Here is a 51,619-nt window from a genome sequence, read left to right on the forward strand (position 1 = left end):
CTACTGTTCCTTGAGTCTATCCATGAGGCTTTTAATATAAATCAGTAGCACATGTAACAATTAACACTAAAGTTTTTTATTAACTCGTACCTTTCCAGGATGGGATATAATGGCTTTGTAATTAAATAGAATTCAATATAAATATAGAAATTAAAATAGAAGTAATTATAAAACCCGGTATTTACCATAGTTTTTATTCATAACCGAATAAAAAAACAGGATGAGTAAAACGACTCATCCTGTTCCTTTTTGCCGGACAACTAATTACATCTATATCAGGCGTGTTTTTTCTCACCAATTGGCAGAATGGTACGGCCATACTGTTCATTCAGAACTTCAGCCATTGCCAGATAGAAAGCACTTGCACCACAAATCACACCTTCAAAACCAGCAAAAGTCAGAAGGCTGGCGTTACCAGTGATGTTACCAATCGCCAGCAGAGCGAACAGTACAGTCAGACTACCGAAAATGAACTGCAAAGTGCGGTTAGCTTTCAGAGTGCCAAAGAACATAAACAGCGTGAAAATACCCCACAGTGCAAGATAAACGCCGAGGAACTCAGGACTGGTTGCTTCTGCCAAACCCATTTTTGGCAGGAACAGCACACCAATCAGACTCAGCCAGAACATTCCGTAAGAAGTAAATGCGGTTGCACCGAATGTATTTCCTTTTTTGTACTCAATGATGCCCGCCAGCACCTGAGCCAAACCACCATAAAAAATTCCCATACTTAAAATAACAGACGTTAATGGGAAAAAACCTGCATTATGCAGATTCAATAAAATGGTTGTCATGCCAAAACCCATCAAACCCAATGGGCCTGGGTTCGCCAACTGATTAGAACTCATATTTTCCCTATAAATTCAAATAAAACAAAATATTAAAAAAGATTTTCATAGCACTTTTCTATGCCAGAAAACCATAAAAGGCGGCGGATCATAATGTGATGGCATCAACTACACAATGCCCTCAGAAAAATTTTTTTATTAAATCTCAATTTTTTTTCAATCTCCCCCTTGATGCTGAGATGAATGACCCCATCTAAGTCTCAACTACAGTTACTACTGACACTTCAGTAACGGCTGAAAACATACAATGAGGAATTTCTGGCAGACAGTGCCATTGAAAAGAAAACATTCATCCTCATATAGCGTAGTAACTTGACCGAATATATGAATTCTTTGTGGAGGCGTTTAGATGGGTAAAATCATTGGTATCGACTTGGGAACTACCAACTCTTGTGTAGCAATTATGGACGGCACAACAGCACGTGTGCTTGAAAACAGCGAAGGTGATCGTACAACCCCTTCAATCATCGCATATACTCAGGATGGTGAAACTCTGGTTGGTCAACCAGCTAAACGTCAGGCTGTTACTAACCCGCAAAACACCCTGTTTGCCATCAAGCGTTTGATTGGCCGTCGTTTTCAGGACGAAGAAGTACAGCGTGACGTTGCTATCATGCCATACAAAATCACCAACGCAGACAACGGTGACGCATGGCTGGAAGTAAAAGGCCAGAAAATGGCACCACCTCAGATTTCTGCTGAAGTCCTGAAAAAAATGAAGAAAACCGCAGAAGACTATCTGGGTGAGCCAGTAACAGAAGCAGTTATCACTGTTCCTGCTTATTTCAACGATGCACAGCGTCAGGCAACTAAAGATGCGGGCCGTATCGCAGGTCTGGAAGTTAAACGTATCATTAACGAACCAACTGCAGCAGCTCTGGCTTATGGTCTGGATAAAGAAGTTGGTAACCGTACTATCGCAGTTTACGACTTGGGTGGCGGTACTTTCGATATCTCTATCATCGAAATCGACGAAGTTGACGGCGAAAAAACGTATGAAGTTCTGGCAACCAACGGTGATACTCACTTGGGTGGTGAAGACTTCGACAGCCGTATGATCAACTATCTGGTTGATGAGTTTAAGAAAGAACAAGGTATCGATCTGCGTAACGATCCACTGGCTATGCAGCGCCTGAAAGAAGCAGCAGAAAAAGCGAAAATCGAGCTGTCTTCCGCTCAGCAGACTGACGTGAATCTGCCATACATCACTGCAGATGCAACCGGTCCTAAGCACATGAACGTTAAAGTAACCCGTGCAAAACTGGAATCTCTGGTTGAAGATCTGGTGAAACGTTCTATCGAGCCACTGAAAGTTGCACTGAATGATGCTGGCCTGTCTGTATCTGACATTCAGGATGTCATTCTGGTTGGTGGTCAGACTCGTATGCCAATGGTTCAGAAAGCTGTTGCAGACTTCTTCGGTAAAGAACCACGTAAAGACGTTAACCCTGATGAAGCAGTTGCAATGGGTGCGGCAGTTCAGGGCGGTGTACTGGCAGGTGACGTGAAAGACGTTCTGCTGCTGGACGTAACTCCACTGTCTCTGGGTATCGAAACCATGGGTGGCGTGATGACTTCCCTGATTACGAAGAACACCACTATCCCAACTAAGCACAGCCAAGTATTCTCTACAGCAGAAGACAACCAGTCTGCGGTAACTATCCACGTATTGCAGGGTGAGCGTAAGCGTTCCAGCGATAACAAATCTCTGGGTCAGTTCAACCTGGACGGTATTCAGCCAGCACCTCGTGGTATGCCTCAGATCGAAGTGACTTTCGACATCGATGCCGATGGTATCCTGCACGTTTCTGCGAAAGACAAAAACTCTGGTCGTGAGCAGAACATCACCATTAAAGCATCTTCTGGTCTGAATGAAGAAGAAATCCAGCAAATGGTACGTGATGCAGAAGCTAACGCAGAAGCTGACCGTAAGTTCGAAGAGCTGGTTCAGACTCGCAATCAGGCTGACCAACTGGTTCACGGCACTCGTAAGCAAGTTGAAGAAGCTGGCGACAAACTGACTGCTGACGAAAAAACCGCTATCGAGAAAGCTGTTGCTGAACTGGAAACTGCGGCGAAAGGCGAAGATAAAGCTGAAATCGAAGCGAAAATTCAGGCTCTGGTTGAAGCATCTAAGAAACTTCTGGAAATCGCACAGCAGCAGGCTCAGGCAGGCGCAGCTGATGCAGATGCAGGCAATGCCGCGAAGAAAGATGACGACGCTGTAGACGCTGAATTCGAAGAAGTTAAAGACAAAAAATAATAGCCCTTAGCGGGCAAAGTAACAGGACGCCTGTTACTTGTTAACTAGCACGGGCGTTGAGGTAACACTCTACGCCCGTTTGTGCGTGTTAGGGGTAAACAATACGATGGCAAAAAAAGACTACTACGAGGTTTTGGGTGTCTCCAAGACCGCTGATGAAAAAGAGATCAAGAAAGCCTATAAGCGACTGGCTATGAAATTCCATCCTGATCGTAATCAGGGTGATAAAGAAGCTGAAGCCAAATTTAAAGAAATTAAAGAAGCATATGAGATCCTGACTGACTCTCAGAAGCGCGCAGCTTATGACCAATATGGTCATGCCGCCTTTGAACAGGGTGGTATGGGCGGAGGTGCTGGCGGCTTCGGTGGTGGCGCTGACTTTAGCGATATCTTTGGTGACGTTTTCGGAGATATTTTCGGTGGTGGCCGTCGTCAACAACGCCCAAGCCGTGGTTCTGACCTGCGCTACAGCATGGACTTGACACTGGAAGAAGCTGTCCGTGGTGTGACCAAAGAGATCCGCATCCCAACACTGGAATCCTGTGAAAGCTGTCATGGCAGTGGTGCAAAAGCAGGCACCAGTCCGGAAACCTGTTCGACCTGTCAGGGTGCTGGTCAGGTACATATGCGTCAGGGCTTCTTTACTGTTCAGCAGCCATGTCCTCAATGTCATGGCCGTGGAAAAATCATCAAAGAACCATGTAACAAATGCCACGGTCACGGTCGCGTTGAAAAATACAAAACACTGTCCGTTAAAATCCCGGCAGGTGTCGATACCGGTGACCGCATTCGTTTAAGTGGTGAGGGTGAAGCTGGCGAACACGGCGCTCCGGCAGGTGATTTATACGTTCAGGTTCAGGTTAAAGCGCACCACATCTTCGAACGTGATGGCAGCAACCTTTATTGTGAAGTGCCAATCAACTTTGCAACTGCAGCACTGGGTGGCGAAATTGAAGTACCGACTCTTGATGGCCGCGTTAGCCTGAAAATCCCGGCGGAAACTCAGACCGGCAAATTGTTCCGCATGAAAGGCAAAGGCGTTAAATCCGTTCGTGGCGGTGCACAGGGCGATTTACTGTGCCGTGTTGTCGTGGAAACTCCGGTTAAACTGAATGAAGAGCAGAAAGAGCTGATGCGCCAACTGGGCGAGTCTTTTGGCGGAAAAAGCGGGGAAACCAATAGCCCACGCTCCAAAAGTTTCCTTGATGGCGTGAAAAAGTTTTTTGATGATTTGACTAAGTAATTTAGTTTATTCGTCAGAACGAATTTACTCAGCCAAAAGCTGGTTTTAGTTCCCCAGTCACATAGATAAGACAACTGTGTGACTGGAGCGAATGCTCTTAGCCAGCAAAAAATAGCTTAGAAGACGATAAATGTCCCCGATAAATTAAAATCATCCCCTACCCTAATTTCATTCCGACAACCCCACTGACAATCACAACACAAGCCAGCAATCGCATTTTGCAAAACGGTTCCCGTAAGATGAAAACCGATAATAGCATGGCAAATAATATGCTGGTTTCGCGTAATGCAGCGACCAGTACAATGGGAACATGACTCATTGGGGAACATGACTCATTGCCCAAATGGCAATACCATAACTGACCAACTGCATGAATCCACCAAGAAGCCCCGGTTTCCAATATTGGCGAATACTTTGTCTGACAGTATTTCTGTATTTGAAATACATCATCCCGCCCATCACCCAGCCATAGACAGCAAACAGCCACAGAATATAAGTCAGGGCATTATCACTGGCACGGGCACCCACACCATCAACCAATGTGTAACAGGCAGTAAAAACAGAAGTTGTAATCGCTGCAATCAATGCCCTGCGATCCAGTCGGAGAGATTTCTTCCCATAAGGAAATGCAATAAAAATGACACCAACAATAATTAAACCAACACCCAGCATCGCTAAAGGTGGTAACGTCTCCTGTAAAATAACCCAACTCAGCAAAGCGGTAATAAGCGGCGCACATCCTCTGGCTATGGGATAGATCTGGTTTAAATCTCCCATTTCATAAGAACGGCTTAAAAACAGGCAATAACCAATTTGCAGGACACAAGATAATATTAACCACGGCAGGGAGCTGATTGTCGGTAATCCAACCCAGAATAACCCCAAGGTTGAGATTAACCCGGAAAAAAATGCGATAAGTGCAATTCCCAAAAATCGATCAGCACTCACTTTTATCACTGCATTCCAGCTGGCATGTAATAAGGCAGCTCCAAGCACGGCAAATAATACTAGTGTTTCCATAATCGTATTTACCTTTGTCTTTTTATTGTTATTGATTAATTTTTATTAAGTTAATAAATCATCCTCCATAAATCCCCAAGTTAGTCAAACTTAATTTCTCTCGAGTAATCCTCGGAAAACACAATGTTAAAAACACATTAAATCGAATATACCGAATTATATCGCATAAATAATCTACTTTTTCCGAAATCAAAGTTAATGTAGTATTTATAACTTCATTAGCCATAATCACGATATTTATAGCCACATTATTTATAAAAATAATATTTATACCCAATATTCAGGTAACTATTGTCTCTACAACAATAGTATCGACAACCTAATTCATCTTATAGGTTATTAATTTATGACTGCAATTATTCGTCAATTCTTAAAATTAGAAGCAGCAGGAGGGATCCTCCTCATTATTGCTGCCATTATTGCTCTGGTGATGGCAAATACGCCATTACAGACTATCTATCATCAGTTTCTTAACTTACCCGTTGCAGTTCAGTTTGCTGCTCTGGAAATCAATAAACCATTATTACTATGGATAAATGATGGATTGATGGCTGTTTTCTTCCTGATTGTTGGTCTGGAAGTTAAACGGGAACTCATGGAAGGTTCTTTAGCCAGCCGTGATAAAGCCATTTTTCCTGCCATTGCAGCCGTCGGAGGTATGCTTGCCCCGGCATTAATTTATTTACTCTTTAACGGCAATGATGAAATCACCCGTCAGGGTTGGGCAATTCCTGCCGCCACCGATATTGCATTTGCACTTGGAGTGATGGCTCTCTTAGGAAATCGCGTACCTACAGCGCTAAAAGTATTTTTGCTCGCTCTGGCAATTATTGATGATTTAGGCGTCATTATTATTATTGCCCTGTTCTACACCAAAAGTGTTTCAATGGTTGCACTGGGGCTGGCTGCGGCAATGATAGGGCTGCTTGTATGGATGAACTGGCGCGGTGTTGCCAAAACATCCGCTTATCTGGTGGTTGGGGTCATTCTGTGGGTTTGTATCCTTAAATCAGGTGTTCATGCCACGTTAGCGGGAGTGATTGTCGGGTTTTTGATCCCTCTGCGCTGTAAAAACGGTCACTCACCTTCCGAAGCACTTGAGCATGGTTTGCACCCGTGGGTAGCGTATTTAATCCTGCCACTCTTTGCTTTTGCCAATGCCGGGATTTCACTACAAGGAGTCTCTCTGGAAGGTTTAAGCGGGATGTTACCTGTAGGTGTTGCTCTTGGCCTATTTATCGGAAAACCGTTGGGCATTTTTCTGATTAGCTGGCTCTCAGTGAAACTGGGTATTGCCAAATTACCGGCAGGAATTGGAATGCAGCAAATCTTTGCAGTCTCTGTCCTGTGTGGAATCGGCTTTACAATGTCTATTTTTATTTCCGGTCTGGCATTTGAAGGTCTTAGTGAAGACTTCAGTACCTACTCACGTTTAGGGATATTGATTGGCTCAACCACCGCTGCTGTTATTGGCTATGGTTTGCTCAATAAACTCCTGCCAAAGAAGGTCTTAGCAAAGAAAAAAATATAGCCAAATGCCGTCGAATAGACTAATTTAGGCGCATAATCGAGACAATTCCAAATTAATTCACCCTCTTAATATTCACGGTATAACGTCTCACCTGCTGTACCGTGAATATTCATATTAGAAGAAAACAGGAGAGCATCATAATCTGGCAGCCTGAAACGTATGGGCACGGCTGTTGTACAGATGTGAGGTATACACAAGGATAAATATATGCGGGTTTCACATTTAAACTTTAACCACCTTTACTATTTTTGGCATGTTTGTAAAGAAGGTTCTGTTGTCGGGGCGGCTGAAGCTCTATACCTGACGCCACAGACTATTACCGGCCAGATTAAGGCGCTGGAAGAACGCATGGGTGGAAAACTGTTTAAGCGTCAGGGAAGAGGATTAGTTCCGTCAGAGCTGGGACAACTCATTTTCCGCTATGCTGATAAGATGTTTATGCTCAGCCAGGAAATGCTGGATATCGTCACCTACAGCAGAGAATCAAACCTGCTGTTTGATGTCGGGGTCGCAGATGCCCTGTCCAAACGTCTGGTCAGTAAGGTATTAGAAACCGCAGTCGTGGAACATGAGAAAATCCATCTGCGTTGCTTTGAATCAACCCATGAAATGCTGCTTGAACAACTCAGTCAACATAAACTGGACATGATTTTATCTGATTGCCCGGTTGATTCCACTCAGCAGGAAGGCCTGTTTTCCGTCAAACTGGGAGAATGCAGCATCAGTTTTTACTGCCGCGAACCGATCCCGGAAAAACCTTTCCCTGAATGTCTGGAAGAACGCCGTTTACTGATCCCCGGCCGTCGTTCAATGCTGGGCAGAAAACTGCTGACATGGATACGCAATAAGAACCTTGAGGTTGAGGTATTGGGAGAGTTTGACGACGCAGCATTAATGAAAGCGTTTGGCATGTACCATAATGCTATTTTTATCGCTCCGTCTTTCTATGCCAATGATACTTTTGCTGACAGCGATATTATTGAGATAGGCAGACTGGAATCAGTACAGGAAGAGTATTATGTCATCTTTGCTGAACGAATGATCCAACATCCGGCTGTTCAGCGCGTATGTAACAAAGATTTCTCTGATTTATTCAATGTTCCGTTAAAAAACAAACCAGAAAGATAATACCGATATCAACTCAATGAGTATACCCAATGGATTTCGAGTTGCATCGCGACGGCAAGGGAGAGACAAATTCGTCGGGAACGAATTTGCACAGCCAAAGGCTGACCTTCGGTGAAAGGCAGGAGCCTTTCATTAATCCCCGGGAGCATAGATAACCGTATGTTTATAAAAACGGTGACTGGGGTGAACGAGCGCAGCCAACAAAGAGGCAGCTTGAAAGACGAAGGGTATATACAAAAAAACCGGCAAAAGCCGGTTTTTTCAGCATAATTAAAACAACGAATTACATTGCTTTAATTTGCGCTGCCAGAGCAGATTTATGACGTGCTGCTTTGTTTTTGTGGATCAGACCTTTACAGGCGTGACGATCAACAATTGGTTGCATGTCATTGAATGCGTTCTGTGCAGCTTCTTTATCGCCAGCAGCGATTGCCGCGTATACTTTCTTGATAAAAGTACGCACCATAGAACGACGGCTTGCGTTATGCTGACGGCGTTTCTCAGACTGTACGGCGCGTTTCTTAGCTGATTTGATATTAGCCAAGGTCCAACTCCCAAATATATTCTATCGAGGACAATTCAAAGGCCGAGGAATATGCCTGTTCAGCCTTCTTTTGTCAATGGATTTGTGCAAATAAGCGTCGTTGTACGGCGACGCTGGTTACGTTGTGATGGGGCAGGATTTTATCAGCTTACTGAAAGGGAATACAGCCTTTCACAATAAAAAACTCAATGAATCACTGAGAAATGCGATAAATTAAATATTTTTCGGGCATCTAACCTGTTTTTATTGTATGAATCAGGTTATTAATTAAAACCCTTTGTGATCGTGGGTTAACCTTGTGCGCTGTACAAGGTATAATCCGGCAATTTTCACGGTATTGAGCCAGCTATGGAGCTAATTCGCGGTATACACAATATCCGGGCGCGTCACCATGGTTGCGTGCTGACGATTGGTAATTTTGATGGTGTCCATCGCGGGCATCAGGCTTTATTGAAGCATTTGAAGCAAGAAGGGCTGCGTCTCGGGTTACCGACAATGGTGATGATTTTCGAACCGCAGCCACTGGAAGTATTTGTCGCAGATAAAGCACCAGCCCGCCTGACACGGCTACGGGATAAAATAAAATATTTATCCCAGTATGGTGTTGATTACTTGTTATGTGTGAAATTTGACAGAAATTTTGCCGCCAACACACCGGAATCATTTGTTTCCCGGTTGCTCGTGGAAAAACTGGGTGTTAAGTTTCTGGCGGTTGGTGATGATTTCCGTTTCGGTAAAAACCGTCTTGGCGATTTTCACTATCTACAGCAGGCAGGTAAACAATACGGTTTTGATGTTGCCAGTACAGACAGCTTTTGTGACAGTGGGCTGCGGATCAGCAGTACCGCCATTCGGCAATCATTGCAACATGATGATCTAACATTGGCTGAAACATTACTGGGGCATCCTTACAGCATAAGTGGCCGAGTCGTTCACGGTAATCGTCTGGGAAGAACTATTGGCTTTCCCACGGCAAACTTACCTCTGAAACGGCTGGTTGCTCCCGTTAAGGGCGTTTATGCTGTTGAAGTTTACGGCTTAGGTGATACTCCTTTGCCGGGTGTTGCCAATATCGGAAATCGCCCTACCGTTTCTGGTCAGGGCCAGCAACTTGAAGTACATCTGATTGATACCCAAATGGATCTGTACGGGCGTCATATTGATGTGGTATTGCGCAAAAAATTGCGTGATGAACAGCGATTTGCTTCGCTTGATGCGCTTAAACAGCAAATCGCAAATGATGTGGTCTCTGCGAGAGAATACTTTTTGCAGCGATCCTAATCATCTACTTGAACCCCACTTGCGGGGGTATAGCGGAAAATTGGAACTGAGAATCTATAATGAGTGACTACAAAGACACCCTAAATTTACCGGAAACAGGGTTTCCTATGCGCGGCGATTTAGCCAAGCGCGAACCAGATATGTTGAAACGTTGGTACAAAGAAGGTTTGTATCAGGCCATCAGAAAAGCAAAATCCGGCAAGAAGAGCTTCATTTTGCATGATGGCCCTCCATATGCAAACGGCGATATTCATATTGGTCACTCAGTTAATAAAATTCTCAAAGATATTGTTGTTAAGTCCAAAGGGTTATCAGGCTACGATTCGCCTTATATTCCGGGTTGGGACTGCCACGGTTTACCGATTGAGCTCAAGGTTGAGCAGATTATTGGTAAGCCGGGTGAAAAATTTTCCGCCGCCGAATTCAGGGCTGAGTGCCGCAAATATGCAATGACTCAGGTCGAAACACAAAAAGCGGGTTTCAAACGTCTGGGTGTTCTGGGTGACTGGGATAAACCTTACCTGACCATGGACTTCAAAACTGAAGCAGACATCATTCGTGCTCTGGGTCGTATCATCGGCAATGGTCATTTGCTAAAAGGTGTTAAACCTGTTCACTGGTGTACTGACTGTGGTTCTTCCCTTGCAGAAGCAGAAGTTGAATACTACGATAAAACTTCTCCTTCCATTGATGTCCGTTTCACTGCCGTTGATGCACAGGCCGTATATACCAAATTTGGTGTACAACCACAGAATCTGCCGGTTTCTCTGGTAATCTGGACAACCACACCGTGGACACTGCCTGCTAACCGTGCAATTGCACTGGGCGCAGAAATCACCTACCAATTGGTTAAAGTTAACGACGAATGTCTGATTCTGGCAGCAGAATTAGTCGAATCCGTTATGCAGCGTGCAGGTATCACTTCATGGGAAGTGATGAGCGATTGCACAGGTGCTGATTTAGAATTGATGCGTTTCAACCACCCATTCATGGGCTTTGAATCTCCTGCAATTCTGGGTGATCACGTCACACTGGATGCGGGTACAGGTGCCGTACATACTGCCGGTGGTCACGGCCCGGATGACTATACTATCAGCCTGAAATATGGTCTTGAAATCGCAAATCCGGTCGGCCCGAATGGCTGTTACATCTCCGGAACTTATCCATCACTGGATGGTCAGTTTGTATTCAAGGCGAACGATATCATCGTTGAGCTGCTGCAAGAAAAAGGTGCATTACTGAGTCTGGCAAAAATCCAGCACAGCTACCCTTGCTGCTGGCGTCACAAAAAGCCAATCATCTTCCGTGCAACGCCACAATGGTTTATCAGCATGGATCAGAAAGGCCTGCGTGAACAATCACTGAAAGAAATCAAAGGCGTTGAATGGATCCCGGGCTGGGGACAAGCACGCATCGAATCCATGGTCGAAAACCGCCCGGATTGGTGTATCTCCCGTCAACGTACATGGGGTGTACCAATGTCTCTGTTCCTGCATAAAGAAACACAGGAACTGCATCCTCGCACACCAGAGCTGATCGAAGAAGTTGCTAAACGTGTTGAAGTGGATGGCATTCAGGCATGGTGGGATCTGGACATGTCAGAGCTGCTGGGTGATGAAGCGGCAGATTACATGAAAGCTCAGGATACACTGGATGTTTGGTTTGACTCAGGAAGTACCTGTTCTTCCGTTGTCGATGCCCGTCCGGAATTCAATGGTCATTCCGCCGATATTTATCTGGAAGGCTCAGATCAGCACCGTGGCTGGTTCATGTCTTCACTGATGATTTCTACCGCCATTAAAGGCAAAGCTCCTTACCGTCAGGTTCTGACTCACGGTTTCACCGTGGATGAACACGGACGTAAGATGTCCAAATCCATTGGTAATACCGTCAGCCCACAGGATGTGATGAACAAACTGGGTGCTGATATTCTGCGTCTGTGGGTAGCTTCAACCGATTATTCCGGCGAAATCGCGGTTTCTGATGAAATCCTGAAGCGTTCTGCTGATGCTTACCGCCGTATCCGTAATACTGCGCGCTTCCTGCTGGCAAACCTGAATGGTTTCGATCCTGAGCAGCATATGGTGCAAGCAGAAGACATGGTGACTCTGGATCGCTGGGCGGTAGGTCGTGCGCAGGCGGCACAGGCTGATATCCTCAAACACTACGATGAATACGATTTCCATGCCGTTGTTCAGCGTTTGATGCAGTTCTGCTCCGTAGAAATGGGTTCATTCTATCTGGATATCATCAAAGATCGTCAATACACCGCGAAAAGCGACAGTGTTGCACGTCGTAGCTGCCAGAGTGCTCTGTATCATATCGCAGAAGCACTAGTTCGCTGGATGGCTCCGATCCTTTCCTTTACTGCTGATGAAATCTGGAATGAACTGCCGGGTAAACGTGCACAGTTTGTTCTGACCGAAGAGTGGTACGATGGCCTGTTCGGTCTGGCAGATAGTGAAGATATGAACGATACTTTCTGGGCTGAGCTGCTCGAAATTCGTAGTGAAGTGAACAAAGTACTGGAACAGGCTCGTGCTGATAAACACATCCGCAGTTCACTGGAAGCTTCAGTAACACTGTATGCTGATGAAGCACTGGCCGGAACACTCAACAAACTGTCAGATGAATTACGTTTTGTACTGTTAACTTCACAGGCAGAAGTTGCTGCATACGCCACTGCTGGTGATGATGCGCAACAGAGCGAACTTCAGGGTCTTAAAATTGCCTTCCGTAAAGCAGACGGTGAAAAATGCCCACGTTGCTGGCACTATGCTAAAGACTTGGGATTGGTGGCGGAACACGCAGAACTTTGTGGCCGCTGTGTGACTAACGTTGCCGGTAACGGTGAAGAGCGTAAATTTGCCTGATGAAGAAACCCATTTGTTCCACTGGCCTCCGCTGGCTTTGGTTAGTTGTTGTGGTATTGATATTGGATCTGGGCAGTAAGCAATTAATATTGCAGAACTTCAGCCTGTATGAATCTATACCACTCATACCCTATTTTAATCTGGCTTATGCACAGAACTTTGGGGCAGCCTTTAGTTTTCTGGCTGACAAAGGCGGCTGGCAGCGTTGGTTCTTTGCATTGATTGCAATTGCCATCTGTATCACATTGCTGGTTATGATGTATCGTTCCAGTGCCAAGCAGAAACTGAGCAACATCGCTTATGCTTTGGTGATTGGTGGGGCACTGGGAAATCTGTTCGATAGGCTGGTACACGGCTTTGTTGTCGATTTCATCGACTTTTATGTCGGAGAATGGCACTGGCCTACCTTTAATATTGCAGATTCTGCAATTTGCATCGGGGCAGCACTCATCATCATTGAGAGTTTTACCAGCCCGGGTGATAAAAAAGCCTCATCTAAAGAGCAGTCATCGAAAAATAGTCACTAAAAAAACAATAAGAAACCAGCCTCGGTAATAAAACCGGGGCTGGTCATTCCATCAATACCCAATGGATTTCAGGTTGCATCACAGTGGCAAGTGAGTGAACGCAGCCAACAGCGAAGAAGCAACCTCGAAAGACGACGGGTATAACTGCAATCGTTTTTTATTAAAAGGTTTGAGCGATATGTCAATGCAGGTGCAGGCGCACAGTGCTGTTTTATTACATTTCACCCTAAAGCTGGATGATGGCTCAACAGCAGACTCGACTCACAGTCAAGGTAAACCCGCATTATTCCGTTTAGGGGATGGCAGCCTCTCTGAGCCACTGGAACAACAGCTTCTTGGCCTGAAAACTGGCGATAAACATCAATTTACACTGGCAGGCGAAACTGTTTTCGGCAAACATAACCCTGATTTAGTACAATACTTCACGCCTCGTGATTTTGCGGATTCAGGTATTCCTGAAGCCGGCACTATCATGCTTTTTACGGCGATGAACGGCAGTGAAATGCCGGGATTTATCAAAGAAGTCGCGGAAGGTTCCATCACTGTTGACTTTAACCATCCGCTGGCTGAACAAAACATCACTTTCGAAATTGAAGTGTTGGAAATAGACCCTCAGTTGGAGGAAAACCATGCAAATATTGCTGGCTAACCCTCGTGGTTTTTGTGCTGGTGTTGATCGTGCCATCAGCATTGTTGAGCGTGCATTAGAACTCTATGGCGCTCCGATTTATGTTCGTCATGAAGTCGTTCACAATCGCTATGTCGTTGATAATTTGAGGGAACGAGGCGCTATTTTTATTGAGGAAATTTCAGATGTACCTGATGGTGCCATTCTGATTTTCTCCGCACATGGCGTTTCGCAGGCTATTCGTGCGGAAGCCCGCTCCCGTAAACTGACCATGTTGTTTGATGCCACCTGTCCGCTGGTTACAAAAGTACATATGGAAGTTGCCCGGGCGAGTCGTAAAGGCAAAGAAGCCATTCTGATCGGGCATGCCGGCCACCCGGAAGTAGAAGGGACAATGGGGCAGTATAACAACCCTAAAGGCGGTATGTATCTGGTGGAGTCACCAGAAGATGTGTGGAAATTGCAGGTCAAGGATGAAAATAACCTGTGTTTTATGACACAGACTACGCTTTCTGTAGATGATACCTCTGACGTTATTGATGCACTTAATACCCGATTCCCGAATATTATTGGCCCACGTAAGGACGATATCTGTTATGCCACAACTAACCGTCAGGAAGCGGTGCGTGATCTGGCAACCGATGCCGATGTTGTTCTGGTGGTAGGCTCCAAAAATTCATCAAACTCCAACCGTTTGGCTGAACTGGCACAACGCATGGGGAAACCCGCTTATTTAATTGATTCAGCCGAAGATATTAAAGAAGAGTGGGTTGATAATATCAGCGCTATTGGCGTCACTGCCGGTGCCTCTGCCCCGGATATTCTGGTGCAGCAAGTCATTGAACGTTTGAAAACACTGGGAGCAAAAACAGTCAATGAACTGCATGGGCGTGAAGAAAATATTGTCTTTGAAGTCCCGAAAGAATTGCGGGTTGATGTAAAAGAAGTTAATTAACGTTCGGCTCATTTAAAAACAGCAAGTTAAATTCGGCTTTTTCGTTGGAAAATGTAAAACTCCGACAAAAAGCCGTATACATTACAACCTATTGAGTATATCAGACTGAAACAAAAACAAGTCGAACTGCAAAGCCAATCAGAATTACACCAATTACACGCTCAAACCAGTATCCCATCTGAATAAATTTCAATCTGATCATTGAATTAGAAAAAAGCCAGCTGACCAGAATAAACCATGCTGCATTCACCATACACATCCATACACCATAAAAAACCTGAACAGATAACGGCGTCGTAGTGCTTACCACGGTTGTAAAAACAGCCAGAAAAAATAGCGTTGCTTTAGGGTTGGTCGCATTTGTCATAAACCCGATAAAGAAAGCTTTGCGAAGAGTTTGTTGCTGCGCTGGCGCTTCATAGGAAAGGGCAAAATCAGCCTTTTCCGGTTTACTTCTGATAAATTGAATTCCCAGATAGCAAATATATAGACCACCGATTATTTTTGCGGCTGTCATCAGCCAATATGTTGAATGGATTAACGCACCAATACCAACCAATGTATAAATCACGTGGACTGATATCCCCACACCAATACCAATAGCAGTAAAAATACCTACCCAACGGCCAAAGCGTATGCTTTGTCTGATAGTCACGGCAAAATCCGGCCCCGGAGCAACAACAGCCAGAAAATGGATTAGCGCAAGCCCTAAAAATTCATGTAGATAGTTAGAAAGCATATTTAATACTCTTTATATAAACAGAATATCCTGATTGTATTAAATAAACTCAGTGGCGATAATCCATCCAAAAACCAAATAACTTTTGATCTATGAGCACAAATAACACAATAGCCCTGATGCGGGAAATGGCTATTTTCGCCAAAGTGGTTGAAACAGGAAGTTTTTCTGAAACTGCCCGTCAGCTAGCAGCTACGCCTTCTGCTATTAGCCGATCTGTAGCCAGACTGGAAAAAGCGCTCGGAACCCGTCTGTTACAGAGAACAACACGTAAACTTCGTTTAAGCGAGAGTGGACAACAGGTTTATGAGCATTGTCTGGACATGATGAATTCAGCTCAGGCAATCATGTCTGCATCAGGAAACTTTAGCGGTGAGCCTCAAGGTATAGTCCGGGTAAGTGTGCCTAAAGCTGTAGGGCGTTTTGTCGTCCATCCCCATATACCGGCTTTTCTTACCCGTTACCCTAAAGTCGATGTCAGTTTGCGGCTTGACGACAGGTATGTGGATTTAATAGATGATGAAGTTGATCTCGCCATACGGATCACTGATCAGCCCCCTCCGGGTCTGATGGGACGGCGGTTACTCAAGATTTGGCATATGTTATGTGCCACACCGGAATACCTTGCAGAACACGGGATACCAAAACACCCCCATGATCTGAAAACCCATAGCTGTATCTATCTTGGTGAAGAACCGGGAGATTCACGCTGGAAGTTCAGTCAGGGTAGCAAAACTGTCACTGTCAATATTCAGGGGCGTTACGCTGCCAATCATACCGGTGTAAGGCTTGATGCTGCACTGAAGCACATTGGTATTAGTAGCTTACCCTATTTTACCGCCAGACATGCTTTACAGCAGGGGCGACTGGTTCAGGTTCTGCCTGACTGGAACTTTAAGGCCAATTATACCGGTGAATTATGGGTGCTTTATCCGCCAACGCGGTATTTATCCCCGAAGCTTAGTGTATTTATAGAGTTCCTTGCTGAAAGACTCCGACAGGAGAATATCCAAGATAAAAAAGTCGCCAAAGAACCTCATCATTGTCATTACGAATTACCTGAGGCCGGGGAGTAGTCCATCTTTAGCATTTTTTATAACTGCCCGTCTGATCTCTGTTTTCCTAATGGCATCCCTCTAAGTCTGGCACCACCCGCTATTGCCAGTTAAGCTGTAGGCAATTTACTTTATCACCTCAATTAAAAATTGATATTCACTATAGCGGGGGCCTTATGGCTGATACAGATATTCGCATTGCTATCGTAGGGGCCAGTGGCCGTATGGGGCGTAATCTCATTCAGGCCGTTCAGCAGGCGGATGGCGTTACACTGGGGGCTGCTCTGGTGCGCTCAGGTTCTTCATTAGTAGGAGCGGATGCCGGAGAATTGGCTGGCACTGGTACGAACGGTATTACTATCCATGATAACCTCCACTCTGTTATTGATGACTTTGACGTTTTGGTCGACTTTACCCTCCCGGAAGGCACACTGACCTATCTCGCCATTTGTCACCAACACCGCAAAGCGGTGATCATTGGTACAACCGGGTTTGATGACGCAGGTAAACAGGCTATTCATGATGCTTCCCGTGACATTCCGATTGTTTTTGCCGCGAATTTCAGTGTTGGTGTCAACCTTGTCCTGAAACTGTTGGAGAAAGCGGCAACAGTGATGGGAGAGCATACAGACATTGAAATTATTGAAGCTCACCATCGCCATAAAGTGGATGCGCCATCAGGAACTGCGCTGGCGATGGGGGAATCCATTGCTCAAACCTTAGGCCGTGACCTGAAAACATGTGCAGTCTATGCCCGCGAAGGTCATACGGGCGAACGAGACCCGAAAAGTATTGGCTTTGCCACCATAAGAGCCGGTGATATTGTCGGAGAACATACCGCTATTTTTGCTGATATTGGGGAGCGAGTCGAGATAACCCATAAAGCCTCAAGCCGGATGACTTTCGCAAATGGCGCTGTTAAAGCCGCAATCTGGATAACCAATAAAAATAGTGGCCTTTATGGCATGAAAGATGTCCTTAACCTCGAAAATGTATGATTTATTGAATTCATAACACTATGTAATTACGCCATTATTTTTCAATGAATGCGTAATTACATATTTAAATAGCGAATATAATATTCATCGTCAATTACTCATACTTTTACACCATAAATTGTCATTTTTATCATCTTTTCTCCCATAGGTACTGAAAATCACACGTTTTTTTCAGTTTTAAAATTTAATTTCACATTAATCGAGCATATAATCGCACTTTACTTATAATTTTCAGGCATATTTCAACAATGTTGGATTGAGCCTCGCAAAAAAACCAATAAAAAAGGGATTTTTTGTAGACAAGCCCCGTTCTCATCATTAGAATGCGCGCAATTTGCCAAAATTTCGACAAAGAACATGATTGGCATTGATTTAAAGGATTAATTCCGAATTAATATGCATTGAGTGCGATTTGTTATTCATTCCCGGAGGGCGTTTTGATTAAGTCAGCTATATTGGTTCTAGAAGATGGGACCCAATTTCACGGTCGCGCCATAGGTGCAGAAGGTGTGGCGGTTGGTGAAGTGGTCTTCAATACCTCAATGACCGGATATCAAGAAATACTTACCGACCCTTCCTATTCCCGCCAAATTGTTACTCTCACCTATCCTCATATTGGAAATGTCGGCATTAATAGTGCTGATGAAGAATCTCCCGCCATTCAGGCCCAAGGCTTAGTAATCCGCGATTTACCGCTCATCACCAGCAACTACCGTAGTGAAAACAATCTGTCTGATTATCTGAAAAATCATAACATTGTTGCGATTGCTGATATTGACACACGTAAACTGACCCGACTGTTGCGCGAAAAAGGTGCGCAAAACGGCTGCATCATTGCGGGTAATGAAGCGGATGTTCAAGTTGCTCTGGAAAAAGCAAAAGCATTTCCCGGCCTGAAAGGTATGGATTTGGCGAAAGAAGTCACCACGGCACAGTCTTATCAGTGGTTACAGGGGAGCTGGACACTGACAGAAGGGTTGCCGGAAGCCCGTAAAGAACAAGAATTGCCATACCACATTATCGCTTATGATTTTGGTGTAAAACGTAATATCCTGCGTATGCTGGTGGATCGTGGCTGCCGCGTGACTGTCGTACCAGCCCAGACGTCTGCGGATGAAGTACTGAAAATGGCACCTGATGGGATCTTCCTGTCCAATGGTCCCGGTGACCCAGAACCTTGTGACTATGCCATCGAAGCAATTAAAACCTTCCTGCATACTGAAATCCCGGTATTTGGTATCTGTCTGGGGCATCAGTTACTGGCTCTGGCAAGTGGCGCAAAAACGGTCAAAATGAAGTTTGGTCACCACGGTGGCAACCATCCTGTTAAAGATTTAGATCGCAATGTCGTTATGATTACCGCACAAAACCACGGATTTGCCGTTGATGAAAATTCATTACCAGCAAACCTGCGCGTAACCCATAAATCACTCTTTGACGGCACACTGCAAGGTATTCACCGTACTGACAAACCTGCTTTCAGTTTTCAGGGTCACCCTGAAGCCAGCCCTGGCCCGCATGAAGCCGCTTCTCTGTTCGACCACTTTATTGAATTGATTGAACAGCATCGTCAGCAAAACGCTCAGAACACCAAATAATCAGGAGAAAAAGGAAAATGGCAAAACGTACTGATATTAAAAGTATCCTGATCTTGGGTGCAGGTCCGATTGTTATCGGTCAGGCATGTGAATTTGACTATTCAGGTGCTCAGGCCTGTAAAGCGCTGAGAGAAGAAGGTTACCGTGTCATACTGGTGAATTCCAACCCGGCAACCATCATGACCGACCCGGAAATGGCTGATGCAACTTACATCGAGCCGATTCACTGGGAAGTCGTACGCAAAATCATTGAGAAAGAACGTCCGGATGCCGTCCTGCCAACAATGGGCGGGCAAACAGCACTCAACTGCGCACTGGAACTGGAACGTCAGGGTGTATTGCAGGAATTCGGTGTCACCATGATTGGTGCAACCGCTGATGCCATTGATAAAGCAGAAGATCGTCAGCGTTTTGACAAAGCGATGAAGAAAATCGGTCTGGATACCGCACGTTCCGGCATCGCTCATACTATGGAAGAAGCACTGGCAGTCGCTGAAGACGTAGGATTCCCTTGTATCATCCGCCCTTCTTTCACCATGGGTGGAACAGGCGGTGGTATCGCTTATAACCGCGAAGAGTTTGAAGAGATCTGCGAGCGCGGTCTGGATCTTTCTCCAACGAATGAACTGCTGATCGATGAATCGCTGATTGGTTGGAAAGAGTATGAAATGGAAGTTGTTCGTGACAAAAGTGACAACTGCATCATCGTCTGCTCCATTGAAAACTTTGACGCGATGGGTATCCATACCGGTGACTCCATCACTGTCGCACCAGCCCAGACTCTGACGGATAAAGAATATCAAATCATGCGTAATGCCTCGATGGCAGTACTGCGTGAAATTGGTGTAGAGACCGGTGGTTCAAACGTACAGTTTGCAGTAAACCCTAAAAATGGCCGACTGATTGTCATTGAGATGAACCCGCGAGTCTCCCGTTCATCCGCTCTGGCTTCCAAAGCCACTGGCTTCCCTATTGCAAAAATCGCTGCAAAACTGGCGGTTGGTTACACCCTTGACGAGCTGATGAATGATATCACCGGTGGACTGACTCCTGCTTCTTTCGAACCATCGATTGACTATGTCGTCACTAAGATCCCTCGTTTCAACTTCGAAAAATTTGCCGGCAGTAATGACCGTCTGACCACTCAGATGAAGTCCGTTGGTGAAGTCATGGCGATTGGCCGCACTTTCCAGGAGTCTCTGCAAAAAGCATTGCGTGGTCTGGAAGTCGGCGCAACAGGTTTTGACCCGAAAGTTAATCTGGATGATGTACAATCACTGACCAAAATCCGTAGCGAACTGAAAGATGCTGGCGCTGAGCGTATCTGGTTCGTTGCCGATGCCTTCCGCGCGGGTATGTCCGTTGATGGTATCTTCAACCTGACCAACATTGATCGCTGGTTCCTGGTACAGATTGAAGAGCTGGTTCGTCTGGAAGATATGGTTGCAGAGCAAGGTATCAACGGCCTGACTTCCGGCTTCCTTCGTCAGTTGAAACGTAAAGGTTTTGCTGATGCGCGTCTGGCAAAACTGGCTGGCGTATCCGAAAAAGAGATCCGTAAACTGCGCCATGATTATGGCCTGTATCCAGTTTACAAGCGTGTAGATACCTGTGCGGCTGAGTTTTCAACCGATACAGCCTACATGTACTCCACTTATGAAGATGAGTGCGAAGCTAACCCAAATAATGATAAGCCAAAAATCATGGTATTGGGTGGTGGCCCTAACCGTATCGGGCAAGGCATTGAATTCGATTATTGCTGCGTACACGCTGCTCTGGCGCTGCGCGAAGACGGTTACGAAACCATCATGGTTAACTGTAACCCTGAAACAGTTTCAACAGATTACGACACCTCCGACCGCCTTTATTTTGAGCCGGTAACACTGGAAGACGTACTGGAAATTGTCCGCGTTGAACAGCCAAAAGGCGTGATCGTACAGTACGGCGGCCAGACTCCGCTGAAACTGGCACGTGAACTGGAAGCTGCTGGTGTGCCAATTATCGGTACCAGCCCGGATGCCATTGACCGTGCAGAAGACCGTGAACGTTTCCAGCAAGCAGTCAATCGTCTTGGCCTGAAACAACCGGCAAATGCCACTGTGACAACCATCGAACAGGCGATTGAAAAAGGTAACAACCTCGGTTATCCGCTGGTGGTTCGCCCTTCCTATGTACTGGGTGGCCGGGCAATGGAAATCGTATACGATGAAACTGACCTGCGTCGTTATTTCCAAACCGCAGTCAGTGTTTCTAACGATGCGCCGGTTCTGCTGGATCGCTTCCTTGATGATGCTGTTGAAGTTGATGTGGATGCTATCTGTGACGGCGAACGCGTCCTGATCGGCGGTATCATGGAACATATTGAACAGGCGGGTGTTCACTCTGGTGACTCAGCCTGCTCCTTGCCTGCCTATACCCTGAGCAAGGAAATTCAGGATGTGATGCGTAATCAGGTTGAGAAACTGGCCTTTGAATTACGTGTCCGTGGTTTGATGAACGTTCAGTTTGCTGTGAAAAACAACGAAGTTTATCTGATCGAAGTGAACCCTCGTGCAGCACGTACTGTACCATTCGTTTCTAAAGCAACGGGTATGCCGCTGGCGAAAGTCGCTGCGCGCGTCATGGCTGGGCAATCCTTACAGTCACAGGGTGTAACCAAGGAAATCATCCCACCTTACTACTCCGTGAAAGAAGTCGTATTGCCATTCAATAAATTCCCGGGAGTTGATCCGATTCTGGGGCCAGAAATGCGCTCTACCGGTGAAGTCATGGGTGTTGGCCGTACCTTTGCTGAAGCTTTCTCCAAGGCAATGCTGGGCAGTAACTCCATCATGGGTAAAAAAGGCCGCGCACTCCTGTCGGTACGTGAAGGCGATAAAGAGCGTGTTGTTGATTTGGCAGCTCAGTTAGTTAAGCAGGGCTTCGAACTGGATGCAACTCATGGTACTGCGGTTGTCTTGGGTGAAGCAGGAATTAACCCACGTCTGGTGAACAAAGTGCATGAAGGTCGCCCGCACATTCAGGACAGAATCAAAAACGGTGAATATGACTACATCGTCAATACCACCGCGGGCCGTCAGGCGATTGAAGATTCTAAACTGCTTCGTCGCAGCGCACTGCAATATAAAGTGCATTATGACACAACCCTGAATGGCGGTTTCGCAACCACCATGGCGCTCAGTGCTGACCCGACTGAACAGGTCATTTCCGTACAGGAAATGCACGCAAAAATTACCAAGTAATTTAAGCGAATAAAAAACAGCTCCCCCAAAGTTGGTTCTCCAATCAGTAAGGGAGCTGTTTTTTTATCTGGTGATATCTTAAATCCAGAAAATTGTACTTATCTTCAAGCCGAATATTCACTACTGACATGACATCAGTTAAAACACAATTAATTATTGTAGTTCGAGAAACATCCGTAAGTGACTATTAAAGCAAAAACCGTTAAGAATACGGGGATTATCAATCTGTTGTTTTACTAAAAAACCATGGTGTCGATAGAAACTGATCGCACGCTGGTTAGTAGTAGCAACGTCCAGCTCAATCATTTTGTATTTTCGGTCACGAGCCCGGAGAATTTCCTGCTCCAATAGTTGGGAACCAATACCTTGACGGGAAAACTCCGGATCGACAGAAAGATTATAGAGAAAACAGGAATTACCTTCCGGCTTGGGCGTAGCTGATGTGGAAGCAAGCAATCTATACAAGCACTTGATGGCTTGGGGGAAAGGATAAAATGAAAAAACAGAACTCAATGTTCCCCAATTTAACCGATTAATTTCACTACGATCATAGGCTGCGATCACCCCAATACATCGATCATCAGATAACATCAAACGATGTTGGGAGTAACCAAAATAACCTTTTTCACCACAAAACTCTTTTATTAGATATCGGGAACATAACTCCTCAGCTCCATAAATAAAATTCAGGGTATCACTAGATATATTGCCCAACAGATTGATTACCTGAGAAGCATAATCTGGAGTAGCTGGGCAGTGTTGAAGATTTGCGCTATGCAATTTATTCATGTCAGATCCACACCAAGCATACGGAATAGTTTAATGGCATTTGTCTGATGTGATATTCCTTCCTTGAGGCGATAACTGAAGAATATTTTATCTGGTGATTGATCATCGATAGTTTCTTCAAAATAAATGTTACGGGAGAGAGGCTGTAAATCCGAATCAGTCGCTAATATGGTACTGTGGGTGGTTATCATTCCCATAGCCTGTTGAGCACAAAGTTTTTTTAATATGGCAATGATTGCCATATTACGCTCCCGTTCATTTGTTCCCTTTAGAAGTTCATCTAATAGATAGATGGGTTGTAACCCGCTTTGTTTGACCCTTGTTATTAATTCTTTAATCTGCAAAACCTCACTCATAAAATATGACAACCCTTGATGTAGAGAATCAGCGGCTGAGAATATGGTAAATAATTCACAAGGATGAAATATCAGTTCAGAACAGGCTACAGGCCCGCCTGCCATGGCAAGTTTCAGGTTGAGACCAAGTGTACGCATATAAGTGGTTTTCCCCGACATATTAGAACCCGTAATAATGGTCACTTGGCCGGGAATAAGTAAGATATCGTTAGCAATTGCCTGCTGTGCAGGTAATAGAGGGTGAATGGCTTGCTTTGCATGAAGTTTGCGCTCGTCGCTCATTGTTGGAAAGTGCCAACATTGATTTTCATGGCTCAGATTTGCCATGGCACTTAGTGCCTCAAATAATGAGATAGCTTCCAGCCAACGGGGGACATGCTGTGCATACTGCTTATGCCAGCCCTGAAGATTCAGGGTGATATGAAAATCCCAGAGTAACGTGCATTGTAGGACAAGATACGGCAAGGCATTAAAGCGTAAGTGTGAATAATGGATGATGGTTGACAGTTTACGTAATGCCAGCTCTGGTCGTTCAGAAGGGTTTTGTAGTAATTCACTAATATTGCGTAAAGTCTGTGCATGATACTCGCCAGAATTAATATTTCTGACTATCTTCGAAAGACTATTCAGGGCATTAGATTGAAGGTCAACACGGTTAAGTGCGTGCTTAAATTGATCCCCCCGTAACATAAGAAATACGATATTCATAGCCACAGGCGGGATAACAATCCAGCCAGGAGCAAAGCGAGTTACAGCACAAGTAATACAAACTAATGAAAGCAGGGTTAGCATTTGCCCCACTCGTTTTAGCCTGACAGTGATATAAGGGAAAGTTGTGCTTGTCGCCCAGTCATGAAATTTCTCCAGATAATATCCTCTCCCTGTACTATCTGGCTTTCTCGCGCAAGCGTAAATTCTCTGGCGTAAGTCTAATTGTGGTGCCAGTTCTTTAATAGCTTGTTGATGCTGTGACAGTTGCGATATAGGACACCCGCGCGTTATCCATACGGCAAGCTTGGAATCACCGAGACTTGTCGAAAGATTAAATAGCAGTTGCCCTAAAGAGGCTGTTCCATATAAGTTGAGAGCACGATCCTGTTCACTGAAATGATCAGCAACATGTATCGGGCAAGGTGCCAGCGCTGGGAAATTTCGATGAATGCGCTCTAAGCTTTCTGTATTTAGTGTAACCAGAGTGAGGTGGTTCTGTAATTGTTCCTGTATGTGATGATGCAAGAAGACTAAGCCAACAAATAACAATATACCACCAGTTACCAATAGCCATGAATAAAATAACAACTCTGGTTGTTGCCATAAATAATAAACTAATACGATCAGGCTAATAAATATGATGAACCGACTTAATTCCATGTATTTCAGACGTTGCTGTAACACGAGTACTTTTTGAGATAAATAATCAACTCGTGTTTGCCATGGACATTTTTCGTGAGTATCAGAATTAATGTTTATCGTCATTTTTGAAAACACGTCGTTCCTTTGGTTGAGTAACATCAAATTTTTTGGCAAGAATACGACCAAATAATGCATTAAACAGAGGATTCCTAAACTTCATATAAATATCATTACGTATTAGGCATGCACCAAGATTTTGTTTAACGAAGTAATTGGTAATTCCAAGGTCGATAATTTTAGTCTGAAAATGACTGAATCTCTGGATCAGATCCATATGCAAAATATAGTAGGAATTTACTTCACTTTCTTCTTGATAATTACGGCCAAAAACAAAAGGGTTAATAATGCTTTCACTTATACCACTAAAAATAAATGAGCGTACTTGATCCTGTTTATCATAAAGTACGGATACTACGACTTGGCATTTTTTTTGTATCTGCTCAAAAAAGCTCAAAGGTAACGCCTCACGCTTATATTCACTTGCCCGGTGATGAGTATTGAGGTATTGCTCATAAAACGCCTCAAGCGCTATAGGCTGCTCATGATAGTGAACAATACGCCATCCTGATTGGCGAAACTGTGACTTTATGCGGCTAAGCACCTTACGGCAATTGGCTTTCAAATTTTGGCTATGCTGTTCCCATGATCTGCCTTGTAGCTGGACAAACGCCAAAGGGTAATTCATTGCCGGATTGAAGCCCTGTGCTAACAACTGTGAATGTAATGCACCATAATCCGTCTCTTTATGCTCCACATCACGAATGATCCTGACAAAAGCACGGGGAAAACTTAAAGCTAAAGAATGATTGATTATGTCGATACGTTGCTGAGGAATTATTTCATGAAAAAACCACCAATGGCAGCCACTGGTTTCATAACTGCCAAGCATGGCTGCGGTAATGCAACCAAACTTCGGAAAAAATCGCTGTAATCTCGATCGTAATGCAGAGTGAGAATCAGAAATCAGATCAATGGATTCTTGTGTAGCAAAGAACAAACCCTGAAAGGAATGCCTCAAATCGGAAGCGAAGACTTGGAAATATCGATATTCACGATGAGGAAGCGTTTGTTCACAGACGCTCATAAAGCTATGCGTTTTAAATGGATGCCCTTGAGACAAGGTTTCATTCCATATATAGGCATCAATATCTTCGATAGAATTATAAACTTCAATATGAAACTTATGGATACGAAATTCATCAATCAACATGTTTTAGTGCTCCTGAAGATTTTAGGGCATCAATGTAATCTTCATTCAATTTGAACACTTTTCGCTGTTCTGGGATTTTTGGGGCAGGAAATATCAGTTTTCTGAACCGAGATAAAAGGAAATTATACAAGGCGTTAGAATGTTTTATATAAAAGTACAGCCTGGATGATATGGCACCTACACTAAATTTCGCATCGTAGCTTGTCTGGCCAAGTTCAATATATGGATATTGTTGATTTTGAGCTTCTTCAATAACTCGATATAAACAATTGAAATAGAGTGCACTGGCATCGCGGTAGCTGTAGTCAATACCTAAGTATAACGGGTGTAGGTTTTTGCCCTTGAGGAATAATTCGAAAGCGACAATACAATCATCATCCAGACACAACAATACTTGTGCTTGATCGCCAAGTTCCTCATTAACAGCATGGAAAAATTCAGGTGTTAAACATTCAAACTTGGTATGACTACGTTGCAATACATTACGATATAAGCTACTAAGTTTGTCAACGTAAGCACTAAAGTCATCAACCATAATCCAACGTAGGCCAGTAGCATCAAACTTCCGCTTGCGTCTTCTCAATACATTCCGATAACGTTTTAGCATATTATTGATGTATTCTAAGCCTCCAACTTGATCAGTATAAACATAAGTCGTGTCAGGGCTACGGCAGACGACAAATTTGCTCTGTAAAACTTGCTGCAAGCATTGATGAACATATCCGTCAAACTCTTTGATACACTGCAATTTAATTTGTAGTTCAGATACTTTCCTATCAATCTCCCGTTCCATAGCTTGTAACAATCGGGGGTAATCGGGATGATCCGGTGGTAGAGAAATGCCTAGCATGTGACTGCAAGTTGCAATCGGACTACCGACGACAAAAATCCTTGGTTTCAAAAAGCTGGGAAATATCTTGCGTAAGGTTGCAACCCAATCCTGCCATTTCGGAGAGGCAAGATCAGTTAGGGAATAACACATACTGAAGCAACTAATTATAGCTGTCAGTTTTTCGTTACGATAAAGGCTAAGATAGTAAAAACTTTCGACAAGTTCAGAACGTTCTAATGCGAGTTGCAGTGAATATGAAGTAATCACATTTTCTGGATCATAGCAGTGTTCCCAGTCCTCCCGAGAAAAATGACTGACACTTTCTACCCACTTACAGCTTATTTCCATAACTGCAAATCCCATATAAGGTTATATTAAAGCCAGCTTTTGACCAATTTGGATGAAAGTACGAATGCTATAATCCAACTCCTCGTTGTTCAGGTTTGCGCTCAAATTAATCCGAATGCGTGCCCGTGTCTTACTTACAGCAGGATAAGTCACAGGATTAACGTATATGCCTTTCTCATGAAGCATACGGGCCATAGCGAAACAACAATGTTCATCACCCGTAATCAATGGCACAATGGCCGTTTCGCTGTTCAATATATTAAATCCTGCATCGCGTAATTTTTGACGGAAATACTCAGCCTTGGTTTGTAACTCCAGAGTCAACTGAGGTGAACTCTCAAGAATGTCGATGGCGCTGATGATTGAAGCGAGTACAGCGGGAGGTAACGAAGCAGAGTAAACGTAAGGATTTGCAGCAATACGGATAATATTTCCTGTTTTCTTGTTTGTAGCAATAAATCCACCAACGCCAGGCAAGCCTTTACTCAAACTACCGGTGATAACATCAACCTGATCCGTTATTCCAAAATAAGCACAACTTCCCCGGCCGTTCGGGCCAATATGCCCAGTACCATGAGCATCATCAACAATGACGAACGCATTATATTTTCGTGCTAAGTCGACAATCCCGGGCAAGGGAGCCAAGTCACCATCCATACTGAACACACCGTCAGTGATAATAAATTTACGTGCTTGAAATGAAGTTTGGCTAAGCTTGTTCTCAAGACTTTTCAGAGAAGCATGCTGGTAAATCCGAGTCGTTGCACCACTTAGTTTCAGACCATCTACGATAGATTGATGGTTAAGCATATCACTGAAAACTATGTCACCTTCACGACATAGCGTGGAGAGGGCTGCGAGATTCGCCGAAAATCCAGAGCTGAAAGTAATGACTTCTTCCACGCCAAGGAATTTAGCCAACCGTTGTTCCATTTCAAGATGTAGGTCACTAGTACCATTGAGAAGGCGTACACCACTGGATGTAGTTCCGTATTGATGAGTTGCATTGATACTGGATTCGATAATCTTTTGATGACCATTGAGTCCAGAATAGTTATAGGAACCTAAATGCAGAACTTCACGTATATGTGTGCTATCAGCGCTGACAGGGTTGTAGCTAACAGAAACATATTTGCAAGGTATTCTATGAAATACTCTGCCAATCATATCCATTTTGCCATCTGAAACAAAATTATCGTAACGCTCAGCCATGTTTTGTAGATAATCGTTGGATCGCGTGATATCACGATGATGGTTGTCTATTTGGGGATCAGTAAGGCGCGATTTATTCATGATGTTTTTTCCTTGCATACGGATAAAAAGTAACAATGAAGATAAGTGTTCCAATATTGATAGCCAGACTTACCCAAAGTAACGGCTGTAAATTGGAATAATTTGTTAGCAAATAAACGATGAATATCCCTTCTAAAGCCTTTATGAACAAAGTGACTAACGATAAATGATTGTGCTCAATACGGCTGGAGTACAGGCAATTGGTTAACAAGAAGATCAACGGTACTAGCCATACGTCAATAGTATTAAGTTGATCTGCATTGAAAATGATATAGAAGCTAATGAATGTTGGAGATATCAGCATTAACAATGTAGTAGGCATTGCTGGATTTGGATTTATTGAAGCGATAATTTCATTTTTAAAATTCAGATACTTAGGTGAACCAAATAATACTCTCAAAACAGATTTCAGGTTGGGCTGGTTTATTGCCTGCCGCAAACATGACAAATACATGAAGCTATTCAGATATCCCAGCGAATGAGGCTGGGCTATTGGTGTGGTGATGCCATAACGTATTGGCTCTTCTGATAACTCTCGTTGATAGGTTCCGAATATTCTGTCCCAAATAACTAAAAAGCAGCCGAAATTTTTGTCTATATAGAGCGAATTACTGGCATGATGTACCCGATGCTGAGAAGGTGTGACAAAAATCTTTTCTAGAAATCCCAATTCGCGAATGAACGTTGTGTGTATAAAGAACTGGTAGACCAACTGTGCAGCGATAGCCAGAAGGTAATGTTCCAATTTGATGCCCAGAAATGCCATGGGGAGAAAAAACACCCATACCGTAAAATTTCCGAAAAAGCCTAAGCGCACAGCAGTGCTAAGATTAAAGTGCTGTCCACTATGGTGCACAAGATGATTAGCCCATAGTAGATTACAACGGTGGTGAGCCCAGTGATTAAGATAGTAGAAAAAATCGTAGAATATGAAAGTCGCCAGTATCTGTAGGAAAGTATTTGGTAATGGGGGTATCAACGCCCAATGTTGTTGCACATAATAATAGATCGATAAATGTAAGCCCGTGAAAAGCACTCCGGCTACTAAATTAGTTGCGCCTAATGAAAGATTCACCAAACTCTCTATGATATTCAATTGAGAACGTCGTCGGAATAGATTCAACACCAGTGCTTCTATCACCATACTAATTAAAAATATAGGCAATAAGATAGTTAGTATATTTTGTCCTGTCATTTTTTACCCTATTTGTAGCAATCTACCTATATCCATCATCAATTCGTAGCTAAAAGATACTTCTATCAGCTAATCCAGAACCGAAGGTATTTGTATAAACCAGATTCTCATATCTTCAGATATGCTGATTAGGATTGAATGAGAATGTCCTCATGGTTACTGCTTACAACAGTAATACTACAAGATATGGCTATACACTATTCTCTGTGATTTTATATATAGCTTGAAAGCCACACATTTAATTACAATTGAACAACAAAATGACGATAAATAAAATTAATTTTGTTTTCAAAATACAATAATCAATTAATTTTTTGTAACGGGCTAATGGAATTCATATCTACATAGCCTGAAGATTCAGTCTATCTATGAGTGTTCTAATAAAGAAAAAGCCATCCTTTTTTGAGATGGCTTTTATAAAAATTAATAACTGTCTTTCTAATTAATACTTTTTATTCAATATAAATCTAATATTGTTTCAGCCACACAGGTATGTTGGTTTTTCATTTGAGGAGCGGGTTTAATAAAACAATCTTCCAGAAACCAGCTTGCAGGTGTTTTCAGAGTAATGGAGACAACAACCAAATGTTCCAGACTAATTCGATTCGTTCCCCGTTCATAACGTGATAACTGCTGGTGACTGACGCCGATTCTGTCCGCCAGCTCTGCTGCTGTTATCCCAAGCTCTTTTCGCTTCATTTGGATCCGTTTACCTACCAGCATACTGACTCGCATAGTATCTTTACCCTCATTATAAATAGGTTAGTAAGACAACTGCTGTACCTTCATATTTACCGGCTTTCGGTTGTATTAATGTGTGCAGTGTTGAAGTCAGAGTGAAAGTGGAAGGTATATATTTTCCCTCAGCAGTGACATTCACTCCATCTGCTGCATTCTTTCCATCAATCTGTAATGCTGAATAAATTTGTTTATTAGCATCGAGATAAACTTTGGGTTCGTTATTAATAGACTTAACCTGCAACATTATTTTGTTGCTATAAAGTGCACAGCTAAACTGGCCATTAATAGAACGGGTTGCGTTATTAACTTCTGAGGCTTTTAATTCACCATAAGCAATTTCAACGGGAACAATAAGTTCACAACTCTGGTTTGCAGGCGGTAATTTATTGCAGGTTGAATTAGGAAATTTTTGTGCTGTACCATAACCTGATGATATCTGGTTGGTATAAAACAAGCCGACACACTGTGCATTCGCAGTAATAATCGGAAATGTGACCCGTTTAGGAATTCCAAGCTGACTTTTATAAGCCCGCATGACATCTGCGGTTGTCCGGTATTTATGGGCGTCAGTCAAACAGACCTTTGCATCAATACAGGAGCCATACATACCCGGCTGTTTACCATTGTTATACTGGACATCCGGGCCAACATAGCATTGCGGCTTGTTATAACAAGGGTTCTCAATTCCCTCTTCTTCCGTCCATTCAATCAGCTCCATTGTCGTAATGGTTTGTTTACCCGATGTAGTGGTATTCACGGGCATAACATAGGCTCCACCATAAGAATATGAAGCAGTTAAGAAAAATAATGATGCAGAAAACTTCATTAATGATTTTGTAATATGACGCATAATTTATTTCCCTAAATAGCCCCAAGCCTGGCCCGAATATCATGGAAGCCACTCAAAAGGCTGGCGTAGCTATTCATAACTAAGCTCAAAAGTTGCCATCGCATTGAACTCTCCGACACCAATTTTGTTTTGCAAAAGTGCGTTAGGATCGGCTTTGACATAGGCCTGAAACGGAATGACATGACTACTGTTCGTGCCAGCAAGTGAGAACTGAGCCGTTTTATTAAAAGGAAGTGGTGTACCATCCAGTTTTTCCATACCAATAGCCGCACCAGAAGCATTGCTGCCGTGACTGAACGCCAATAATCCCGGCTGCTCTTTGCTCTCTTGCCCGACAAATTTGATATTCACTTTCTGCGCGACTTTAGGGTCACACTCTTCCAAATGCAGACGGAATGGCTGGCTTGGTGTGCGCTGATATAAATAAAGATCCCGGCTGGTAATGCTGCCAAAATCCACTTCCATCGCTTTATCTTCCGGTTTAATCACACAGGAAGGCGCCAGTACAGTCATCGTAATTCTGACATTTTGACGAAGGTTATCTTGCGCATAAGCACCTTGCAGGCTGCTCATTCCCAACAGGAATAAGGCCGGCAGTACTAATAATTTCCGCGCACAGTCAGAGAACTTTATATTTAACGAATTCATTATTCTTTATCCTAAAATTCATTATGATTGGGTGAAGTCTGTTTTGTGATTCACCAAATCTAATCAGCCCTCTTCATCGAGAATCTTTGTCACCGTACAGTTATTGCCACTACAACTAAAAGCTAACTGCGGGTGTCCGCCATAGTCATTGACATAAGTCAAGATAGGGTTACTACCGAAAGCGCTGGCTGTTCCGCCCAGTGTTTCACTGCTTTTAGGTGCCAGCATGAATGGCTTAAAGCCCTCGACCGGCTTACCTTTAACTTGACTCTGCCCTTCTGCAATCGTGACGTAATATGGCGTTGGGTTATTCAGCACATACTGGTTTCCCTGACGGGTTAAGGTCAGTTTTTCCTGCCACGGATTTTCCAGATCCACACGACGTGCGATAACTGCTTCCGGGCGGTAGAACAATTTAATTTTCGTCTGTATCGCGAGTTGCAGAACATTTGATTTTTCACTGCGTGGTGGAATTTCACGGACGTTGAAATAGAACAGGCTTTCTCTATCCAGAGGTAATTGCGCTATCGCGGGTAGAGTCTGAATCTTAATCTGACTCTTCATCCCGGCTTCAATACGCTGAACAGGCGGAACAACAACAAGTGGGCTGTTGATTTTATTTCCCTGCTCATCTTCAATCCATGCCTGTGCTAAATAAGGCAAATCAGGGTGTTGATTCTCAATATTCAAGCTGACAGATTTTTCATTCCCATTAAAAATAGCCCGGGTACGATCTAATGCTATCGCCGCCGTTGCCTGATGCACTGACATTAAACTTGTTACCGTCACGGCAGCTATCATTAGAATTTTTTTCAGTTTCATAGTGTCATTAGCTCATGCTTTAAAAACGTATATTTGTATTACTGCGATCAATTAATATCGGCATTACCGCATTAAAAATTAATGTAATACTTCATAAAAAACCTATTCTGTGGTTTTTTTTATTACTTTTTACTTATCATTTACATTTAAAAACTGGCAAGGCAGCAAAAATGCGGTTGAATACTCTGATGAGATATCATCTGGTACAGTCACCTCACACTGAGCATGTCCATCCCAATGAATCTGCAATTTCTCACCCTTTTTCATTCCACTCAGGTAGGCATAGCCATCATCACTCACCATGCCAATTTCCCGTTGGCTGGCGTTCATAACAGATGCACCAAAAGGCGGGAACGAACCATTAGGCAAACGGATCACTGTCATGGCTTTAATCCCGGATATCACCTGGAATTTACGATATCCAATGGCACCTTCGGTTAATGTCGCCAGCTGAACCGAACGCATTGCCTCCACGTCATCCGGCAATTTATCCAAGTCAATATTTGCGGTATTACGGTGATAGCTGTTCACATCAGCCAGTACAGCTTTGCCAAAGTAATTGGAGTGAATTGAAGAGCCGTATGTCTGGACTGGCACATTCCGAACACCTTCGGTATCTACCATCAGGCGGGTTGCACCAGCTATATTTGTACGGTGTAAAGCGACTCCTTTGCCCGTTGCAGTGATCCCACCCTGTAAACCCAGAGTCGCGCTAGTATTACTATCGGATTGATGGCTGGCGCTGGCGGTCACCAATGCTTCATCACCATAATGGGTGTAATAACCGTCTACTGTTGCCCTTCCACGAGTATTCACACCTGTTGAAATGCGATAGTTATTACGATCATCAATTCGATTGAAATAACCGACGGTATGACCATTACCCTGACGATTGACTAATCCGTTATAGCTGACAGTGCCTGTTTCTCCCCAGGGAATGGAGAGGCTCAGATACAAGCCATCATCTTTTTTATTGTCAAAATTGTTACGATAAGCGGATAAATTGACGTAGATACCTTTATAACGTGCTATATCCAGATGTTTGGATAAAGAGAGGTCATAGCGGTTATTCGTTGGCTTATTCCAGTAGGTCTGGTGGCTATAGCTGAAAGTGGTGCTGAACCCTAATTCATTAAATTGTTTATTTAAATTAACGGTATATAGTTCTTTTCCACTATCAGTGGATATATTTCGGGAACGGTAACGACGGTCAATATATTGCCCCATACTCATGAAATCACGTTCAGAGAAGCGATATCCGGCAAATGTCAGCTGACTGTTGTATTCTTCAAAACGCTTAGAGTAACTGAGGCGATAAGATCCCCCCGTCAACGTTTTGTTCTCAGCCGGCAATTTTGCTCTTGAACCTGTTACATCAAACGCTAATGCCCCAAACATCAGCAAATCACGTCCTATCCCCAGCGATAAGGCGTCATAGTCACCCGCAGCCAAAAGCCCGCCATACAATGACCAGCCGTTATTGATCCCCCAGGAAAATTCTCCCAAACCAAAAGCCGGCCCTTCACGACGATGCTTTTCATTCGTGGATTGTCCGCCAATAAATTTGTACTGCACACGTCCGGGGCGCGTTAGGAAAGGAACGGTTGCCGTATTGACCTGAAATTGCTGAACACTACCATCCTGCTCTTCAATTCTGACATCCAGTGTCCCTGCTACGGCATCACTGAGATCCTGAATACGGAATGGGCCTGCGGAAACCTGGGTTTCATACAGCACTCTTCCCATCTGGCTGATAGTGACTTTGGCATTAGTTCTCGCTACACCTGTAACCTCAGCGGCATAGCCGCGTAAATTAGGCGGTAGCATATTTTCATCTGTTACCAGACTAATCCCGGTATAACGGAAGCTATCGAAAATATTGGAATTAAGGTAACTCTCTCCCAGTGTCAGCTTAGCTTCCATAGTGGGAAGTGCGCGATACGCGTAGTAACGGGTCCAGTCCCAACTGCGTTTTCTGGAACTGGAGCGATTTGTATCATCCGAACCGTTCTTCCCGGTATTAGTGTGATCGTATCTGCTCTGCCAGTTTGCACGGAAGCGCCACGCGCCGGCATTAATGCCTGTCGTACCATTTGCGCTGATTTGCTGGCGAGCACTACCATGATCTGGTTTAGTTGCCTGTGCATAAAGGTTGTAATCAAATAACAATCCGGGTACACCTTCATCCCAGCGGGAAGGAGGGTCCCAATTCGGTGATTCATATTCCAGATAGATTTTAGGAACAACTAAATACAGGGTATAAGTGGCTAAATCCCCTTTAACCAAGGTTCCCGGCAGGCTATTCAGATCAAGGCATTTTTCATTATTCTGCCAGACTAATTTATCGGCCCATTTTGATTGCAGGCCGATTCTTTTCACTAACTCTGGGGAAATACAGGCTTCACTGCCTTTCGGATCATTATCCGGCACGAGAAAGTCAATAGGATACATATCCTGCAATTCAGACTGATTCACCCGAACTGCCATCATATAGTTCCCCGGCATGATATAACCTGCACGGGAAAACTTCTCCAAATCAATATTGGAGCGTTCATTAATATCCAGCGCATCAGTATTGAATTCAATAGGCTTAGAATAAGCAAACTGGATACCGGACAGAGAAAATAGTATCAGGGCAGAAAGTAGCTTAATACCGGGCTTCGAAGGTTTCGTATTTATTTTATTAGCTATTCTTTGTTTATTAAGCACGTGGTTTTTATTAAAGATTCTTTTTCTATTACTGCGTGTTTCTTTATTAACAGACGAAAAATCATGATTCATAGAAGCTATAAACCAAGCCATAACATCCTCTAAGCAATGAATCGTTAATAATTCAATTTGAATTTAATTACTGCCTGATAGTGCCAAATCCGTATGTATGGCAGAATGTGTGATTTTCCGAATATAGGTAACTGAGAAAACATCAACTTCAATTAACTCTAAAGAAGCTGTTCAATTCTCAAGCCACTTAAATCGCTTTCTTATCAGTTTTAAACACCGTTATTAAACACAGTGCATGTTTGAAATAGGCTCAATAGTTATGCCAGGAAACCCAAATAAAAAATCAAAATGATATGGGCTTCCTGACATTCAGCAATTAAAAACTAGCCTTTAGTTTTCACTATTACAGGTAGTTCATAGTAAAGTATGCGAATGCATAGAAGTCACCTGTTGTTACAGTTTGACCAGGAATAACTTTCAGGTTTGCATCGAAACGCAGGCGGTTATCAACTGCATCTACACCAGTTGTAGGTGTGCCGAAACGAATCAGTCTTCCGTTCTCACCGTCATTTAAGTCGCCAATTTGGATGCCTACACCTTTAGCTTTACCTTTAATAGCTAAAAGATCGCCATTAGCATCAACCGTATCGCCTGTGAACGTTGTGGAAATTTTCTTTCCTGTGATATCAGAACATTTGTCTAAAATAATATCAAAAGGTATACGTTCGGATTGACCGTCTGGATTGGACTTAAACTTAGAAGTCCGAACTTCGCCAAAATTAACATCAATATGAGAATTTTTAATTGAACAAGTCGGATTAATAATAGAACCTTTGAAGTGAACAAAACCACGATCATTCATGTTGTCATCACTTCCACCTGCATTTGCAGCGCCTGCAGTTAAAGCGACACCAAGACCTAAAACCATTGCCAATTTATTCAGTTTCATAATCGAATTTATACCTTTTAATTAAAAAGTAGGGATTTATATTCAAGGAATGTCCTAAACCCAGAAATTAATTTCTGGCTCTTAGGATAATTGCTATTTAGTTTTTTGACAGACTGCTTAACTGTTCAACTAAATGAAATCGATATTATGATTCTATACAAAGCACCCTAAGTCAAATTTCAGCGGATAAAACTGGCAATGATCCCTAACTGCGTATCGGATATGAGTTTTTACCAAAAACCACGCATAGACAGCAATATATTTTACTGATAAACATGTAAATTTAGATTATTTTCCTGAATTGCATCTCACAAAGACGAATAGTTTAGAATCTTAGTTTGCGCGTCTTTATTGAGCGATTTTGTCTTTTTTAAAATAAAAAAATACTCAATTAAACTAAGATAATGATAAAAATCAGATTTTAATATCAAAACAAAAGGAGAAGACAAAATATAAGCAAAATATTCATCTATTTTAGAAAATTAACACGCTAATTATAATATTAAATTATTACTTTAGTTGAATGGGTGTTTTTTGTTAAAAAGATTCATTTATTATTTTCATAATAAAATCAGCGATTGATAAAATGAAAACAGACAAACAAATAAATGAGATTAATTCTTAATAAAACCATCTGAAAAACATATTATACTGGATAATAAAAAAGCCCTTCTCATTATAGAGAAGAGCTTTTATTTTAATAAAGTAATTAAATTACATTATTTTTAATTGTCACCTAACAAAATAGATTCAAGAGCGATTTCAATCATGTCATTGAAAGTAGTTTGACGCTCTTCAGCAGTAGTCTGTTCACCTGTACGAATATGGTCAGAAACAGTACAAATTGCCAGTGCTTTTGCACCAAATTCAGCCGCAACACCGTAAATGCCAGCCGCTTCCATTTCAACGCCCAAAATGCCGTATTTTTCCATGACATCGAACATTTGTGGGTCTGGAGTATAGAACAGATCCGCGGAGAAAATGTTACCAACACGCGCATTGATATTTTTCGCTTTAGCTGCATCAACCGCATTACGGATCAAATCAAAGTCAGCGATTGCTGCAAAATCATGATCTTTAAAACGCAGACGGTTGACTTTAGAGTCAGTACAAGCACCCATACCAATCACTACGTCACGAATTTTAACATCTTCGCTTACGGCACCACAGGAGCCAATACGGATAATCTTTTTGACACCAAATTCGGTGATCAATTCTTTGGCATAAATGGAACAGGATGGAATGCCCATACCGTGCCCCATAACTGAAATGCGACGGCCTTTATAAGTACCAGTGAAGCCGAGCATACCGCGCACATCGTTAACCTGACGCACATCTTCCAGAAAAGTTTCTGCAATGTATTTTGCACGCAGTGGATCGCCTGGCATTAAAACAACATCAGCAAAATCGCCCATCTCAGCATTAATATGTGGGGTGGCCATAAATCTATTCCTTGTTTTTATTATACCCGTTGTCTTTCGGGCTGCCTTTTTGGTGGCTGTGCTCGCTCCTCCCGGTCACATAGCTACCTATGCTCCGGGGACTCACTCACTTGCCGCCGCGATGCCGCTCAAAATCCATAGGGTATGGGTATTAAAAAAATATTAGCGATCGGGGAAACCAACGGCTCCCCCGGAAAATCAGAACATCACTTTGCCGTAATCCATTGGTGTCAGGTCGAAATATTTCGCCACTGTCTGACCAATGTCAGCAAAGGTTTCACGATGCCCTAATGAGCCCGGTTTTACCTTTGGCCCATAAACCAGTACAGGTATATGCTCACGGGTATGATCCGTACCCGGCCAGGTTGGATCACAACCGTGGTCAGCCGTCAGGATCAGAATGTCATCTTCTTTCACCATCTTCAGCATTTCCGGCAAACGGCGATCAAACAGTTCCAGCGCAGCAGCATAACCGGCTACATCACGGCGATGACCGTAAGATGAGTCAAAATCAACAAAGTTGGTGAATACAATCGTATTGTCACCGGCCTGCTCCATCTCTACCAATGAAGCATCAAACAGCGCATCAATTCCCGTCGCTTTCACTTTTTTAGTGATACCGACATTCGCGTAAATATCAGCAATTTTACCAATGGAAACCACTTCACCCTGTTTCTCATCAACCAGTTTTTTCAGTACAGTTGGCGCTGGCGGCTCAACAGCCAAATCATGGCGATTACCGGTGCGCTGGAAGTTACCTGCTTTATCGCCGACAAACGGACGGGCAATTACACGGCCGATGTTATAACCGCCATCAGTGAGCTCTTCACGGGCGATTTCACATAATTCATATAGTTTATCCAGACCGAATGTTTCTTCATGACAAGCAATCTGGAAAACGGAATCCGCTGAGGTATAGAAAATCGGTTTACCCGTTTTCATGTGCTCTTCTCCCAGCTTGTCCAGAATAACGGTACCGGAAGAGTGGCAGTTACCCAGATAACCCGGCAGGTTGGCACGTTCAACCAGTTTATCCAATAATTCCTGTGGGAAGCTGTTTTCTAATTCGTGAAAATAACCCCAGTCGAATAAAACCGGAACACCGGCAATTTCCCAATGACCTGATGGTGTGTCTTTACCAGAAGAAAGTTCACTCGCATAACCATAGGCACCGATAATTTCGGCATCTTTATCCAAACCAACCGGGAAGGTTCCACTGGATTCTTCCGTTGCTTTTCCCAGTCCCAAACGGCTCAGATTCGGTAACTTCAACAATCCCTGACGACCGATATCAGCTTCACCACGAGCGCACTGTTCTGCAATATGCCCTAAAGTGTTAGACCCTTTGTCACCAAATCTTTCTGCATCTGCACTCGCACCGATACCAAAGGAATCCAAGACCATGATGAATGTACGTTTCATAATTTTCTCCTGTGTCAATTCACGCTATCAATGCGGGAACTGCCAGCTATTAAAATCTATTCAATACTTCTGTTGAATTATCCACCAATACGACGATAAACCATCTGGGTGGCGACTTTCATTCCGGCATCCACTTCTGTTGCCGAAGTATGTGCCTGTTGAAAAACAAGCGATGCACGCACAGCCTCTGCCGCCATATGCCAGTCATCTTCATTATTGGCATGAATCACCATCAGAGGAGTATCTGTGTTTACTTCTGAGCCAAGCGCAATAATATCACTCAGCCCCACACTGTAATTAATCGGATCAGACGCTTTACGGCGACCACCGCCTAATGCAACGACTGCCATCCCTAATGCACGGGTATCCATTGCTGTTACAATGCTTTGCTTTTTAATTATATTATTTTCAGCAAATACGGGTCTGCTGAAAGAAGCTGTCGGTAAATAACGGTCATAGTTTTCAATAAAATCAACCGGCCCTTTCTGAGCTGCCACCATACGCCCGAATATTTCCGCAGCCTTACCATTATCGAGCACTGCCTGTAATTGACGATATGCCGCATCACGATCTTCTGCCAGTTTACCCGATACCAACATTTCAGCAGATAATGCCATAGTCACTTCAAATAAACGGGGATTGCGGTACTCTCCTGTCAGAAACTGCACCGCTTCACGCACTTCCAGCGCATTACCGGCACTGGATGCTAATACCTGATTCATATCTGTCAACAGCGCCGTTGTTTTACAACCCGCACCATTAGCCACCGCAACAATCGATTCCGCCAGCTGTTCTGACTGCTCATAAGTCGGCATAAATGCGCCAGAACCGACTTTCACATCCATAACTAAAGCGTCTAATCCTTCAGCCAGTTTTTTGCCCAGAATAGAAGCGGTAATCAGCGGAATAGAATCAACAGTAGCAGTAATATCACGTGTTGCATAAAAACGTTTATCCGCGGGTGCCAGTGATTCAGTCTGACCGATAATTGCAACACCAACATCCCGGATAATGTCACGGAATCGGTGATCATCGGGGAAAATGTCAAACCCGGGGATGGATTCTAATTTATCCAGCGTCCCTCCGGTATGACCTAATCCACGCCCTGAGATCATCGGAACATAACCTCCACATGCTGCAACCATCGGTCCCAGCATCAGGGATGTCACATCACCAACCCCTCCTGTCGAGTGTTTATCCACGACCGGGCCGGGCAGATTCAGCTTTTTCCAGTCAAGGACTGTACCAGAATCACGTACCGCCAATGTTAAGGCAATACGCTCTTCCATCGTCATATCCCGGAAATAAATGGCCATCGCCAGAGCAGCAATTTGCCCTTCTGATACCGTATTATCACGCACAGCGTTAATAAAGAAGCGGATTTCTTCTTCGCTCAGTGAAAAACCATCTCGTTTTTTGCGGATAATTTCCTGTGCCAAAAACAAAGCTACCTCCCATTATCATTGTCTGAGAAGAACAGTAGTCATGAATCAGCTCTATCTTAACGAACATTCAAGGCATTGTTATTGATCTTAAACGACTGTTTTCATAACTTCTGCATTCAATAACTTCTATTCCCAATAACTACTGTTCCCAATAACTACTGTTCTCAATAATTGCTATTGTTAATAACCACTGTTTTGTTTTTGACCCTGATGACCCAGCGCCGTCAATAAGCTACCCAGCAGACTGGAAGCGCCAAAACGGAAATGGCGGGAGTCTGCCCATTTATCGCCCATGATCCGGCCTGCCAGTGCCAGATATTGTGCTGCTTCTTCTGCTGTGCGGACGCCGCCCGCCGGTTTAAACCCGACATTCTCTCCCACGTCCATATCACGGATGACACTCAGCATAATCTCTGCACTTTCCAGTGTCGCATTAACCGGCACTTTCCCGGTTGATGTCTTAATAAAATCAGCACCCGCTTTAATCGAGATTTCAGAGGCTTTACGGATCAGCGCAGCGTCTTTCAGCTCTCCGGTTTCAATAATGACTTTTAGCCAGACACCTGATTCAGCACAGGCATCTTTACAGGCTTTAACCAGATCAAAACCAATTTGTTCGTTACCCGCCATCAATGCGCGATAAGGGAAAACCACATCCACTTCATCTGCACCATAAGCAATTGCTGCACGGGTTTCTGCCAGCGCGATATCAATATCATCATTGCCATGAGGGAAGTTCGTAACAGTAGCAATCCGGATATCCGGTGTTCCCTGTTCACGTAATACCTTACGAGCGAGGGGAATAAAACGCGGATAGATACAGATGGCCGCAGTATGCCCTGCCGGACTGTTTGCCTGATGGCAAAGTGCTGTCACTTTCTCATCAGTATCATCATCATTGAGTGTAGTTAAATCCATCAAGCTCAGCGCACGCTGAGCAGCTGCGGTTAAATCGGTCATAAAACTCTCCAACGGTATTTTTATCGTAACTGAATCAGTTCACATATTCTTCCGAACATTTATACACTTCGTCTTTCAAGTTGCCTCTTTGTTGGCTGCGCTCGCTCACCCCAGTCACATAGTTATCTATGCTCCTGGGGATTTACTCCCTTTCCGCCGCGATGCATCTTGAAATTCATTGTGTATAATCGCTAACTGTTCCGAATTATTAATGTATTCATATGTTGGTGAGCGGACTTGGTTCCTTGAAGATGTTGCAATGCCCTATCTCGCCGCAACAACAGAGCTCCTTCTCTCCGCACCTTTTTCTTTAGTATGATTTTTTCAGCTTGTCTTGCCCGGCAGGTATTAGCTTAATCAATGAAATCTTGATTCATCATTATTTGAACATGTAAGTATGTAATAATTCATGCTCAGAATCACACTAATCAAATGAAAATTGCAATTATTATCATTTTATCGTGATTAAAATCACATTGATTAAGCCCGGAAAAAATAAAATGCAGGTAAGATTAACTCACCTGCATTCAATCTAGTCTGTGTTTTCTGGTTAGACTTCCTAATTATGCCAGAGAGAGGAAGAACCCTGCAATTGTGGCACTCATCAGGTTAGAGAGTGAACCAGCCAATACTGCTTTCAAACCAAAACGGGCAATGTCACCACGACGGCTTGGTGCCATACCGCCTAAACCGCCCAGCAAGATAGCAACAGAAGAAAGGTTAGCAAAGCCACACAGTGCGAAAGAAATAATTGCTTTCGTATGTTCAGAAAGAACCTGAAGTCCAGCTGCGCGGACAACATCATCCGGTTTCAGGTATTCACCAAAGTTCATAAATGCAACGAATTCATTAACGACCAGTTTCTGTCCGATGAAAGAACCAGCAACTGTTGCTTCATTCCACGGTACACCAATCAGGTAAGCGATTGGTGAGAATACCCAGCCTAACAGCAGTTCCAGAGATAATTGCGGGTAATTGAACCAGCCACCAATGCCACCCAGAATACCATTCAGTAAAGCAATCAGAGCAATAAATGCCAACAGCATTGCACCCACATTCAGAGCCAGCTGCATACCGGATGCTGCACCAGATGCCGCCGCATCAATAATATTTGCAGGGCGATCTTCTGCTGATACCAGTGACATAGCATCAACATTATCGTGAGTGGTTTCAGTTTCCGGTACCATCAGTTTCGCAAACAGCAGGCCACCCGGCGCTGCCATGAATGACGCTGCAATCAGATATTCCAGTGGAACACCCATTGATGCATAACCCGCCAGTACAGAACCTGCTACCGATGCCAGACCACCACACATCACGGCAAATAGTTCGGATTGTGTCATGCTCGCAATATAAGGACGAACAACCAGAGGCGCTTCAGTCTGGCCAACGAAGATATTCGCTGTTGCTGACAGGGATTCAGTACGTGATGTTCCCAATACTTTTTGCAGGCCACCACCCAAAATCTTGATGATTAGCTGCATAACACCAATGTAATACAAAACGGCAATCAGAGAAGAGAAGAAAACGATGACTGGCAGAACGCGCAGGGCAAAGACAAAACCGCCGCCGCCGAACAGCTCAAACATTTTGTTGGATACCAGCCCGCCAAAAATGAAATCCATTCCCTGCTGACCATATCCAATTACATTGGAAACACCTTTTGACATTCCACCCAGAATGTCTTTACCTGCTGGTACATAAAGTACAAATGCACCAACAATAACCTGAATCAAGAAGGCCCCAAGGACAGTGCGGATTTTAATAGCTTTATAATTACTCGAGAAAAGTACTGCGATAAAAATCAGCACTACCATCCCTATCAGGCTCATAATGAGTTGCATTGGAAGAATCCCTGTTCACTGAATGAATTAAAAATATGTCAGTTATATTGTGAGTTCCTACTGACACTGTGTGTGGAGGCGATTATACCCAGTAGTAAAAAAGAACAAGCAACTGACATCACAAATTAATGCAGCAAAAAGTAATATAAAAACAGAAAATGAGACTTATATCACATATAACCATTCAATTTATCAGGGTTTAGATAATTTTGCGGTAAAAAAGGAAGAAATGAGAAGATAATGCCAGTTAAATATTATTAATGTTTATTTCGACCAGAATAGCCTATTTTGCTCAACCAAAAGTAGACTATTTCCACTGGGATAAATTAGCTGATCGCAAATAATGCCATGCTATTTTGATAAATTTGGCGGGAAATTTCATCCGGAGATTCAGGACGTAATTCACACAATACAGAAAAAATCTGCGCGATTCTTTCGGGTCGGTTTGGCTGCCCCTGAAAACCAGCTAATGGCATATCAGGTGCATCCGTTTCCAATACTAAAGAGGAAAGAGGTAAGCGAGCTATCGTATCACGCGTTTTTTTCGCTCTTTCATACGTAATCGTTCCCCCGACGCCAATGTAAAAACCCATACGTACAAAGGCCTGCGCCTGAGATAAGCTACCAGCAAAGCCATGAATAACGCCGGTGCGTGGAACATGATGCTTTCGCAACATTGCCGCCAGTTGATCGTGGCTTTTGCGGGAATGGAGCAGAACAGGCAATTCATATTTTTTGGCCAGCTTAAGCTGAACTGCCAGAACGTTTTTCTGCCGCTCAAACTGGGGTTCTGCCATGTACAGATCAAGCCCAATTTCACCCACGGCTACACAATGGGGGAGTTTCTCTTTTAGTTTCTGCTCCAGACAATCCAGATCTGTATCATGATGTTCATTAATATATAAAGGATGCAATCCAAACGCGGCATAGATTGCCTGATACTTAGCCGCCAAATCAGCAACCCTCTGGAAATATACCTGACTGACAGTCGGCACAATAATTTTTTCAACGCCTGCTTGTCTGGCTCGTTCTAAACTTGCGGCTTCGTCACCCGAAAAAGGAGGGAAATCAAAATGGCAATGTGTGTCAATAAACATCTATTTATCCATATCATACACTTCGTCTTTCAGGTTGCCTCTTTGTTGGCTGCGCTCGTTCACCCCAGTCACCGTTTTTATAAACATACGGTTATCTATGCTCACGGGGATTACTGAGAGGCTCCTGCCTCTCACCGGAGGCCAGACTTTGGCTGGGCAAATTCGTTCCCGACGAATTTGTTACTCTCTTACCGCCGCGAGGCATCCTGAAATCCATTGTGCATATTTGTCGTCATCATTATTGTTCGTCATAATCGTTATTGATCATAGCAGTACCAGTCAATGGCATCTGTTCGCTGTCATTCACACCGGTTTCCTCCGCTATTCTTGCCGAAGTATCTATTGCGGGGGTCTGCTCACTACACAGAAAACTATTGCGACGGAAACAATTACGGTTCGTTCCATCGTGGTTTAAACCGCTGCGGGAAACACCGTAACTTTTACGTTTTTGCGGCCCAAACTTACCACCGACAAAAGTATGTCCGATAGTCGCCAAAAAGTACCGCCCACAACGCCTACCCAGATGATAATCTGTATTCAATGCTTTCGTTTTACTCCCCAGAGCCATCGTTGCCAACGGTGCGGGTGGCCTAATTTCGAAGATTTGTACGTCATCCGGTGGATTTTCAATAAACCGTTGTGTCCGGAAGTAACTTGTAGCATGCAGCTTCAACATCCTGAGCATTTTTTGCTGACTGCTGGTTTCCAGCCAGCGTTCCACTCGCTTGAACCACTGTGACGTATAATAAAGCTGTGAAGGCACTGTCCTGACCACGACAATAGTATCAGCCCCCCGACGATATGCCTCTTCAACCGGAATCGCATCACTAATGCCACCATCCTGATAAACGATACCATCGAGCGTTACACCATTGCGATAAAATCCGGGGATCGCGCTGGAAGCCTTGATAATTTCCATCCAGTTACTTTCATTAGGTTGAAAATAACTGGCTTCGAAATTATCAGCACGGCAGGTGCACATATAAAACTCACGACCATCATCAAAATGGTCCATCGCAATAGGAATGTTTAAGGGAATTTGTTCAGAGATCATATCAATATACCAATCCAAATCGATAAGATGCCCACCCCGGACAAAGCGCAATGGGTTGAAGAAAGTCGGATTGGTTGTGTACTTGTTGATCACCTTGCGGGCATAGCCTTTTTGACCGCAGATATAAGCAGAAAGGTTCTGAGCACCAGCCGAGGTACCAAGAAATAATTCGAACGGATTAAAATCTAACCGGAGAAATTCATCTAACACACCTGCGGTAAAAATCCCACGCTGCCCACCTCCTTCACAGACAAGTGCAATTTTTCCCGGTTTTATCCGCGATGTATAAGCTAAAGGCTCTATATTACCCAACGTAATTGGAATATGTTTCCCCACATTTCCCCCTACAAAGTCAATGTCTGTTCCAAGGTGTCATTTGAATTATGATCATCTTTCAGTAATTAGTAATAATGTTATGCAAACAATTCCTCACTCAAGTGATTTATCATTTGAGCAAAGCATCCGTAAAGCCTGTATTAAATAATGGAGATTAATTCACCAACAGGCAAGTTATTACCGATAATCTGAATAGATCTTATCCTTTATATTCTTGAAGAGATAATCGCTTAATTAGATTAAGTTTTATTTGGGGAATAAGCCGGTAGAGTGACTTATTATCAGCCACTCTCAACAAAAAATAGATTATTTTTTAGTGGACACGGTGCTGTTTACGGCCTGAACGCCTTCCACTTTATGAGCAAGCCTGATAGCTCGTTTTGCCAGCTCTTCGTGTTTGACAAAACCAGAAAGATAAACTACGCCTTTTTCTGTTTTCACTGAAATATTATTATCGTGACTATTAAGCCCGGTATCTTCCAGAAAACTTTCTTTTATTCGGGCAGTAATAGCACTATCGTCAGAATTATTATCTGCTTTTTTAAGGGAGTTCTCGCTTTTTTTCCCGCTATGATTTCTTGAATCATTAATTTTCTGGTCTGTATTTTCCTGTGCTTTACCTTCTGACAGATAAGTTGAAGATGTTCCTGCTGCCAGTGCGTTACCACCTATTAGTACCGAGCCTAAAACAACAGCCAGGAATGAGTTTGTGAACTTTAAATTTTTCATCCTACTACCTTCCTTTTATCTGAGCCAGAATGTCAAAGGATGATATATCAATAAATTAAGCAAATGGTATGAGCTTTACAATAACTCACGTATATTTTCTTATACCTAGAAATGATGCTTTTAAATAAAACAGAAAGTATTAATTATGGTAGGAAAAATAAAAAAGGCCAACGAGGTGTTGGCCCATAAAAAATATCAATGTTCCCGTGTTTTACGGAAAACCACCTCAGGATAGCGTTCGCTGGTCAGGTTTAAATTAACCATGGTTGGGGCAATGTAGCTCAGGTTATCACCACCATCAAAGGCTAAATTTTGTTCATTCTTACGTTTGAACTCTTCCAGCTTTTTGACATCACTACATTCTACCCAACGAGCGGTAGAAACATTGACAGGCTCATAGAGTGCTTCTACGTTATATTCACTCTTCAGCCGGGCAACAACAACATCAAACTGAAGCACACCCACGGCACCAACAATCAAATCATTATTGGTTAATGGACGGAATACCTGCACAGCTCCCTCTTCCGACAACTGAACCAGACCTTTCAGCAATTGTTTCTGTTTCAGAGGATCACGCAGACGAATGCGGCGGAACAGTTCAGGAGCAAAGTTAGGAATACCGGTAAATTTCAGCTCTTCACCCTGAGTGAAAGTATCACCAATCTGGATAGTACCGTGGTTATGCAGACCAATAATATCGCCCGGATACGCATCTTCAACATGAGAACGATCACCAGCCATGAAAGTCAGTGCATCTGAGATAACCACATCTTTTTTGATACGAACCTGACGCAGTTTCATGCCTTTTTCATATTTACCGGAAACAATACGCAAAAATGCTACACGGTCACGGTGTTTCGGGTCCATATTGGCCTGAATTTTGAACACAAATCCGGAGAATTTTTCTTCTTGTGCTGTCACTTCGCGCGCATCAGTCTGACGCGGCATTGGCGTTGGGGCCCACTTAACCAGGCCATCAAGCATATGATCGACACCAAAGTTACCTAACGCAGTACCAAAGAATACCGGCGTCAGTTCACCCTGCAAAAAGGCATCCAGATCAAATTCATGTGATGCGCCTTTAACTAACTCCAGCTCTTCACGCAACTGCTCGGCCAACTCTTCTCCGACAGCAGTATCCAGCTCAGGATTATCCAGGCCTTTAATAACCCGGACTTCCTGAATAGTATGCCCCTGACCGGATTGATACAGATAAATTTCATCCTGATACAGATGGTAAACCCCTTTGAAAGACTTACCACAACCGATAGGCCATGTGATCGGACAACAAGCGATCTTCAGCTCATTTTCGACTTCATCCATCAGCTCCATCGGATCACGAATATCACGGTCGAGCTTATTCATGAATGTCAGGATTGGCGTGTCACGCAGGCGGGTAACTTCCATCAGCTTACGGGTACGATCTTCAACACCTTTTGCCGCATCAATAACCATCAGACAGCAGTCAACCGCTGTCAGAGTACGGTAAGTATCTTCAGAGAAGTCTTCATGCCCCGGCGTATCCAGCAGGTTAACCAGACAATCGCCATAAGGAAACTGCATCACTGAGGTGGTAATGGAAATACCACGTTGTTTTTCCATTTCCATCCAGTCTGACTTAGCATGCTGATTGGAACCCCGGCCTTTTACCGTTCCCGCTTTCTGAATTGCCTGTCCGAATAACAGGACTTTTTCAGTAATTGTTGTTTTACCCGCATCAGGATGCGAAATTATTGCAAATGTGCGCCGTTTCGCAACTTCTTGCAGAAATGGAGAATTTGACATCTATTGAAATCTTCTATTCTGTACGCGGATCGATACCATATTGAGGCGCCATCAGAGACCCTTAATCCATCCAATCCGGTATGTTAATTGGAATTAGCGTTTATTTTCGCTGAACTTGGCGTCATAAACAACTAATGATACGCAAGATGATGATGCAGAAAATCATCATGACTTCATCAGATTCAATCTACATTCCCTTTCTCCTGAATCGCAAAAGTTCATATACGGGTACGTCACTCATACTCACCCAAACAGCGGTAACGCCATAATAATGGCATCTTCCTTACCTGTCGCGGTCGGGTAATAATTTTTGCGGATGGAAACTTCATTGAAGCCCAGATCTTCATATAACCGAATTGCAGACTGGTTGGAACACCGGACTTCAAGCCATAACGTATTTATCTGTTTTTCAGGTAATGTGTCAATCAGATAATTTAATAGCGTTCTTCCATGCCCTTGTGATTGATATTCCGGATGGATAGCGATATTAAATAGCGTTGCTTCATCCAAAATATACTGGGTTATTGCAAAACCAATTATCTGGTTATTAAGCTCGATCTTATAATTGAGATAACGCTCTCCCTGATTAGAGTAGAATGTTTTCTCACTCCACGGAAAGGGGTGGCTGGCCTGTTCTATCTGGAAGGCCGCGGGAAGATCAGCGGGAGTTAATAGAGAAATATTCTTCATAATGGTAAATTTGTTGCCAAAGAGAACGTTTTGCATCCCCATCAAGGGATAAGTCATTTAATGCCGGGCTTCTCAAAGAAATCCCTTGTATTGATAAGGTAATATCAACCCCCAGCAGCCAGCATGGGCAGCGGATTGATTCCGAAAGCAGCTCAACATCTTTTGTTGTGATGCAATAAACTAATGAGGCATCAATCCCCATGGCTGTGAAAATATCAGCAAGTAATGAATGGCTTAAGTCAATGTGATCATGGGTAATGATCAACAGACGGGTTGAGTCAGGGATGAGGACAGATAATTCACCCCGCAGGGCCGCAGGGTTACGCAGAACCCATTGGGTGATACCCAACCGGGTTAGTGATCTGTCACGCTTCGTCATCGTGTTTTATTCCATCTGCCATAAAAAATAACAGGTAATATATACCCAGTAGATTTCAGGCTATCAGCAGTAAAACTGTCACCTGAAAGATGAGCGGTATAGTATCAGAGGGCTTATCTCTGCGCCAACAACATGGCATCCCAGCTTTGCCCAAAGATAATTATGACCGGATAAAGACCTATAAGGAGCTATACATAGATGTCAGCATTAACACCGGCCAGTGAGGTTATCCTGCGCCATCAAGAGCAATTCCACTCCCATCATCTGCTCTTCGCAGGCGATCTTCAGGATACACTGGCAACGGAAATCGAAGCCGCAAGTGTACGGGTACACACTAGTCAATATCATCACTGGCAATCCCTGATCCGTACATTAGGTGATAATGCTCAGTTTGGCCTGACGGCTGATAAAGCGTTTGTCAAAGATTGCGATACGCTGATTTATTACTGGCCAAAAAGCAAGCAGGAAGCCCGTTTCCAACTCCGCAGCCTGTTTTCCATCCTGCCTGTCGGAACAAATATTTTTATTGTCGGCGAAAACCGCAGTGGTGTGCGTAGCGTTGATAAGTTGATGGAAGGTATTGTTACTTTCCGCAAAGTCGATACTGCCCGCCGTTGCAGCCTTTTTTATGGTCAGCTTGAACAACAGGTTCAGTTTGATCAGAACAACTGGTGGCATAGCTATCAGGTTGGGGATACCATCGTCAATACACTGCCCGGCGTATTCAGTCAGGATGATCTGGATGTCGGCAGCCGTCTTCTGCTTTCCACTTTTGATAAACCGATTTCCGGCAACTTGCTGGATATTGCCTGTGGCTCTGGTGTGCTGGCCGCAGTATTGGGTAAAAATAATCCCGATTTGTCACTGACTCTCAGCGATGTCAATGCAGCCGCCATAACATCCAGTAAAGCAACATTGAAAGCCAATAAACTGGAAGGAAATGTTATCACCAGCAACGTCTATTCTGCTATTGAAGAGAAATTCAACTGGATAGTCTCTAATCCGCCATTCCATGATGGTCTGAAAACCAGTATGGCAGCCGCTGATGACATGATACGTATGGCACCAAATTATCTGAAATCCGGTGGTAAATTCCGCATCGTAGCAAACTCGTTTTTGCCTTATGCTGATTTACTGGATAGCGCTTTCGGCAGTCACGAAGTCCTTGCCCAGACAGGTAAATTCAAAATTTACCAAGCCACCAAGAAGTAACAGACAAAAGACCGCTATTGCCCATCTCCCCGGAAGGGCAATAGCAATATGTCGATTTTTACATCAGTCATGCTTTCTTGCGATAAATAATGATTGACGCCAGCCGTAAAATCTCTAGAATGCGCCCCCATGCTATCTGTTTAAAGATGGTATCTGAATTTGCGAGGGTGGCGGAATTGGTAGACGCGCTAGCTTCAGGTGTTAGTGTTCTAACGGACGTGGGGGTTCAAGTCCCCCCCTTCGCACCAAATCAGATAGTCATCATTAAACAAATCAGATAAATAACAGTACCTGCGAGGGTGGCGGAATTGGTAGACGCGCTAGCTTCAGGTGTTAGTGTCCTAACGGACGTGGGGGTTCAAGTCCCCCCCTTCGCACCACTGTTACTATTTTATCTGATTTTCCTCTTGTTACTTTTATTTTCCCCTACCTGTCTTATTAACATATCCAGTTTCTTAATCCTATTTCACCATCGCATCCCTGAACTCAAATTCCCTCTATTATCTGTTATATCTCCTCAAAACTATCACTATTTCCTGAGCAATCTAAAAAATAAATTTTCATAAATTAATATTATTAAATTT

General features: G+C 43.5%; 40 protein-coding genes, 2 tRNA genes and 1 pseudogene. 16 read left to right on the forward strand and 27 right to left on the reverse strand.

Features of this window, described 5'->3' with window-relative positions:
* Window positions 1-275: 275 nt before the first annotated feature.
* Window positions 276-848, reverse strand: a complete 573-nt coding sequence (gene satP / locus AACX38_RS07815; RefSeq protein ID WP_228863907.1) for an acetate uptake transporter — start codon at window positions 846-848, stop codon at window positions 276-278.
* A gap of 349 nt (window positions 849-1,197) precedes the next feature.
* Between satP and dnaK the strand changes: the two genes are divergently transcribed.
* Window positions 1,198-3,111, forward strand: a complete 1,914-nt coding sequence (gene dnaK, locus AACX38_RS07820; protein WP_228863908.1) for a molecular chaperone DnaK — start codon at window positions 1,198-1,200, stop codon at window positions 3,109-3,111.
* A 106-nt stretch (window positions 3,112-3,217) separates the two neighbouring features.
* Entirely contained in the window at window positions 3,218-4,354 is a 1,137-nt protein-coding gene (gene dnaJ, locus AACX38_RS07825; protein ID WP_099108811.1) for a molecular chaperone DnaJ, read from the forward strand.
* A gap of 157 nt (window positions 4,355-4,511) precedes the next feature.
* Here dnaJ and AACX38_RS07830 read toward each other — a convergent pair.
* Window positions 4,512-5,374, reverse strand: a pseudogene (locus AACX38_RS07830) (EamA family transporter).
* 346 nt (window positions 5,375-5,720) lie between these two features.
* Here AACX38_RS07830 and nhaA point away from each other — a divergent pair.
* Both nhaA and nhaR read left to right on the forward strand, forming a co-directional pair.
* Window positions 5,721-6,905, forward strand: coding sequence for a Na+/H+ antiporter NhaA (gene nhaA / locus AACX38_RS07835; protein WP_228863909.1), 1,185 nt, complete (start codon window positions 5,721-5,723; stop codon window positions 6,903-6,905).
* A 207-nt stretch (window positions 6,906-7,112) separates the two neighbouring features.
* Complete coding sequence (nhaR, locus tag AACX38_RS07840) at window positions 7,113-8,033, forward strand: transcriptional activator NhaR (RefSeq protein WP_228863910.1); 921 nt, start codon at window positions 7,113-7,115, stop codon at window positions 8,031-8,033.
* Between the two features lie 283 nt (window positions 8,034-8,316).
* Here the strand turns inward: nhaR and rpsT are convergent, their stop codons facing one another.
* Window positions 8,317-8,577 (reverse strand): 30S ribosomal protein S20, encoded by a 261-nt coding sequence (gene rpsT, locus AACX38_RS07845; RefSeq protein WP_092513125.1) that lies wholly within the window; start codon window positions 8,575-8,577, stop codon window positions 8,317-8,319.
* Between the two features lie 348 nt (window positions 8,578-8,925).
* Between rpsT and ribF the strand changes: the two genes are divergently transcribed.
* The 5 genes from ribF (at window position 8,926) to ispH (ending at window position 14,841) form a co-directional block, all read left to right on the forward strand.
* Window positions 8,926-9,858 (forward strand): bifunctional riboflavin kinase/FAD synthetase, encoded by a 933-nt coding sequence (ribF, locus tag AACX38_RS07850; RefSeq protein WP_228863911.1) that lies wholly within the window; start codon window positions 8,926-8,928, stop codon window positions 9,856-9,858.
* Window positions 9,859-9,917: 59 nt separating this feature from the next.
* Entirely contained in the window at window positions 9,918-12,731 is a 2,814-nt protein-coding gene (gene ileS, locus AACX38_RS07855) for an isoleucine--tRNA ligase (protein WP_228863912.1), read from the forward strand.
* A complete protein-coding gene (gene lspA, locus AACX38_RS07860) occupies window positions 12,731-13,258 on the forward strand; it encodes a signal peptidase II (protein ID WP_099108817.1) in 528 nt (175 codons plus the stop codon). The genes ileS and lspA overlap by 1 nt, the downstream gene beginning before the upstream one ends.
* Window positions 13,259-13,436: 178 nt before the next feature.
* Window positions 13,437-13,907: an FKBP-type peptidyl-prolyl cis-trans isomerase gene (gene fkpB / locus AACX38_RS07865; RefSeq protein ID WP_228863931.1), complete on the forward strand. Its 471-nt coding sequence runs from the start codon at window positions 13,437-13,439 to the stop codon at window positions 13,905-13,907.
* A complete protein-coding gene (gene ispH, locus AACX38_RS07870; RefSeq protein ID WP_228863913.1) occupies window positions 13,888-14,841 on the forward strand; it encodes a 4-hydroxy-3-methylbut-2-enyl diphosphate reductase in 954 nt (317 codons plus the stop codon). Before fkpB ends, ispH begins: the two co-directional genes overlap by 20 nt.
* Window positions 14,842-14,941: 100 nt before the next feature.
* Here ispH and AACX38_RS07875 read toward each other — a convergent pair whose 3' ends face one another.
* A complete protein-coding gene (locus AACX38_RS07875) occupies window positions 14,942-15,580 on the reverse strand; it encodes a LysE family translocator (protein ID WP_228863914.1) in 639 nt (212 codons plus the stop codon).
* A 92-nt stretch (window positions 15,581-15,672) separates the two neighbouring features.
* Between AACX38_RS07875 and AACX38_RS07880 the strand changes: the two genes are divergently transcribed.
* From AACX38_RS07880 to carB, 4 genes are all read left to right on the forward strand, one after another.
* Window positions 15,673-16,656 (forward strand): LysR family transcriptional regulator, encoded by a 984-nt coding sequence (locus tag AACX38_RS07880; protein ID WP_228863915.1) that lies wholly within the window; start codon window positions 15,673-15,675, stop codon window positions 16,654-16,656.
* 155 nt (window positions 16,657-16,811) lie between these two features.
* The gene (gene dapB, locus AACX38_RS07885; protein ID WP_228863916.1) at window positions 16,812-17,633 is read left to right on the forward strand and encodes a 4-hydroxy-tetrahydrodipicolinate reductase; all 822 of its coding nucleotides are present in this window, start codon (window positions 16,812-16,814) and stop codon (window positions 17,631-17,633) included.
* A gap of 437 nt (window positions 17,634-18,070) precedes the next feature.
* Window positions 18,071-19,231 (forward strand): glutamine-hydrolyzing carbamoyl-phosphate synthase small subunit, encoded by a 1,161-nt coding sequence (carA, locus tag AACX38_RS07890; RefSeq protein WP_228863917.1) that lies wholly within the window; start codon window positions 18,071-18,073, stop codon window positions 19,229-19,231.
* Window positions 19,232-19,248: 17 nt separating this feature from the next.
* Window positions 19,249-22,473, forward strand: coding sequence for a carbamoyl-phosphate synthase large subunit (gene carB, locus AACX38_RS07895; protein ID WP_228859565.1), 3,225 nt, complete (start codon window positions 19,249-19,251; stop codon window positions 22,471-22,473).
* 153 nt (window positions 22,474-22,626) lie between these two features.
* On the opposite strand, the gene AACX38_RS07900 is transcribed toward carB, so the two are convergent.
* The 23 genes from AACX38_RS07900 to AACX38_RS08010 all read right to left on the reverse strand — a co-directional run bounded on the left by AACX38_RS07900 (window position 22,627) and on the right by AACX38_RS08010 (window position 49,823).
* A complete protein-coding gene (locus AACX38_RS07900; protein WP_228863918.1) occupies window positions 22,627-23,262 on the reverse strand; it encodes a GNAT family N-acetyltransferase in 636 nt (211 codons plus the stop codon).
* Window positions 23,259-25,094, reverse strand: a complete 1,836-nt coding sequence (locus AACX38_RS07905; protein ID WP_228863919.1) for a MutS-related protein — start codon at window positions 25,092-25,094, stop codon at window positions 23,259-23,261. Before AACX38_RS07905 ends, AACX38_RS07900 begins: the two co-directional genes overlap by 4 nt.
* Window positions 25,078-26,241 (reverse strand): hypothetical protein, encoded by a 1,164-nt coding sequence (locus tag AACX38_RS07910; protein WP_228863920.1) that lies wholly within the window; start codon window positions 26,239-26,241, stop codon window positions 25,078-25,080. Before AACX38_RS07910 ends, AACX38_RS07905 begins: the two co-directional genes overlap by 17 nt.
* Window positions 26,231-27,421 carry a GNAT family N-acetyltransferase gene (locus tag AACX38_RS07915; RefSeq protein WP_228863921.1) on the reverse strand — a complete coding sequence of 397 codons (1,191 nt, stop codon included), beginning with the start codon at window positions 27,419-27,421 and terminating at the stop codon, window positions 26,231-26,233. The genes AACX38_RS07910 and AACX38_RS07915 overlap by 11 nt, the downstream gene beginning before the upstream one ends.
* 21 nt (window positions 27,422-27,442) lie before the next feature.
* Entirely contained in the window at window positions 27,443-28,714 is a 1,272-nt protein-coding gene (locus AACX38_RS07920; protein ID WP_228863922.1) for an aminotransferase class I/II-fold pyridoxal phosphate-dependent enzyme, read from the reverse strand.
* Window positions 28,707-29,909: a sterol desaturase family protein gene (locus tag AACX38_RS07925; RefSeq protein ID WP_228863923.1), complete on the reverse strand. Its 1,203-nt coding sequence runs from the start codon at window positions 29,907-29,909 to the stop codon at window positions 28,707-28,709. The genes AACX38_RS07920 and AACX38_RS07925 overlap by 8 nt, the downstream gene beginning before the upstream one ends.
* 456 nt (window positions 29,910-30,365) lie before the next feature.
* Window positions 30,366-30,644 carry a helix-turn-helix domain-containing protein gene (locus tag AACX38_RS07930; protein WP_099108832.1) on the reverse strand — a complete coding sequence of 93 codons (279 nt, stop codon included), beginning with the start codon at window positions 30,642-30,644 and terminating at the stop codon, window positions 30,366-30,368.
* A 16-nt stretch (window positions 30,645-30,660) separates the two neighbouring features.
* A complete protein-coding gene (locus AACX38_RS07935; protein ID WP_099108833.1) occupies window positions 30,661-31,500 on the reverse strand; it encodes an MrpH family fimbial adhesin in 840 nt (279 codons plus the stop codon).
* Window positions 31,501-31,569: 69 nt separating this feature from the next.
* Window positions 31,570-32,148, reverse strand: a complete 579-nt coding sequence (locus AACX38_RS07940) for a fimbrial protein (protein ID WP_099108834.1) — start codon at window positions 32,146-32,148, stop codon at window positions 31,570-31,572.
* Window positions 32,149-32,211: 63 nt separating this feature from the next.
* Window positions 32,212-32,970: a fimbria/pilus periplasmic chaperone gene (locus AACX38_RS07945; RefSeq protein WP_099108835.1), complete on the reverse strand. Its 759-nt coding sequence runs from the start codon at window positions 32,968-32,970 to the stop codon at window positions 32,212-32,214.
* A 129-nt stretch (window positions 32,971-33,099) separates the two neighbouring features.
* A complete protein-coding gene (locus AACX38_RS07950; RefSeq protein ID WP_228863924.1) occupies window positions 33,100-35,772 on the reverse strand; it encodes an outer membrane usher protein in 2,673 nt (890 codons plus the stop codon).
* A gap of 322 nt (window positions 35,773-36,094) precedes the next feature.
* Window positions 36,095-36,640, reverse strand: a complete 546-nt coding sequence (locus tag AACX38_RS07955; protein ID WP_228863925.1) for a fimbrial protein — start codon at window positions 36,638-36,640, stop codon at window positions 36,095-36,097.
* A 725-nt stretch (window positions 36,641-37,365) separates the two neighbouring features.
* Window positions 37,366-38,082, reverse strand: a complete 717-nt coding sequence (gene deoD, locus AACX38_RS07960; RefSeq protein WP_099108838.1) for a purine-nucleoside phosphorylase — start codon at window positions 38,080-38,082, stop codon at window positions 37,366-37,368.
* A gap of 198 nt (window positions 38,083-38,280) precedes the next feature.
* A complete protein-coding gene (deoB, locus tag AACX38_RS07965) occupies window positions 38,281-39,504 on the reverse strand; it encodes a phosphopentomutase (protein ID WP_099120649.1) in 1,224 nt (407 codons plus the stop codon).
* A gap of 77 nt (window positions 39,505-39,581) precedes the next feature.
* Complete coding sequence (gene deoA, locus AACX38_RS07970) at window positions 39,582-40,949, reverse strand: thymidine phosphorylase (RefSeq protein ID WP_228863926.1); 1,368 nt, start codon at window positions 40,947-40,949, stop codon at window positions 39,582-39,584.
* A gap of 180 nt (window positions 40,950-41,129) precedes the next feature.
* On the reverse strand, window positions 41,130-41,909 hold the full coding sequence (deoC, locus tag AACX38_RS07975; protein ID WP_228863927.1) for a deoxyribose-phosphate aldolase: 780 nt from the start codon (window positions 41,907-41,909) through the stop codon (window positions 41,130-41,132).
* Between the two features lie 563 nt (window positions 41,910-42,472).
* Window positions 42,473-43,741 carry a NupC/NupG family nucleoside CNT transporter gene (locus AACX38_RS07980; protein ID WP_193756871.1) on the reverse strand — a complete coding sequence of 423 codons (1,269 nt, stop codon included), beginning with the start codon at window positions 43,739-43,741 and terminating at the stop codon, window positions 42,473-42,475.
* Between the two features lie 338 nt (window positions 43,742-44,079).
* A complete protein-coding gene (locus AACX38_RS07985) occupies window positions 44,080-44,850 on the reverse strand; it encodes a TatD family hydrolase (protein ID WP_228863928.1) in 771 nt (256 codons plus the stop codon).
* A gap of 238 nt (window positions 44,851-45,088) precedes the next feature.
* Complete coding sequence (locus tag AACX38_RS07990; protein ID WP_228863929.1) at window positions 45,089-46,240, reverse strand: patatin-like phospholipase family protein; 1,152 nt, start codon at window positions 46,238-46,240, stop codon at window positions 45,089-45,091.
* Between the two features lie 306 nt (window positions 46,241-46,546).
* The gene (locus AACX38_RS07995) at window positions 46,547-46,969 is read right to left on the reverse strand and encodes a BON domain-containing protein (RefSeq protein WP_099120644.1); all 423 of its coding nucleotides are present in this window, start codon (window positions 46,967-46,969) and stop codon (window positions 46,547-46,549) included.
* Window positions 46,970-47,164: 195 nt separating this feature from the next.
* A complete protein-coding gene (prfC, locus tag AACX38_RS08000) occupies window positions 47,165-48,754 on the reverse strand; it encodes a peptide chain release factor 3 (RefSeq protein ID WP_099108846.1) in 1,590 nt (529 codons plus the stop codon).
* Window positions 48,755-48,997: 243 nt separating this feature from the next.
* On the reverse strand, window positions 48,998-49,444 hold the full coding sequence (gene rimI, locus AACX38_RS08005; protein ID WP_228863930.1) for a ribosomal protein S18-alanine N-acetyltransferase: 447 nt from the start codon (window positions 49,442-49,444) through the stop codon (window positions 48,998-49,000).
* Window positions 49,413-49,823 carry a DNA polymerase III subunit psi gene (locus AACX38_RS08010; protein WP_099108848.1) on the reverse strand — a complete coding sequence of 137 codons (411 nt, stop codon included), beginning with the start codon at window positions 49,821-49,823 and terminating at the stop codon, window positions 49,413-49,415. The genes rimI and AACX38_RS08010 overlap by 32 nt, the downstream gene beginning before the upstream one ends.
* Before the next feature lie 198 nt (window positions 49,824-50,021).
* Here AACX38_RS08010 and rsmC point away from each other — a divergent pair, with 198 nt between their 5' ends.
* The 3 genes from rsmC to AACX38_RS08025 all read left to right on the forward strand — a co-directional run bounded on the left by rsmC (window position 50,022) and on the right by AACX38_RS08025 (window position 51,415).
* On the forward strand, window positions 50,022-51,035 hold the full coding sequence (rsmC, locus tag AACX38_RS08015; protein WP_099120642.1) for a 16S rRNA (guanine(1207)-N(2))-methyltransferase RsmC: 1,014 nt from the start codon (window positions 50,022-50,024) through the stop codon (window positions 51,033-51,035).
* A 161-nt stretch (window positions 51,036-51,196) separates the two neighbouring features.
* Window positions 51,197-51,283: transfer RNA gene (locus AACX38_RS08020), tRNA-Leu, on the forward strand.
* 45 nt (window positions 51,284-51,328) lie between these two features.
* A tRNA-Leu gene (locus AACX38_RS08025) sits at window positions 51,329-51,415 on the forward strand.
* Window positions 51,416-51,619: the final 204 nt, after the last annotated feature.

It is taken from the genome of Xenorhabdus sp. PB30.3, from assembly GCF_963895965.1.
Lineage (GTDB): Bacteria > Pseudomonadota > Gammaproteobacteria > Enterobacterales > Enterobacteriaceae > Xenorhabdus > Xenorhabdus stockiae.

Bases quoted from the DNA above. Each gene is read 5' to 3' on its own strand.
- AACX38_RS07875 (WP_228863914.1), bottom strand. From the start codon at position 15,580: ATGCTTTCTAACTATCTACATGAATTTTTAGGGCTTGCGCTAATCCAT.
- ispH (WP_228863913.1), top strand. From the start codon at position 13,888: ATGCAAATATTGCTGGCTAACCCTCGTGGTTTTTGTGCTGGTGTTGAT.
- nhaR (WP_228863910.1), top strand. From the start codon at position 7,113: ATGCGGGTTTCACATTTAAACTTTAACCACCTTTACTATTTTTGGCAT.
- AACX38_RS07915 (WP_228863921.1), bottom strand. From the start codon at position 27,421: ATGGAAATAAGCTGTAAGTGGGTAGAAAGTGTCAGTCATTTTTCTCGG.
- AACX38_RS07945 (WP_099108835.1), bottom strand. From the start codon at position 32,970: ATGAAACTGAAAAAAATTCTAATGATAGCTGCCGTGACGGTAACAAGT.
- AACX38_RS07925 (WP_228863923.1), bottom strand. From the start codon at position 29,909: ATGACAGGACAAAATATACTAACTATCTTATTGCCTATATTTTTAATT.
- AACX38_RS07920 (WP_228863922.1), bottom strand. From the start codon at position 28,714: ATGAATAAATCGCGCCTTACTGATCCCCAAATAGACAACCATCATCGT.
- AACX38_RS07910 (WP_228863920.1), bottom strand. From the start codon at position 26,241: ATGTTGATTGATGAATTTCGTATCCATAAGTTTCATATTGAAGTTTAT.
- ileS (WP_228863912.1), top strand. From the start codon at position 9,918: ATGAGTGACTACAAAGACACCCTAAATTTACCGGAAACAGGGTTTCCT.
- deoC (WP_228863927.1), bottom strand. From the start codon at position 41,909: ATGACCGATTTAACCGCAGCTGCTCAGCGTGCGCTGAGCTTGATGGAT.
- AACX38_RS07935 (WP_099108833.1), bottom strand. From the start codon at position 31,500: ATGCGTCATATTACAAAATCATTAATGAAGTTTTCTGCATCATTATTT.
- AACX38_RS07995 (WP_099120644.1), bottom strand. From the start codon at position 46,969: ATGAAAAATTTAAAGTTCACAAACTCATTCCTGGCTGTTGTTTTAGGC.
- nhaA (WP_228863909.1), top strand. From the start codon at position 5,721: ATGACTGCAATTATTCGTCAATTCTTAAAATTAGAAGCAGCAGGAGGG.
- AACX38_RS07880 (WP_228863915.1), top strand. From the start codon at position 15,673: ATGAGCACAAATAACACAATAGCCCTGATGCGGGAAATGGCTATTTTC.
- dnaK (WP_228863908.1), top strand. From the start codon at position 1,198: ATGGGTAAAATCATTGGTATCGACTTGGGAACTACCAACTCTTGTGTA.
- rimI (WP_228863930.1), bottom strand. From the start codon at position 49,444: ATGAAGAATATTTCTCTATTAACTCCCGCTGATCTTCCCGCGGCCTTC.
- AACX38_RS07985 (WP_228863928.1), bottom strand. From the start codon at position 44,850: ATGTTTATTGACACACATTGCCATTTTGATTTCCCTCCTTTTTCGGGT.
- dapB (WP_228863916.1), top strand. From the start codon at position 16,812: ATGGCTGATACAGATATTCGCATTGCTATCGTAGGGGCCAGTGGCCGT.
- AACX38_RS07955 (WP_228863925.1), bottom strand. From the start codon at position 36,640: ATGAAACTGAATAAATTGGCAATGGTTTTAGGTCTTGGTGTCGCTTTA.
- AACX38_RS07900 (WP_228863918.1), bottom strand. From the start codon at position 23,262: ATGAATAAATTGCATAGCGCAAATCTTCAACACTGCCCAGCTACTCCA.
- deoD (WP_099108838.1), bottom strand. From the start codon at position 38,082: ATGGCCACCCCACATATTAATGCTGAGATGGGCGATTTTGCTGATGTT.
- prfC (WP_099108846.1), bottom strand. From the start codon at position 48,754: ATGTCAAATTCTCCATTTCTGCAAGAAGTTGCGAAACGGCGCACATTT.
- AACX38_RS07905 (WP_228863919.1), bottom strand. From the start codon at position 25,094: ATGACGATAAACATTAATTCTGATACTCACGAAAAATGTCCATGGCAA.
- AACX38_RS07980 (WP_193756871.1), bottom strand. From the start codon at position 43,741: ATGAGCCTGATAGGGATGGTAGTGCTGATTTTTATCGCAGTACTTTTC.
- dnaJ (WP_099108811.1), top strand. From the start codon at position 3,218: ATGGCAAAAAAAGACTACTACGAGGTTTTGGGTGTCTCCAAGACCGCT.
- carB (WP_228859565.1), top strand. From the start codon at position 19,249: ATGGCAAAACGTACTGATATTAAAAGTATCCTGATCTTGGGTGCAGGT.
- AACX38_RS08010 (WP_099108848.1), bottom strand. From the start codon at position 49,823: ATGACGAAGCGTGACAGATCACTAACCCGGTTGGGTATCACCCAATGG.
- deoB (WP_099120649.1), bottom strand. From the start codon at position 39,504: ATGAAACGTACATTCATCATGGTCTTGGATTCCTTTGGTATCGGTGCG.
- AACX38_RS07940 (WP_099108834.1), bottom strand. From the start codon at position 32,148: ATGAATTCGTTAAATATAAAGTTCTCTGACTGTGCGCGGAAATTATTA.
- ribF (WP_228863911.1), top strand. From the start codon at position 8,926: ATGGAGCTAATTCGCGGTATACACAATATCCGGGCGCGTCACCATGGT.
- AACX38_RS07930 (WP_099108832.1), bottom strand. From the start codon at position 30,644: ATGCGAGTCAGTATGCTGGTAGGTAAACGGATCCAAATGAAGCGAAAA.
- satP (WP_228863907.1), bottom strand. From the start codon at position 848: ATGAGTTCTAATCAGTTGGCGAACCCAGGCCCATTGGGTTTGATGGGT.
- lspA (WP_099108817.1), top strand. From the start codon at position 12,731: ATGAAGAAACCCATTTGTTCCACTGGCCTCCGCTGGCTTTGGTTAGTT.
- rsmC (WP_099120642.1), top strand. From the start codon at position 50,022: ATGTCAGCATTAACACCGGCCAGTGAGGTTATCCTGCGCCATCAAGAG.
- AACX38_RS07950 (WP_228863924.1), bottom strand. From the start codon at position 35,772: ATGGCTTGGTTTATAGCTTCTATGAATCATGATTTTTCGTCTGTTAAT.
- fkpB (WP_228863931.1), top strand. From the start codon at position 13,437: ATGTCAATGCAGGTGCAGGCGCACAGTGCTGTTTTATTACATTTCACC.